Genomic DNA, 41966 nt, shown 5'->3' on the forward strand with positions numbered 1-41966 from the left:
AGCCGCACGATTTCCTCCTCGATCAACTGCAGGCGCTTCTGCGATGCCTCGTCCTTTTCCTTCTTGACCGCTTCGCGCTCGATCTTCAACTGGATCAACCGACGATCGAGCCGGTCCATCTCTTCGGGCTTCGAATCGATTTCCATCTTGACCCTGGACGCTGCTTCGTCGATCAGGTCGATGGCTTTATCGGGGAGAAAACGGTCCGTGATATAGCGATGCGACAATTCCGCCGCCGCGACGATCGCCGGATCGGTGATTTCCACGCCGTGATGCAGTTCGTACCTTTCCTTCAGGCCGCGCAGGATCGCGATGGTCGCTTCCACCGACGGTTCATCGACCAGCACCTTCTGGAACCGGCGCTCGAGCGCTGCATCCTTTTCGATGTACTTGCGATATTCGTCAAGCGTCGTCGCGCCGATGCAATGCAGCTCGCCGCGTGAGAGCGCCGGCTTCAGCATGTTGCCCGCGTCCATGGCGCCTTCGGCTTTACCTGCACCGACCATGGTATGAATTTCATCGATGAAAACGATGGTCTGGCCTTCGTCCTTGGCAATGTCGCTGAGCACGGATTTGAGCCGCTCTTCGAATTCACCGCGATACTTGGCGCCGGCCAGCAACGCGGCCATGTCGAGCGACAGCACGCGCTTGCTCTTGAGCGATTCCGGCACTTCGCCGTTCACGATCCGCTGCGCGAGACCTTCCACAATCGCCGTCTTGCCCACGCCCGGCTCACCAATCAGCACCGGATTGTTCTTCGTCCGGCGTTGCAGGATCTGGATTGATCGGCGAATTTCATCGTCACGGCCGATCACCGGGTCGAGCTTGCCGGCGCGCGCGCGCTCGGTCAGGTCAACCGTGTATTTCTTCAGCGCGCCGCGCTGGCTTTCGGCGTCCTGGCTATTCACCTGGCCGCCGCCGCGGACCGAATTGATCGCCGCTTCGAGCGCCTTGCGCGTCAAACCATGCTGCTTCGCGATACGACCGGCTTCGCCCTTGTCATCGGCGATGGCGAGCAGGTACATCTCGCTCGCGATAAACGTGTCGTTGAGCTTTTGCGCCTCTTTGTCGGCGCTGTTCAGCAAGCCGGCGAGATCGCGGCTGACCTGGACGTTGCCGTCCGTGCCCTGGACTTGCGGCAGACGCGTCATGGCGTCCTTGAGCGCGGTTTGCAGCGCCTGGACCTGCACCCCCGCCTGCGACAGCAGCGAGCGCGCCGAACCGTCCTGCTGCGCAATCAACGCGGAAAGCAGGTGAACCGGTTCGATATATTGATTGTCATTGCCGACGGCGAGACTCTGCGCGTCGGCCAGTGCTTCCTGGAACTTCGTGGTTAGCTTGTCGATTCTCATATTGAGACCTCCAAATCGGGATGTGTTCAAAATGAGGCGTGATCCGGCACTTTCAAGCGCTCCGCTGCCCAAAAGCCGCACTTTTTCTGCGAAATGCCGATTGACGCGCTTGATGGTGCCGAGCGGTTGATAGTGGTTGGGGAGCGCTCCCGGTGCTCAAAAACGTCGAGTCGGTAGCCACAACGTACGTTGGCGTCCGTCGAACGTGGGCGTCATGGGAGCATTGTGATCGGATCGGGACGGCGGCGCACTGATCCAGGTCTAAAAACCGGCAAGGGCGGCGCCGGAAATAAGCGTGCGTCAGGAGGGGTAGTCAGTTACTTCTGTTGCTTCAGCTACTTAAGGCAGCTCAGTCAGCCATGTCCAGCGATTCGACCGATGCCCGCCGCTGCCGGCATGAATCGAACGATGCCGAGCAAGCCCGCGAGCTCGTCAGCCGGCGACGCCAGATCGCCGATCGTATGCTGGTCGAGTTCCGCGAGGAACGCATCGCGCGCGGCGGCGAACACCCCCCGCAGACGGCAATGCGACTGGATCACGCAATGCCGGTGGGCCTCGCTGTCATCGGCGAAACAGCCGACTATCGAAAAATCGTTCTCGGTCTTGCGCACGACCTCGCCGATGCTCAGCAACGGTGTACGAGGATCGAGCCTCAGTCCACCGTTACGGCCGCGTACGGTTTCGACCCAGCCCAGCTCCCCGAGCCGCTGCACCACCTTCATGAGATGGTTCTTGGAGATTCCGTAGGCGTCGGAGATCTCCTGGATGGTCGACAGCCCCTCGGGCCGGACGGCCAGATAGAGCATGACGCGCAACGAGTAGTCGGTGTAATCGGTCAGTCGCATGGGTATTCGCGTAGTTCGCGTAATCAGTCGCATCAGCCGATCGCGTGGTCACGTCGGTCCGCAGCGTAGTAATAACGTCAATCAGCTTCAATCGCACGGATACAGGGTACGGCGTCAGGCGGCACAGATAGTCAGGTTTGCTCGACCTGAACGAGACCGTGCGTGCCTGACCCAATCCGTTCGTCCGTCCGCCCGATCGCCGGGCAACGCGGGCACCATGGCCGCAACCGCTGCGGCCAGCCGCCGCGTGCGCCATCCACTGTGTCACGATAAAACGTCAATTATCATGGAAGCAGTCAGCCGGACGTCAATCAAACATCATTTTGCTCATTTGCCGCGCGTACCGGTCGAACTTATCGGCGTACCTTGTTGGCGAAGCTTGTTTTCGTAACTTATTTTTGTAACTTCTTTATCCGCCAGAAATTTTCTGGCCCCATTTACGGATGGCTCGTTTTACGGTGCCGGCTTCATGAGCCTGCTTTTATGCATCAATTAGCCGATAGCTCCGTAGTTTATTCTGTTTCCGTCAAATACCCACCGTACGAGGCATCTTACTCATACCCGGCGGGTCGGAATGGCGTTCACCTATTCAAAGCCACTATCAGCGTTTTACCAGCCAGACTAAATCCCTCACTGAATCCTGTCATCGAATCTTATGAGCAAGCCCCTGATTGAGCCCTCCAGCAAGCCGAACTCGCTACCGACGCCACTCGTACGCATCGCGGAACCCGACGAAACGAATATCCGGGAACTGGTCGACGCGTTCTACCGGCGTGTGGACGATGACCTGCTGCTTGGTCCGATCTTCGCCCGCGAACTTGCCGGGCGCTGGGACGTGCATTTGGCGAAAATGACAACGTTCTGGTCGAGCCTCGTGCTTAAAACGAAGGGATATAGGGGCAACGTTCAAGAGGCGCACCGGCCTCTCGGCGATATTGAACCCCAGCGTTTCGCCCGCTGGCTCACGCTTTTCCTCGATACCGTCGACACCCGCTACGAGCCCGCCGCGGCCGTGCAGTTCATGGAGCCGGCGCTGCGCATTGCGCAAAGCCTGCAACTGAGCAAATTCGGCTGGGACTATGCCATTCCGGATGCACAGCTCGCTTTGATGGCGTCGCTCAAGCGACTGCGCACAGGCCGCAGCGAGACTGAATCCTCAACGGAGTTACCTGACCGGAGCCACGTCGAACCCTTTCCGGTCAAGCTATCGGGCGTTGAAAACACCGAACTACGCGACCAATCAGGTGACGCATAAGCGCGGCTTGCCGGTCCGCCTGCCAGACACCCAAACAGAGCGCCGGCCGCGACTGGTTGCGGTGCCAGTTGCGGTGCCAGTTGCGGTGCCAGTTGCGGTGCCAGTTGCGGTGCCAGTTGCGGTGCCAGTTGCGGTGCCAGTTGCTGCCAGTTGCTGCCAGTTGCTGCCAGTTGCTTAAGCCCCCGCGCTTTTGGGAGGCTCCAGATCCCATCGTGTCAGCGCGGCGGCGTCGGATTCACGAGCATCGACCCATTTCTCGCCGTGTTCTGTCTTTTCCTTCTTCCAGAACGGCGCCTGCGTTTTCAGATAATCCATCACGAACGCACACGATTCGAACGCTTGCGCCCGGTGCATGGCAGTTGTCACAACCAGCACGATCTGGTCGAGCGGCAAGAGTTTTCCCACGCGATGCACGATCAACACATCCGAACCCGGCCAGCGTTCTCGAGCCTGCGCAGCGATTGCCTCCAGTGCCTTTTCGGTCATGCCGGGATAATGTTCCAACTCCATTGCCTGAACCGTTTGGCCCTCGTTCAGATCCCGCACCGTGCCGACGAAACACGCCACCGCGCCCACCTTGGGATTGTCGGCGCGCAACGCGGCCACTTCCGTACTGAGGTCGAAGTCGGCTTCCTGCACGCGTACTCGGGTCATCTCAGCCTCCCGTGACTGGCGGGAAGAAAGCGACTTCGCAACCTTCCGTAATGCGTCGAGCCGGATCCGTCATTTCGTGGTTGCACGCCATGCGCAATGAGCGGCCCTCGGCAAGCGTTTGCGCCCATGCACCGCCGCGCATGCGCAGCCAAGCCCGCACGTCGCCGACGGTGGACACGCCGTCCGGCACATCCACGCTCTCGTTCGCCACGCCGAGCGCTTCGCGCACGCCTGCAAAAAACCTCAATTCGACTTTCATGATTGCCTTCAACGCATCAGTTCTGAAAACGGGATGAAACGCACGGTTTCGCCGGCCTGGATAGCGTGATTTGGCGGGTTATCGATCAGACCGTCGCCCCAGACTGTGGACGTCAACACAGCCGAGCTTTGATTCCCGAACACCTCCAGACCACCGGCTTCGTTCACCTGGGCACGCAGGAATTCGTTGCGCCGGTCACCCTTTTTCTGCGTGAAATCAGCGCGCATGGCGTACGCGCGTGGCTCAACCGCTTCGACGCCCGCCAGCCGCAGGATGAACGGCCGCACGAACAGCAGGAACGTGCAGAAGCTGGAGACCGGATTCCCAGGCAACCCGATGAAATACGACTCGCCGCTGTTCTGATCGGCCGGCTCGCGCCGCACCGCGCCGAACGCGAGCGGCTTGCCGGGTTTCATCGCGATCTGCCACATGGAAATGCGCCCCTCGGCTTCCACCGCCGGTTTCACATGATCTTCCTCGCCAACCGATACGCCCCCGCACGTGAGGATCAGGTCGTGATCACGCGCCGCCCGCCGCAGGGTTTCGCGGGTTGCGTCCAGACGATCCGGCACGATACCGAGGTCGGTCACGTCGCAACCCAGCTTCGAGAGCAACGCACGCAGCGTGAAACGATTCGAGTTGTAGATCGCACCGGGGCGCAACGGCTCGCCGGGCATGGTGAGTTCGTCACCCGTAAAAAACACCGCCACGCGCACTTTGCGCACCACTTCGAGAGCAGCGCTTCCCACCGATGCCGCGAGCCCCAGCGCCTGCGGCGTAAGCCGCGAACCGGCGGGCAGAATCACGGAGTCGCGACGGATATCAGCGCCTTGCCGGGTGATCCATTCGCCCTCCGGCGGCACGTGCGAGAAGGTCGCGCCGGCGTTGTCGGCGCGAACCATTTCCTGCATCACGACGGTGTCCGCGCCCGGCGGCACGGTGGCCCCGGTAAAGATGCGCGCGACCGTGCCGGCAACCAGCGGCTCGGCCGTTTGGCCAGCCGGCACACGCTGCGACACGGGCAGCGTCACGGCGCTCGCATCAGACGCACCGGCGAGATCCGCGGCCCGCACCGCGTAGCCGTCCATGGCACTGGTGCGCATGGGCGGGACGTCGAGCGGCGACACGACCGCTGTGGCAAGCACGCGCCCGAGCGCTTCGAAGGTATCGACGGTTTGTGCGCCGTCCACCCGGCGCGCGGCCGCAAGCAAGGTAGCGAGTGCGTCAGCGGTGGACAGCAATGGCGGGCGTGGAGCGGCGGGCGTGGTGGACATCGTCGGGATTCGTATTGGCCGTGGAACGGTGAACGGGTGAAATGGGCAGCGCTAAAAGCGTTGCATCCGAAGCACTTATTGTAGCGAGAAGCCGGCCGCTAGCGTCCCCCGCTTGCGCCCGATCCGGGCTCATCGGCCATCCGGACAAGTGCGGGACATGACGCACGCGTGGCGCCCCCCGTGGCGCACCCGGCCACGCACCCCGGCTGCGCGACGCCTTTTTTTGACTGGTGCCCCCGCTGCCGCGGGCACCAAGCTCGGTGATACACTCGCACGACACTTTCAGACTTCTCCCCTATGAAATTCTGTTCCGTCTGCGGCCACGAGGTCGGCCTGAGCATTCCGCCTGGCGACAACCGCGAGCGCTATGTCTGCGGTAATTGCGGCACGGTGCATTATCAGAATCCGCGCAACGTGGTCGGGACCGTGCCGGTCTGGGACGACAAGGTGCTGCTGTGCCGGCGCGCGATCGAACCGCGCTACGGCTACTGGACTTTGCCCGCGGGTTTCATGGAGATGGATGAAACCACCAGCGAAGGCGCCGCGCGCGAAACGCTCGAGGAAGCCGGCGCACGCGTCGAAATCCAGAGCCTCTTCACGCTGCTGAACGTGCCGCACGTGCATCAGGTGCATCTCTTCTACCTGGCACGGCTGCTGGATCTCGACATTGACGCAGGCGAGGAAAGTCTAGAAGTTAAGCTCTTCGACGAGAGCGAAATCCCCTGGGACGAAATTGCCTTCCCGACGGTCGGGCAGACGCTGCGCTTCTTTTTTGCCGACCGCGCCGCCGGCAACTACGCGCTGCATACCGGCGACATCTTCCGCTCACTGCGCGAAGGCTGAGCGCCCCCCGGATCATGGTTCCATGGCTCGCCTCCGACGATCCGTTCCCCCCCGTCGAGCGCGCGCTAGGCGAGGCGAGCGGTGCGCCCGGATTACTCGCGGCCAGCGCTGAATTGCAGAGCAGCCGCCTCGTGGATGCGTATCAGCGCGGCATTTTCCCGTGGTATTCCGATGGCCAGCCGGTGCTCTGGTGGAGTCCCGATCCGCGCATGGTGCTGATTCCCGACGAATTCAAAGTCTCCGATTCGCTGCGTAAAACGCTGCGGCGTGTGTTACGCGAAGCGTCGTGGGAAATTCGCGTGGACGAAGATTTCGCCAGCGTGATGCGTGCCTGTGCCCAGACGCCGCGCGAAGGCCAGCGCGGCACCTGGATCACGGCGGATATCGTGCAAGCGTATTCCTCGCTGCATCGCGAAGGACGGGCGCACAGCATTGAAACGTGGTTCGAGGGCAAGCGCGTGGGCGGTCTTTATGGCGTGTCGTTCGGGCGCATGTTTTTCGGCGAATCGATGTTCGCGCATCGCACCGATGCCTCGAAAATCGCGCTCGCGGCGCTCATAGGACACTTGCGTCACCATAAAATAGAGATGATAGACTGCCAGCAGAATACGTCGCATCTGGCGTCGCTGGGCGGCCGGGAGATCTCCCGCAAGGCATTTGTGAGACATCTGCGCGGGGCGGTCGGCGAGCCGCCGGTCCCTTGGCAGTTTGACAAATACGCGCTGCTCGAGACGCTTCGCCCCCCCGTGTTGCCGCCTGAATGAGCGAGGCCGGTTTTGAACGAGGCGCGAGGTGCGGCACCCCAGCCGATGCATCCTTTAATATTCGCGAACGAATCCAGAATCATCGAATGTGATGTACAGCAGGCAAGATAGCGACACAACCGAGGTTTTCCGCCCTGCATCGAACCACTGCGGCACGGTTGGGTCGGTAAGCAAGATAGACGCTTAGAACGAGAGCTGCCAACGTGACTCACCCCAATGAGCTGCCGCTTTCACCGCTTTCGGCGTTGCAATTCTATGCAACGGCGCCGTACCCCTGCAGCTATCTGGATGGACGCATTGCGCGCTCCCAGGTGGCAACGCCCAGTCACCTGATCAACTCCGACGTCTACACCGAACTCGTCAGAGCGGGTTTCCGGCGCTCCGGGGTCTTCACCTATCGCCCGTATTGCGACGGCTGCCGCGCCTGTGTGCCGGTGCGCGTGGCCATCGACCACTTCAAGCCGAACCGCACCCAGCGGCGCGTCTGGAAGCAGCATGGCGGGCTGGTGGCGAGCGTCGCGCCGCTTCACTACGACGAAGAGCATTACGCGCTCTATATGCGCTATCAGTCGGCGCGGCACGCGGGCGGCGGCATGGATCGCGACAGCCGCGACCAGTACGAGCAATTTTTGCTGCAAAGCCGGATCAACTCGCGCCTGGTGGAATTCCGCGAGCCGGTGCGCGCCCGCCATCCCGCCGACCCCGGTAACCTCGAGGCAAGCCTGCCTGGCAATCTCACCGACGATCCGGCTGAGCCCGGCACGCTGCGCATGATCAGCATGATCGACATCCTCGGAGACGGACTTTCGTCGGTTTATACGTTTTTCGAGCCCGGCCTGCCGCACACCAGCTTCGGCACTTACAACATCCTGTGGCAGATCGAGCAGGCGCGCAGCCTGGATTTGCCTCACGTCTATCTTGGTTACTGGATTCGTGAGAGCGACAAAATGGCCTACAAGGCCAATTTTCGGCCGCTGGAGGGCTTGATCGACGGCCACTGGGGCTTACTCGATCCCCTTACCATGCACTCCGCCGGAACGCCGCCCATGCCCGGCAAAATGCCAACGGACAAGCCGCGGCGCTAAGGGCCAACAGTGGGCCGCCGGCCCTGTTCGCGGCCCTGTTCGCGGCCCTTTTCATCTGCTTGTCATCACTTTTCGGCGTGCCTCCTCAAAGCCGTTAAAATGGCGCGTCTCAATTTACGCCGCTCCGGCCTCTCCTCGTGCTCAGCTCCCTCTACCCGCTCGCCCGCGCGCAACTTTTTCGCATGGATGCGGAAGACGCCCATCACCTGACGCTGCGCATGCTGGGCGCCGCCGGCCGCACCGGCCTGGCCGGCATGCTCGCCGAGCGCGCCGCCGATTCGCCGCGTACCGTCATGGGCCTGAGCTTTCGCAATCCGGTCGGACTCGCGGCGGGGCTGGACAAAGACGGTGCCTGTATCGACGGACTGGCGTCGCTCGGGTTTGGATTTATCGAAGTGGGAACGGTCACGCCGCGCGCGCAGCCCGGTAACCCGCGCCCGCGCATGTTTCGCCTGCCCGGCGCACAGGCCCTGATCAACCGGCTTGGTTTCAATAACCGCGGAGTCGACCAGTTCGTCGAGAACGTCCAGGCCGCGCGCTATCGCGGCGTGCTGGGGCTGAACATTGGCAAGAATGCCGATACCCCCATAGAACGCGCCGCCGAAGATTATTTGTATTGCCTCGAGCGTGTCTACCCGTTCGCGAGCTACGTGACGATCAACATCTCGTCGCCGAATACGAAAAACCTGCGCCAGTTGCAAGGTGCGGGCGAACTCGACGCGCTACTCGGCGCGCTGAAGGACAAACAACAACGGCTCTCCGACATGCACGGCAAGCTGGTGCCCCTCGCACTGAAGATCGCCCCCGATCTCGACGACGAGCAGGTCAAGGAGATTGCCGCCACCTTACTGCGCCACAAGATTGATGGCGTGATCGCGACCAACACCACGCTGTCGCGCACCGCTGTGGCGGACATGAAACACGGCGACGAAGCCGGTGGTTTGTCGGGCAAGCCGGTTTTCGAAGCATCGAATGCGGTGATCCGCAAGTTGCGCGCGGAACTGGGCAGCGAGGTGCCGATCATCGGCGTGGGCGGCATCATGTCGGGCGACGACGCGCGCGAGAAACTCGCAGCGGGTGCATCGCTCGTGCAGATCTACACCGGCCTGATCTATCGCGGCCCGGCGCTCGTGACAGAATGCGTCGAAGCGCTGGCCGGTACCAGTGCCGCTGCATGATTGGGTCTCCCCTTTTCGCAACGCCAGGGCTCATACCCACATGAGCAAACGATCTGAAGACGGCATTGCATTTTAGCTATCATCGCCGCACTTCAGATCTCTGACAAAAACCAGGACAAAGGCAAACACTCATGAAACTCTCTCTCTTCAAGAAAGTGCTCGTGGCAGGCTTGATCGGCGCATCGCTCTCGGCCGTCGCCCACGCGGCAGACCTGCTGGATTCGGTCAAGCAACGCGGTACGTTGCGCATTGGCCTCGAAGGTACGTTCCCCCCGTTCAACTCGAAGACGCCACAAGGTGAACTCGTAGGCTTCGACGTGGATATCGCGAAAGCGGTTGCCGCGAAGCTCGGCGTGAAGCCGGAGTTCGTGACGACAGAATGGAGCGGGATCATCGCCGGCTTGCAAGCTGACAAGTTCGATGTGATCGTGAATCAGGTCGGCATTACCGATGCCCGCAAGCAGACGCTCGATTTCTCGCCTGCCTACACGTATTCGAATGCGCAACTGATCCAGCGCAAGGACGACACGCGGGACTTCAAGACGCTTGAAGACCTCAAGGGCAAGAAGCTTGGCGTGGGTCTGGGCACGAACTACATGGACATGGCGAAGGCCGTGCCGGGTATCGATGTGAAGACGTACCCGGGCGCGCCCGAGTATTTGCGCGATCTCGCTTCGAACCGTCTGGACGCTGCGTTGAACGACCGCCTGATGCTTGCATACCTGATGAAGAATTCGCAGTTGCCGCTGCGCACGGGCGCGAATGTGGGCCCGGGCAATCCGTCGGGGATTCCGTTCAAGAAGGGCAATCCGAAGTTCGAGAAAGCCATTGATGACGCGATGACCCAGCTTGAAGCCGATGGCACGTTCACGAAGATCTCGGACAAGTGGTTCGGTATCGACGTAACGAAGCCGGCGAAGTAAACCCCGGACCCTCATCAAGCGTTCGGCATCGGGGCGGCTTCTCAAGAGATGCCGCCCTTTGCATTTGATGCCCGCCTCCGACGTCACGCCTACCCTATTCCCTCATGTCCACGACATCCCTGCTCGTTCAATCCATCCCGGCCCTCGCACAAGGCGCCGTCCTGACGATCAAGTTCGCGGTCTATTCGATGTTCTTCGGCCTGATCGCGGGCACGATACTCGCGATGATGGGCATCAGCCGAAGCCGCACGATGGTCGGCATAGGGCGCGCTTATGTGAGCGTGATGCGCGGTACGCCGCTGCTGGTGCAGATCTTCGTGATCTATTACGGACTGCCGAGTCTGGGCATTTCGCTTGATCCTACGCCGGCAGGGGTGATCGCGTTGTCGGCGAATGTAGCGGCTTATCTTTCCGAAAGCATGCGCGGCGCCATTCTCGGGATCCAGAGTGGGCAGTGGCTGGCAGCTTTTAGCTTGGGTTTGTCGAGGATGCAGACGCTGCGGTATGTGATTGGTCCGCAGGCACTGCGGATTGCGGTGCCCAGCCTTTCGAATAGCCTGATTAGCTTGATCAAGGATACGTCGCTGGTGTCCGTGATTACGGTTACCGAATTGCTACGGAGTGCGCAGGAAGTGATCGCCGCGACGTACCAGCCTTTGCCGCTGTATCTTGCTGCTGCGGTAGTGTATTGGGTGCTGTGCAGCGTGCTGGAATTCGTGCAGCGGCTGTTTGAACGCAGGTTGGCATTGCCGGGACGGCATTAGGAAAGGGGTCCTGAGGGCAGCGACCCGGCCGCGCCCTCAGGACTTGTCCACCGGCGTAAGCGTCGCATCCTCGTCCAGCCTGGCCCCGAACCTGTCCATCCGCGGCATATGATGCCGGTCCGGATCAAGTGAATACGCCACCCGCCGAGCCCGTCCCATCAACTCGCTGCGTGGGAAAAATCCAAAATACCGCGAGTCCGCGCTGTCGTCGCGGTTGTCCCCCAGCATCAGATACTCGCCCTTGGGGACCGTCACCGGCCCGAACGAACGCCGCGGACTGGGCGCCAGCACCGACAACCTCACCACATGCGTAACATGCCCGAGCTTCTCGTCGAGATACTCGCCGGGCGAAGACGTATCGCCCTCCACGCCCGTGATATCGACCGGCTGATAACCCGCCCGCTTGCCATCGATATACAGCACGTTGTCGCGCATGGCGACCACATCGCCAGGCACCCCGATCAGCCGCTTGACGATCAACTCATGTGCCGCCGATGAATCCACCGTCACAATGTCCCCACGCTGTGGATCATGCAGGTGTGCAATCGCGATGTGCGTGAACGGAATACGCAAGTCGTACGCCATCTTGTCGACAACAATCCGGTCACCCTCGCGAATGGTCGGCAGCATGGAACCGCTAGGCACCACATTCCAATCGGCGATGGCGCTGCGAAACAGCGCCATCAGCACCAGAAACGCGATCAGGTTTCGATTTTCGCGCCAGAGTCGGGGTAACAGTCGCATGGTGGAGAATGCCGGCGGATGAGGACGACGCAGCTTAACGTCCAAACCTGAAATGACGCTTAAATAAAATCGATTGATCAACCCGCGCTTATTCGGTTTCGAAAGGGAACCGCACGCCAAGGTCGCGGCGAGCGGCATCGGTGATGGAAATCATCTGCATGGATACGGCATGCCGCATGATCGGGCTTTCTATTGCACCACCGCGCAGCAATTCGCAAAAATGCGCGGTCTCGTAGTTCAAGCCCCCCCCCTCAAACGGTGCATCCAGCTCAACGGTGCGGCCATCCACATAGCGGATCGTTGCGCGCGCCGGGTTCCACCAGTTCTCGTGGATGGTCACCGTGCCGCCGGTCCCGGCAAGCAACGCATCGCCCTTGCCTTGCAGATCCAACCCGCAGAACAACTGCGCAACACCCCGTTCATGCCGCACATTCAAGCTCGCGAAAGTATCTACGCCGGTCTGCCCGATGCGCCCAAAAGTCTGCACCTCGAGCGGCTCACCCAGCCAGTCCACCGCGAGAAACGCTTCGTAGATACCAATATCGAGCAACGCGCCGCCACCCATTTCCATCGAATACGAAGGGTGCGAAAGCGGCACGTTTGCGATCGAGCAACCAGCCCGAACCAGACCGATGTCACCAATAGGGTCGGCCGCAAGATGGTCGCGCAACTGCATGTAGAGCGGATAGAACGGCGGTTTCATCGCTTCCATGAACAGCAGCTTCGATGAGCGCGCCACATCGATCATCTCCTGCAACGCCCGGGCGTTGACCGCCGCCGGTTTCTCGCAAAGCACGGCACGCCCCGCCTGGAAAGCACGCAGCGCGTATTGAGGATGGCTGTCTTGCATTGTCGCAACGTACAACGCATCGATGTTCTCGAGCAGCGCATCGAAACTCTCATGCGCCTTGGTATGAAATTGCGCGGCAAACGCAACTGCCGGCTCGGGCCGTCGCGACCAGACGCCGCCAAGCGCTGTGCCCGGCACGAAGGCCAGCCCCTCGGCGAACCTGCGTGCAATGTGTCCCGCGCCAACGATGCCCCAACGGATCGTGCTCTGTGCGTTCATCTGTCCCGCTCCTGCCAAGCATGGTGGATAGTCGGCCAAGGCCGGCGATGCGCACATTGTCCACTACGCAAGCGGTCTGCGGGAAGCCTGGACGAGGCATGCACAATCACGCACAACGCATCGCGTTTGATCACAAACGCATCGCGTTTCGGTCTCGGAGCTCAGGGGGAATCGGTCGGGAGGTTGTCGTATTCGACGCACCGGCCATCAGGCGTCGATATCAGGCGGAAAATCAGGCAGGAAGACAGGCAGGCTATGAAGTGAAACGTTTGCGTAAGTGAAAACCCGAATAGGGCGCTCCTCGCGCCCGGCCACGATGAACGTGACCAGAAACCTCGGGCCAGCTGCGCCACGCCGGAACATCCCGGACGCGAAGCTTCGAGCGCGTGTCAGGCGCCGGCTGATTCGGATTCGCCGACCGGTGGCGACGGGCTGTCTTCGCGGCGTTCAAGCGAAAAAGCCCGCCCGACTTCCTCCGCGGTGACGTCGATAAGCGTGCTCATCGCGCGCTCGGCCACACCGGCATCGTGTGCCTCGATCGCTTCCACCACGTGGCGCTGCGCTTCGAGCGTCGCGTCGCGCATGGTCGCAATGCCTGCCACGATCGGATAGACCGTCACCAGCGCACCCCGCACGATAGCCGTCATCTGCTGGAAGAACTGGTTACCGCTCGCGGCCACAATACGCGTATGCAGCGCGACATCGGCAGCCTGGTACTCGGGCTCGCTGCCGTTGAGCGACGCAAGTGCGTCGAACGCATCGCGAATCCCGCTCACTTCGTCCGGCGTTGCACGGGTCGCCGCCAGCGCGGCCGCTCGAGGCTCGATCAACATTCGAAACTCGATCACGTCGCGCAGGAACGCCTGATCCGGAGTAGCCCGGAAGCGCCAGCTCACCACGTCCTCATCGATCAGCCGCCAGTCGCTCATCGGCCGGATCCGCGTGCCCGTCTTGGGGCGCACATCCAGCATGTGACGCGCGAGCAGCATGCTCAAGGCCTCGCGCATCACGGTTCGACTCACGTCGAACTCCTTCGACAAGACGTCCTGCGGAGGCAGGATCGCGCCGTACTTCTGTTCGACGATGCCCGATACGAGCCCGTCCATCACCTTAGCCACCAGTGATCGCTCTTTGTTTTCGTCCATCACCCCTCTCCCCTTGCGCCCTACATTGTGTCCCTGCGCATCCGGCGTGCTTCCCCAAGCCCGCCGAAAGGCCCGGTGAGTGCCGTTAAATCATCAGACCAATAGAATCACTCAGATGAATCGACAGCCCTGCGCCGTGCACGATAAATTGCGTGTTCAATACCGCTGGCGCCAGTCGGAATGTCCCTCTCAAGGGTTATCCCTTTGCCTTGCTTCTGCGTCTTTGCGCTTCGCGATACTGCTTCGACAATCGCTGTATTAAGTACTTCTTGATACCTTTGATTTAAGTGCTTCGTAATACCCGGTCTTCATGCTCGTTGCCCGGCAAATCGCCCTACCCTCACCGGTGTTCAGCCTGCTGTTTTCTTCTCGGTTACGCGTCCGTACTGATCGTCGAAACGCACGATGTCGTCCTCGCCCAAATACGTCCCCGATTGCACCTCGATCATTTCGAGCGGCGTTTTACCGGGGTTTTCAAGCCTGTGTTTGGTACCGAGGGGAATGAATGTGGACTGGTTTTCGCTCAGCAGAAAGGTCTCTTCCCCTCGAGTGACGAGCGCCGTGCCGCGCACGACGATCCAGTGTTCCGCACGATGATGGTGCATCTGCAACGACAGGCGTGCACCCGGTGTCACCACGATACGCTTCACCTGAAAGCGCTCGCCGTGATCGATGGAGTCATAGAAACCCCAAGGCCGCTGTACCTTGCGATGATCCTGCGCCTCGGCGCCTTTGGCGGCTTTCAGGCGCCCGACCATCGCCTTTACTTCCTGCACGCGATCCTTCGATGCCACCAGGATCGCATCCGCGGTCTCCACGACCACTACACCCGTCACGCCGACGCACGCCACCAGCCGGCCATCGGAATGCGCGAAACTGTCTGCCGACCCTTCGAAGATCACACGGCCGCGAGCCACGTTGCCGTCGTCGTCCTTGTTCGACATGTCCCATACCGCGTCCCACGCGCCGACATCGGACCAGCCGGCGGCGAGCGGCACCACGACGCCCGGAAAACGCGGCTCGTGCGCAATGCGCTCCATGACGGCGAAATCGATTGAATCGGATGGGCACGCTTCGAACGCCTCGACATCGAGTTGCGTGAAGCCGTCCTGATGCAGGCCACGTTCGAACGCGATCACGCAAGCGGCGTGAATGGCGGGCTCGAAGTGCTCGATGGCGGCGAGCCAGACCGAGGCGCGGCAGACGAAAATGCCGCTGTTCCACCAGTACTCACCGGACGCCAGATACTGTTCGGCAATTTCCCGCCGCGGCTTTTCGACGAACCGTTCGAGTACCCGCGCTTGAGGGGCGCCGTCATCTGCAGTTCCCAAGGCCGCGCCGGCCTTGATATAGCCGTAGCCTGTTTCGATCTTGTCCGGCACGATGCCAAGGGTAACGAGCGCGCCACTTGCGGCGTGTTCGATCGCCTTGGCGATCGTGCAACGGAACGCATCAAGGTCGGACACGGCGTGATCAGCAGGCATGGCCACCATGACGGGGTCGTCGCCAGATCCGGCAGCCACGGCTGCCAACGCAGCGAGCGTAAGCGCCGGCGCGGTATTGCGGGCGCACGGTTCGAGCACAATGCGCGCTCGACGGCCATTACGCTCGATCTGCTGCGCAGTCAGCAACTTGTGTTCCGAACCGCAGACCACGATCAGTTCATCGGCGGTCGCGAAGTGCGCCGTGTCGCGGCCCGGCGTTGCCCCATCAAGTCCGTCAAGACGGCGCAGCGTGGCTTCGAGCAGCGATTCCGAGCCCATGAGCTCGATGAGTTGCTTGGGGAACTGCTGCCTCGACAACGGCCACAGACGCGTGCCGGACCCGCCGGCGAGAATGACAGGCTGCACGCGAACACTCACGGCGCCCGTCTTGGCAGCACCGGCAAGCGGATAAGAGGACACGTCCACGATGACTCCTGAAGCGTTGAAGCTGATTGGGGGCCGAACGCGTCTTACGGGTGCGGACGCGTGAAAAACACGCATCGATTGATGCGCTATTTAAGCAGGCAAATCTATTTTTTTGTGTGCGCGTGCGAACGCCCGCACGCTATTCAGTCAATCTACCGTTCAAGGCACTTTATTCGCCCTCACCCCGCGTTACCCGCGTCAGGCAGCAATCTTTGCCGGAGCCGCAAGACGACCTCGCGCAGTTCGCTCGATTCGCACAATGACCATGCGAGGTTGCCGGCGATCAGCGCGATAGCAATCGCGGCCATGCCGCTGAGTGAGTCCATGGAGTCGGCGCACACGGTGGCAACCACCAGGAAAGCCAGATGTCCGGCCATGTTCCGCACGATCGGCCGTGCGTTGAGTTTCGAAAAATAAAGAAACGCCGCATAGTCGAAGAACGCCTTTGCAACCACCGCCACACCTGCGCCCAGCAGGCCGTACCAGCGAATGCTCAGCCACAGCACGAGCGCGAAAACCGGCAAACCAATCCAGCCGACCCGCGCGACCTGCGCCGGATTGGCCTTGGCCTGGATGAGCACACCGATGATGCTCGACTGTCCCGCGAGCCACACGCCAATCACAAGGATGCGTCCGACAGGCGCCGACTGAACTCCCATCTCATGGCCGAGCCAGATGTTCAGGAACGGCGCCAGGGCAAACAACGCGACTACCACGCACGGCGTGAACGCGCAGTTCAGGAACGCGAGCGCCTGATGCGAGAGTTCATCGGCGTGATCGCTTGCGGAGGCTGAAAAGCGCGGGAACAGCGTGCGCAACATGGCGCTCGGCAACAGGTTCATGCGCGTGACGAGGTTTTGCGGCGTGGCGTAATACGCCACGTACTTGGCACCGAGCATGGAACCGATCACCACCCGGTCGAGTGTTGTTGCGATCATGTTTGCGCCTGAGAACAGCAGCAGCCAGCGGCCATAATTAAAGAGTTCTCGAATCAGCGGCCATTCCGGCTTCAAGATGCGCTTGATGCCTATTGCACGGAACGTGCCGTAGCCAAGCAGCAAGGCCGCCAGAAACCGCGCAATGACGGCTGCCGGCACAACCACCGCGAGCGACGGCGAGATCAAGTACAACGCGGCCAGTGGCAGCAACTGGAACAGGAACGTGCCGATGGTCTGGTTCGTATTGAACAGCGCGAACTTTTCCATGCCGCCGATCGCGCCGCTGAACACCCACGAGATGTTGGCAATGGGCACAGCCACCGCAATCCACGGCAATGCATGCAGCACTTCGGCCTGGAACACCGGCTCTATGGTCGCGATATGCACGACGTACACGTACGCGCCGAACCAGATCAGCACCGCGCCGGCAAAACCTGTCGCAAGGTTGAGAAAGAATGCACTCCAGAAGATTCGCTCGATCGTGCCGTCGTTGGACTGGCGCGCCTTGGCGATGTGGTTTTCGGTCGCCATCGAAATGCCGAGATCGAGCACGCTGAAATAACCGATCAACGCCCACACCAGGTTGATGACGCCATAGCGTTCGATCCCCATGCCATGTATATAGGCGGGTACCGTCGCGAGCGAGACGAACACGGGCAGGATGAGCCCGGTGAAATTGATCGCTATGTTCTTGAGAAGACTTTTTTCCATTGAGCCACGGGCCGATTACAACAAACTCACACAGGACGAATCAAGGCACCGCGGCACATCTTGCGGTGGATGCCGGCGCGTTGCAGCGCACGGGAAATGCAAATTCAAGTGCACGCAGTGGGGGCCTGCCCGAAGGTCAGACGAATCAGGTGCCAGCGTAAAGGGCCGCAACATCAGGGTCTGTACGCCGACGAACGCATGGCGCTGCGGCTTTCAATCTCTTGCAATTCCTTGCGTTCTTTCGTTTCATCGCGATTCGAGCGCGCCGGCACGCATGTCTGTAAGCATCTCGTCGGGGCGGCCGGCACGCGCTGTGAAACGCGGCCGTAGTGCACGCAGTCGTGCCCAGCCAAGACCGCCACGCGCGGCTTGTGGCGGCTCTCCCTGCACAAATCGAAGGAACGACGCCATCATTTCCTCGCGTGCCGAATACGAAAAGCATGCGTGATCAAGGGAGTCGCGATGAATGGTTTCCACATTGCGCCACTTGCGCATCCGCCGTCCGTGCGCACCGAAAAACACAGCGAACTCGTCCATGCCCGGATCTCCCGCGCCGTAGACGAAGCGGACCTTCACGTCGCGCTCACCCAGGCCCCGAACCATCGCGCGCACCCGGGAACCCGCCGAATCCACTCCGATTGTCCGTTCAGCGAAATACGCCACACTGGCCTTCAGGCGCGCGCTCAGGTGCCGCGCCAGCTCCTTCACGACCGGCGCCAGGCGCCGTTGGCCACGCAACACGCGCTTCCATTTACTCATCGTCTTGAAGGAGCGAATGAAGGTGCTGCTCGCCGTCTTCGGCCGGTTGTCGTTCACGGCGAACGACATGGGGTCTTCCGGGAAACCGAACTTGGGCGCGTTCACGAGCACCAGCGAACGAATATGGGGACTGACAGGCGCCGCGTGCAGACAAATGTATGCGCCCGAGCAGACCGCGAAACACGAGACGTCATCGAAACCTCGCGCGGCCAGGAACGCGGCGGCGCTCACCACGTCGTCACAGCTGGCGCGAGAAAACAGCAAGGAGAGCGGACGTTTGTCGACAACGGCGGCGCTGTCGCCCAGCGTGCCGACATCGAATCGCAACGACGCATAGCCTTGGCGCGCAAGCCGGCGGGCGAGCGTGACCGAGATGCGCGCGTCGCCTATCCGATGGGTCGCGCCCGGGTTGACGAACACGACCGAGCGGCGCGACTGCGTGCCCTCTTCCGGTTCACACAGAATGCCGAACAGACGGCCGTTGTCGAAGATCACGGGCGTTTCGCGCACTCCGTCGGCAGTCAAGACAGGGGGGCCGCGTCGCTCGGCGATCGATGCGGTCGCCGTCGATTCAGCCGCCGTCGATTCAGCCGGCTCGGCTACGCCCAACCACTCGACAATGCGCGCTATCGCCTGCCGGGGTGTCTCGGTCACGCCGGATTCCTGCATGAATGCGGCGCATTCGTCGAAGGCCTCGAACTGCGCGTCCGCTCCGGCGGCGCTGCAAGCCTCGACGAGCTTCTTCGAGCGTGAGGGATCGTAAGAATCGAGTACGAGCAAGCGCCGCGGCGCCCGTTCGGCCAGTCGCGCGTCCCGCAGCAAATCGAACTTGCTCAGCGTTGCAACGCTCGATGCGATCAGGCGATGTCCTACCACCTCCGCGTAGGCGGCATCGGCGGGCGGGGGTTCAACATGAATGCCGCCTGTTTCAAGCCAGTTCTGCTGCAGCAGACGCAACTCACGCAAGTATTGCCTGCCCGACAACACCGGGGCGAGCAGCACCAGTTGATCGACTTCTTCCTCGGCCGCCACCAGCGCGGCGAGCGTGGCGCCCAGACGCAGGCCACACAGGACCACTTGTGTGACCCCGGTCGATTCTTTCAAATAAGCGATTGCCGAACGAATGCTTCTCAACCACCGCTCGATCTGCTCGCCATCTTCCGACTCGCCCGCCGAGTCGCCCGTGCCGGCGTAGTCGAAGCGAAGCGTCGGCGCGCCTGAGTCCGCGAGGGCTTCGGCGAACACGCGCCAGCCCTTGTGGACCCACATCGCCTCGCGGCCGAAAGGCTGACAGAGCACCACGCCGCGCGTGGCGCTCAGGTTGCCCGCTGGTTCACCCTCGTGTAACCAGCCAAAGCAGTGGTCGAAAATTACAGGCGTCATCTCGATGTTGCGTCCCGAAGAGCATCGTTATTAAGTTGTCTGCGCATTACACTTTCACTACGCTGATGAATCAGTGCGCCCGCACACACTGCACAAGCACACCCTGATATTTCCGCCATCGCAAGCATTTCCCCGCCACCGTTATCCCTCGATGTTCGATGACCAACAGACGGCTTTTTCATTGCCGAGTCAAATAGGGCATTCAAGCCGTGTCCTGGACGCGCGGCACAGAACAAGAAAATGCCGGGGAAAACACATGGTCACCGCTGTTCACCAACTCAGTTCGTCTGATGCGCCCCGCTTCTCGGTATGTATCTGCACGCGCAATCGTCCCGGGGACCTCGCTCGTGCATTGCGTTCGGTCGAAGCCTCAACGTATCCGGCGCACCAGATCGTGGTGTCGGACGACAGCACCGACACGCTCACGCGTGAAATGATTGCCGCTGACTTTCCGCGCGCTGTCTTCCTGGAAGGACCCCGCCGCGGCCTTGGCGCGAACCGCAACTGCGCGCTCGGCGCGGTGACCGGCACACACGTGGCATTCATCGACGACGACGCCACGCTCAGCACAGACTTCCTCAGTCAAATGGCCGAGTCGCTGCAGCATGGCGGCCAACATCCGGAAAAGCTGATTGTTACGGGATACGAACTAAATCGCGGAGAGCGCGTTTATGCAAACGCAACTACGTTCCTCGGTTTCCAGGCGCGGCCCTACCGCACTCGCGATCACCACGACACCGTCGTCATCAACAGCGCCGTCTTCCCCGCCTGGCTCTTCAAGCTGATTCGCTTCGACGAACATCTGGTCTACGGTTATGACGAAGTCGATATCGTCATGCGCGCCACGCTGCAGGGAAAATGCGCGGTCCGGCTTCTGCCGGAAGTGTTCAACTCGCATTTTCCGTCGACGGTGAATCGCGACTACTACGCGGCGTTCGTTGAAGCGTCGCGCATCTACGTGACGCATAAACGCTACCGGTGGTTCGAACGCAACCGCCCGAAAGCCGCGCTGTTCCTGACGCTTGCCGTGGCTCACAACCTGCTGCACAACTTGCGCGCGCACGGACCCAAAGGCGTTGCCCACAGCGCGCGCACGGTTTCACATGCAATCGCCTACATTCGCCGATACAGCCCGGAAGGACGCGCCATACAACATGAAGATCACCGTACTCGTACCCACTTATCGTCGAACCTCGGATCTCGCTCGCTGCCTTGATGCGCTCGCGCGGCAACGGCGCGCACCGGACGAAGTACTGGTGGTGTGCCGCGGTGCCGACGAAGAAACGCAAGCATGGCTCGTGATCGAAAAGTCGCGCGCGCGCCTGCCGCTCGTCAAGGTGGAAGTCGCACAGGGTGGCCAGGTTGCTGCGTTGAACGCGGGTCTCGACGCAGTCACTGGCGACATCGTGGCCATCACGGACGACGACGCCGCGCCACGCCCGACGTGGCTCGAATGCATCGAACACCATTTCGCCAATTCGCCGGATGTAGGTGGCGTCGGCGGCCGCGACTGGGTGCATGAAGCTGGCGCCACGCTCGATGCCGCCGAGCCGGACGTGGGCCGCTGGCAATTCCCGGGCCGCGCGATCGGCAATCATCATCTGGGCGTGGGGGCCGCGCGTGACGTGGACTTCCTCAAGGGCGCAAACATGAGCTATCGCATGAGCGCGATCAGCGGTAATGCCATTCGCTTCGATACACGTCTGCGCGGCACCGGTGCGCAGGTCAACAACGACATGGCGTTCGCGTCAGCGGTGCGGCGTGCGGGCTGGCGCCTTGTTTACGATCCAGCGGTGGAAGTGGATCACTATCCGGCACAACGCTTCGACGAAGATGCACGCGCCGTGCGTGGCAGCCGGAGTTGGGCCGCGATCGAAAACGAGTCGTATAACCTGCATCTGATCGTGCGTGACGAGTATCAAGGTGCGCGCAGGGGCGTGGCCTTGCTGTGGCTCACCGTCGTGGGACACGGCGCATGCCTGGGCTGGGTCAATCTCGCGCGTGCCCGCTTCGTCCATCGCGAGGCAACCGCGCTGCAGCGCTGGGGCGCAGCGCGCAGCGGCGCGACGCTGGCCAAGCGCGATCATGCACAGCGGCTGGAAAGCGTGGAACGTGAATTCGCGGGGTGATTGAAACGCGCGTTCGTCGGCAGCGTTCGTTAAAAAGGGCGATCAGGTTATCTTGATCGCCCTTTTTCAATCTACCGTGTCACAAACGACTAATGCACAACCAAGCGGTCGAGAATCGGCGAGCGCCGGGATATCCCCCCATCAAGCCGCCGGTGCACGCCGTGTCGACGGGCGGTTCTGCCGCTGTTCACACTGGGAAATCGCTTGCTCATAGACCGCTAGATGTTCCGCGCACACGCGCTGCACCGAAAACCGCTCCAGATCTCGCTTCGCACGCGCGGCATATTGTGCACGTATTGGCGAATCCATCAGCAACCATCCCATTTTGGCTGCCAGTTGCATCGGATCCTGCGGCTCAACGAGCACGCCTGCACTGCCGTTTTCCAGCATCTCGGGAACGCCACCCACCTTCGTCGCGACGATCGCACAACCCGCCTCCCGCGCTTCGCTGATCACCAGCGGTGCGGGTGCCTGATGCGCGGCGAACACGAAGACATCGGCTTCCGCGAAATACGCGCGGGGATCTGCGACGAACCCTGTGAATTGAACATGGTTCGCAATACCAAGTTGTTCCGCAAGACTTTCCATCATCCCGCGCTCAGGTCCATCTCCCACAAGATACAGTTGCGCGTCTTGTGTCTGCCGCACATGTGCAAATGCGTGCAGCACGTCAGCAATGCCGTTGCGCTCGAACATCGCTGCCACGCACACCACGTTCGGATGCTGCAACTGCAATGGCCGCGGCAGCGGTCGTCCGGAAAAACGCGGGGAACCGATCGTCCCGCTCTTCACCACGCTCAAAGTGTCCGCCAGCAGGCCACGTTCCAGCATGGCGTCGCCCACCGCATGGCTTCCCACGATCACACGATCGCCAAAACGCATCAACGAGCCGCTCTTCTGGATATCGTGATGCGCGGTGCTCACCAGCGCGAAGCGGCGGCGCATGCTGCCGAAGCGCGAGATCAACGCGCCGGTCATCATGTGCGCGTGCACGACATCGGGATTGAAGCGCTCGATCAACCGGCCGAACCCCGCGACCATGGCCGGCACACGCCACGGCTGGCGCGACTGTTGCAGCAGCGAATGCGTGACGCCATGGCGCCGCAGCAACGACTCGAAGGCGCCGCCCGATGAAGCGACCGCGACTTCGTGTCCGGCGCGTGCCTGCATGCACGCGAGATCGACCATCGCGTTGACGGTGCCGTTGCCGACGCATTGGGCATGCGTGGCCAGGTGAACGATTTTCATGACTGGGTCTGGTCCGAGGTTGAGCGGCGCCTGGGGCGCCGGGGCCCTTCTTCCTTCTTGCTGTTGACTGCTGGTAACTCGGTTACAGCTCTCTCATTCAGTACGAGTCGATAGCTTCGCGATACACCGCGGCGGTCTGCGCTGCGATCACCGGCAGATCAAAGTGGGAGCGCGCATACGCACGGCACTCAGCTTCACTGGGCAGCACCCGCTTGCCAAGCAATGCACCGGCGAGCCCTGCTCCCAGCGCCTGAAAGCCGCCCGATTCGAGCACCAACTCCTGACTCAGCGGAGCGACCGCTTCGGGCAAACCGCCCACGGGCGTCACGATCACCGGCGTGCCGCTTGCGAGCGACTCGATGGTGGTCAGGCCGAAGCCTTCCAGCGCCGTTGTCGGCACGACCGACACATCGGCCGAGCGATACCAGAGCGGCAGCGCTTCGTCGGGTACGAACCCCGCGAGACGCACGTGCTGCGACAAGCCCCGATAGTCAATACGCGCCTGCAACGCCGCCGTCAGCGGCCCCTTGCCCGCGATGGTCAACAACACGTCGGGCACTTGCTGGCGCACGATGAACATGGCGTCGATCAGGTCCTCCAGGCCCATGCGCGAGACGAGGCGGCGCACGCAGAAAAGCATGGGCCGGTCTTGCGGAAGTCCGAGCGCAGTCCGCGCGGCACGCCGGTCGATGCCGGAGCTGAAATGGTCGACATCAACACAACCCGGCACGATGCGGATGGTGCGTGCATTTACGCCGTACTGTTTTTGCAATACATCGCCAAAAGCCTGAGACAACACGATGTGCAGATTGCCGCGCTGATAAACGTGCCGTTCAACTGCACGCCGTAGCATCACATTCGCTTGGTTGCGCGCGCCGTGCGCCGACTCATCGCCCCAAGGTCCGTGGAAATGGATCACCTTCGGTACGCGTGGAAACTTGCCGAGTACGGGCGCTGCGTACAACGCGAAATGCGCGGCGACTACGTCGGGCATACGGGCGTCACGCAGCTCGACGGCGGCACGCCGCAAGCTGATTACACGCTTGGCCATGGATGCGTCGGGTGCGGCGAACGGCGTCACCACGCCATGTGTCGATGTCCGCACGTTTTCGCTTCCTGCTACGAGCCCTCGCACCGTCACGCCCTGAGCGGGCAGCGACTGGATCAGCGCGCTGACCACGCGGTCGAGGCCACCGGGACGTTCGTCGAACCAGTTCATGCCGATCTGCAGCGAGTCGATGATCCGCGGCTTTGACGGCGGGTTCGACGCATCCTTCGAAGCGTTGCCTGAAGCGGGATTCAAAGGTTTATTCGCACCGTTAGCCTTCGGTGCCCGGTCTGCGGTGGGAGTGGTCGTGCTTGCACGCATGGTTGTCGATTTGATGGCGGCATTCATGTCTTAACCGATACAGTTTCTTGGCGAACACGCGCGTTGCGGCGAGCGGCCTTGCGCGTTTTTGCAATGTCTTCGAACAGCGCGAGATAGCGGGCTGCCATGGTCTGCCAGGACAACGTCGCGGCCAGCGCCTGAGCCGCCTGTCCCATTTCGCGGGCACGCAGCGGGTCTGATGCAATCAGCGAGATGGCTTTGGCGAGTGAGGTTTCATTGTCGGGATCGTCCAGCACAATGCCGCACTCTTCGGTGACCACTTCCGCGCCGCCGGTCGTGTGCACGGTAATCACCGGCAACGCGGAAGCAAGCGCCTCGAGCAGCACGAGGCTCATGGCTTCATAACGCGACGGGAAAACGAACGCGTCAGCGCAACGCATCAGCGTGGGCATATCGCGGATCATGCCGACAAAATGCACGCGATCCGCCACACCGAGCGCGGCCGCCATTGCCGGATACGGACTGTTCGCCACCCCCCCGGCCACCGCAAGATGTACGTTGGACGGACACTTCACGAGCGCACGCAGCACGGTGTCGAGGTTCTTGCGCGCGTTGCGCAAGTCGCCGGCGAACAGCAGCATGAACGGGTCCTCTGGCAACTTGAAACGCTCGCGCTGCGATGTCAGCGACAAGCCTGGCGAGAACTCGACGTTATCCACGCCGTTATGGATCACGCGGATTTTGTCGCGCGACATGCCAAGCGATACAAGCTCCGAACTCACTTTCTCCGATACCGGCACCAGCACGCGTGCATGCCTGAACGCCCAGCGCTCGCACCACGCATTGAGCCGCGTGAACAACAGCTGATACGCGGCGTACATTCCGCCGGTCAAGTGAAACGGGTAATAGCCGCTTTTATACCAGCCGGTGTGGACGAAGTGGATGGCGTTGACATCCGACTCTGTCCACGCGATAAAGCCATTGACCTGCACCACGTCGAACTCGTGACGATGCGCACGAATCCACGCAGCGGCACGCAACGCGAACATCTGGTATTGCAGCAAGCGCGTCGGCACCCGGCTTGCGGGCACGCGAACAACGGTGACGCGCGGATGCTGGCTCAATGTTTCGTCGACCTTGGTGCTGAGCAGCGTGACCGAATGGCCCGCGGCCAGCGCCGCCTGGACGACCTCGTAGTTGACACGCCCTTGCCCGTCGTTGCGGCCGACGGTATGGGTGACGATAAGCAGATTCATTCGGTCCTCGTTGGATACTGAGTGTTCAGTCGTGCTGTCCGTTACCTGGCTGGGTCCAGCAGGCCGATTGGACTGATCTGGCCGATCGGCGACGGCGCTCATGTGCGCAAAGTCAGCGCGGACGGCAGCGTAGACGGCAGCGCGATGTTCTGCTGCGCGACGGTCCCCGTGGTCGCACGACCCGGCGTGGCCCCAGCGGCCGGACGAAGGGCTGCGGTGCGCGCCGGCTGTTGCATCTCGCGGGCATAACGCCAGCCGGCAACCGGCAACATCACGCCGATGAAAAAGAACAGGCCGCCCGAGCCGATCAGCGTATTGACGAACACCATCATGGCCAGCACGCCGAACGCGGCGGCTGCACCGGCCACGGCGAAGCGATCGTTCTTCCTGGCGAAGCTGGCAACAAACGCTCGCAGTATCAGCATCAGCAGCCCAGCCGCATAGAGCAGCGTGCCGGGCCATCCAAGCACGTACGGCACCTCCATCAGGCCGCTGTCGAAGTCGACGTTATTCGACGATCCATCGCCCGAGAGCTTCGAGCCGAGACCGGTCATGCCAAGACCCTGACCCGCAATATTGGTCGTCATCTCGGAGAGGAAGTGGTCGTAGATCTCGGTGCGAACCTGATAGCTGTAGTCGTTATCGAGCTGGGTCACGGTGGAGAAACGTGCTATCGCCTTGTCCGAGATTTCGTCGATCATGGCAACCGGTGAACACAGCAGCACGATCACCGCGATACCGCCCGCCAGCCGCAAGCGGCTGCGGCCGTCGAGCATGACGAACAGGTATACAAGCCCGATGGCGAGGCCGCCGACCACGCTGCGCGACATGGTGCCGATCAGCGCAGGCACGGCCAGGCCGCCCGCAAGAAAGGCCATCTTGTTGCGGGCGGCCAGGTTCATCAGCAGGCAAGCCATCATCGCGATGGCGAAGGGGCCTGACGAATTCATGGTGCTGGCGACGCGCATGCCGAACGGCAGCGGCACGCCCTCCGAGACCATGCCCGACTGCAGCAACCAGAACGCGTCCCAGGGCGGCGGACTGACGTACTGGTACACACCGTACAGCGCAATCACGAAGCCGCCGAACACGAAGGTCTTGAGCATTGTGCGGTGATACTCGGGGTACTGCCGCCATGTAACGAGGATGTGGAAAGCGATCAGGACGGGGAACAACCACGAGATCAGCGTATAGGACGCCGCCGCAATACCGGCGCCGACCATGCCGATCACATAGCCATAGAAGATGCCGAGCACGATCAGCGTCAGCGGGATCGCACGCCGCTGCATCAGTACGCGAAAATGAGTCAGCAGTTTCACGCCGCACAGCGCGGCAGCCATGACCGGCGCGAGCATGATGAGGCTGCGGTCGCTGAAGACGCCGTTGAAGTAGTCAGACAGGCGCCGCACTTCAGGTGTGAGGAAGAATAGCCACACGACAAACGAAAGATAGTGCGCGGGTGAGCGTTTATAGAGAATCGCAGCGACCGCGACGGCACCCGCCGGATAGAACAGTTCCAGCACACGACTCTGATGCAGCACGAGCAATAACGCCGTGAGAGCCGCAAACCCCAACGGCGCGATCATCATCCGGCGCCGCCGGCTGAGTTCCGCGCGCGACTTTAGCTGCGCGGCATCGGCTGCGTGCTTCGCCGCGCGAGCGGCCTTTGCGGCCGGCGACGGCACAGGCGTGCACGCCATCTTCTCGCGCTGTGCCATCCATGGCGTCTTCCAAGTCCCGACGGCCCCGTCCGGCGACTTGTCTCGCCCATTCGTGATCGAAACACTCGACATCGTTACATCCTGTGAAGGAGAGGTCGGCGTCGTGCTCGTGCAATGCACGTCACTCGCGTCCTCTGTGTCATTTGGAAACGTCTAATGCCGACATTCGGCACTTGCAGATACGTATTGCTGAGACTTCACTCGTACTTCGCGAGCTGCTGCGTTCTTAAAATCTTCAAACTTCCTGGACCGTATCGACGAAATCCGCGTCGCTGGCGTACTGGCTTGTCCGGCCGTTATGACGGCTTTTGCGGATCAGCCCGATCAAGCGAACCCCGCGCTCCACAAATGGGCCCTGGTCCTTGCGAAATCCGAATGCTTCGTAAAAACCGCGCAAGCCGACCGGCGCCAGCAAGCGCACACCACGCCCGGGCCACCGTTCGTCCGCTGCCGCAATAACACGCGCAATCAGCGCCGCGGCCGTGCCGTCACCGCGCCGTAGCGGGCTCGTGAGGATTTTGTCCACCATGACCACATTCGCCTGTGCCGGCCCCGTGCTGCCCTCGTTCAAGCGCGCATAGGCCATGACGGGCATCGGCCGCGAGATGTCGTCGACTGCAAACACATGGAGAGATGTTTCATCGCGCCCGTCCGGGTCCAGATGCACATGGGACTGTTCGACAACGAACACAGCGCTTCGCGCCCGCAGGATCAAATACAGCTCCCTGGCGGTGATTTGCTCGAAGTCGAGTGCTTTCCAGTTCATGTGCCGGTCCTGCTCCAAATTAAGCCAGGGAATAAGCCGAAAACACCGGCTTGTTCGATGTTCATACCTTAAGTCGCAGACCGCTTAACTTCCGTGCGCCATCGCACCGACGCGACCCCTTGCTAATCCGTTAAATACGGTCAACCGAACCGCAATCGGTAAATGACGAACTGCCGCGAGAAAGAGCCTGAAAAAAAGCCTGATGCCCGCTTCCACGGGACAAGCCTCCAGGCTTCAAAACAAACGCGCGCCAGGTTGCCGATTGCACGACCAGTCCGGTTCCGGTCACGCGACTAAGCCGATATCAAGCGGCAGCGGCCGGTCCTAGGTGAAACACCTTTAGTGACGCTTCTTTGGGGGGCTATTACATGAAATCCGCATTGCGCCGCATCCTTACCGAATCCGCCCGGCTCGACGTTCCCGCTGACTCGCTCGCGGATGACGCCGACCTCTACGCCGCCGGCCTGTCATCGCTCGCGACGGTGCATCTGATGCTCGCCGTCGAAGACGAGTTCGGTATCGAGATCCCCGACCGCATGCTGACGCGCCGCCTGTTTTCGTCGATCAACTCCCTCGCCGGCGCGGTAACCGAGTTGCAACTGGCGCAGGCCGCAGCATGACTGCGTCGACGGATATCGCCGTCCTTGCAGCAGTCAAGGCTGAAGAAGCCGCGGCCGTGGCAGCACAGATCGTGGAAGGCGTCAGGCAAGCGTCGGCCGAGCCCGCATGGTTCACCGCCGCCCGCCGCGTGGCGCAAGTCGCGGCACTTCATGCCGCCGCGGTCGATCGCGACGCGCGTTTCCCGGTAGAAGCCTTCGAGGCAATGCGCCGCGAACGCCTGTTGTCCGCGATGATCCCTGCCGCGCTTGGCGGGGCCGGCCTGACGCTTGCCGAAGTAGCGCGAATTTGCGAAACGCTGGCGCGTGCGTGTTCATCGACTGCAATGGTCTATGCGATGCATCAGAGCCAGGTGGCGTGCATCGTCGATCAGGGCCACGCAATCCCATGGCAACGTGAAATGATCGCGCGCCTGGTAGACGAGCAATGGCTGCTCGCCTCGGCGACGTCCGAAGAAACTATTGGCGGCAACATGCGCACCAGCGCTTGTGCGGTCGAACTGATCGACGGCGCGTTCAGAATCGAGAAGCTCGCACCGACCATCTCGTACGGCGAGCACGCTGACTGCATCCTGGTCACCGCGCGCCGCAGTCCGGAGGCCAGTGCGTCGGACCAGGTGCTGATCGTGGCTCCGCGCGACTCGCTCGTGCTGGAAAAGCGCGGCGGCTGGGACTCGCTTGGCATGCGTGGCACCTGTAGCGAGAGCTTCCGGCTCGTCGCCGAGGGCCGTGCCGAGCAGATCCTGCCCGTGCCGTTCGCTCAGATCGCGGACCAGAGCATGTTGCCGGTTTCGCACACGCTGTGGGCGTCGGTTTGGATCGGCATTACCGCTGACGCCGTGAATCGCGCGCACCAGTTCTTCCGTGCCCAGGCGCGCGGCAAGCCGGGTGCATTGCCCCCTTCGGCGGGACGGCTCGCAGACGCGGTCGCGCAGTTACGCATGATGCAGGCGCGCCTGAAGGTTGCACTCGATGCCGCAACCGAAGCCTCGTCGGAGCGCATTGCGCGCGACGCACAGGAGGCCTGCGATTTCGATACGCCGCTGGGCGCCTCACTGAGTCTCGCCTCCGACATGAACACGCTGAAGCTCAGCATCTCCTCGACTGCGCTGCAAGTCGTGCAGGAGACGCTGATGATCTGCGGCATGGCGGGCTACAAGAACAACACGGATTACAGCGTCGGGCGTCATCTGCGCGATCTATTTTCTGCGCCGCTGATGATCAGCAACGACCGCATCCAATTGAACACGGCGAACCTGCTGCTTGCGCAGCGCACGCCGGCTACGGGGAGAATCTAGGACATGAACACGGCAACGGAACACGCGGCCATCGCAGCCGCCGATGCTCAACAAGCATCCACCTATAACGCTTCGGACATCACATTGCGGGATCGTTTGATTGAAGCGGGAATCCTGATCGACACCGGCGAAGACGGCTTGTATGGCCGCAGCCAGGTATTCGAGGACGTCATCGACCGCCTGAACAACGCGATCACATTGTTGGGCGCCGACCAGGAAGCTGAAGTATTACGCTTCCCGCCCGCCATGCGCCGCCACGACTTCGAGGACAGCGAATACCTGAAGAGCTTCCCCGATCTCGCCGGCACGATCCACTCGTTCCAGGGCAATGATCGTGGTCACCATCGGCTCTTGGAAGCGCTCGAAAAGACCGTATCCGTAGGCGAAGAAGAACGCACCGACGAATGGATGGACCAGCAAAAACCAACCCGCCTGGTCCTGACGCCAGCGGCCTGCTACCCGATCTACCCGACCATCGCGAAGCGCGGCGCACTGGCCGAAGACGGTGCGACTGTCGACGTGTTTGCGTATTGCTTCCGCCATGAACCCTCCATTGATCCGGGCCGCATGCAGATGTTCCGGATGCGCGAATACGTGCGCCTCGGCAGCCCCCAGCAGGTCATGGAGTTCCGGCAAAAGTGGATCGAGCGGGGTTCGCTGCTCGTGAAAATGCTTGGCCTGCCGTTCGAGATCGATCTCGCCAACGACCCGTTCTTCGGCCGCGGCGGCAAGATCGTGGCCGACAGCCAGCGTGCCCAACAACTGAAATTCGAACTGCTGATTCCGGTTGCAACGCCCGACCGTCCGACCGCCTGCCTGTCGTTCAACTATCACATGGAACACTTCGGCGAGATCTGGAAGATCGCCCAGGCGGACGGTGAACTGGCGCATACCGCGTGCGTCGGCTTCGGCATGGAACGCACGACCCTTGCCCTCTTCCGGCATCACGGCCTCGACGTCAAAGCGTGGCCGGCTGAGGTACGTGAGTTCCTTTGGGGCGATACGCAATCGCGTATCAGCGCCGGACTTGAGGCACTGTCATGACTGCCGTCCATGGCAGCGGAGCAACGGGTTCCAGCCGCGAGCGTGCCCGGGTCGTGCAACTGCACCCGCCTCACATGCGCGTGCGCAAGCACCAGTCGCACTCGCTGCATCAGGGCGAAAGGGTCTGGGCGGAAACAAATTGCTACGTCGATTTGTGGATCGAGCTGCTGCACGGCTATGGACTCGATCCGCGCGCAGCGCTTGCGTTTACGGTCACCCAGGACTTCGAGGGCGACCAGTTCACGTTCTTCAAGTTTCCGCTGGAGGACCTCGACAAGCTCTATGGTTTGCAGGTCCAGGAACTGGCGATTTACGATTCACTGGAAGATCGCGTGCGCACGCAGACCCAGCGCGGCCACACGGTGCTGGCCGAAGTCGATGCGTTTTACCTGCCCGATACGCGCGCCACGTCATACCGGAACGATCACACGAAGACGACCATCGGCGTGGACTACATCGATCCGCGCTCGCGCCGGCTTGGTTATTTCCACAACACGGGTTACTTCGTGCTGGACGGTGAGGACTACGAGGGCGTGTTTCGGCGGCTGCCGGAACTCGATTGCCGTCCCGAGCTACTATTTCCGTATGTGGAGTTCTGCAAGCGCGCCCGGGCGCCGTTGAGCGGCACGGCGCTGGCGGAAGCATCGGCGGATCTGCTGGTTGCGCATTTGCAGCGGCGTCCGGCGCGCAATCCGATCACGCAATGGCGGGCGGCTTTTCCCGAACATCTCGAGATGCTGTTCGAGCGCGGCCCGGACCACTTCCACCTGTACACCTTCAACATGATGCGGCAGCTCGGCTCGAACTTCGAGTTCCTGTCGCGGTATCTCGTCTGGATGCGCGAGCGGGGTTTCGCCATCCCCGACGAGATGCCAAACGCCGCGCAACGCATCGCGACGGAGTCGATGGTGATGCAGTTCCGGCTGGTGCGCGCCATTGCGCGTGGCCGGCGGGACCCCTGTCACGAGTGTTTCGACGTGCTGGAAGAGTCCTACGCCAAAATCGTGGAACCGCTTGCGGCATTGATCCGCTGAGGGCTCGTCAACAATCGCTGGCCCGCCGCCCCATTTGGGCAGACTTAAAGTTTCGGGCCGGCCAGCCGAAAACAAGGTAGCAGCGACGCGTCCACGGCCGCGCGCCGGCTACACATTATAAGAGTGGGTCGCCTCGACGCCACGTTACAACGCCATTCGAGGAAACCGCCATGAGCGCCCCGTCGCCCAGCGCCAGTGCTTCGCCGTCCGCTTATTTTCCGCGCCTGTTGTCCGAGGGCTGGGAGTGCCTCACCACGCGTGCCGGCGCATATCCCACGCCCGCCGCGCTGAGTGCCGAAGGATGGCTCGCCGCACCCGTGCCGGGCACGGTTGCATCGGCATGGCGAGAGGCCGGCAAGCTCGATCTGGAAACCCCGCACGCATTCGCTTTTGATGACCACTGGTATCGACTGGTCCTATGCGAAAAAGGGCTGCGCCGGCTGCGCATGCACGGACTTGCAACACTTTCGGAAGTCTGGCTCGACGATACGAAACTGCTCGATTCCGATTCGATGTTCGTCGCGCACGATCTCGACCTGCATCTGGATGGCAACGCTACGCTTTACCTCTGCTTTCGTTCGCTGAGCGCCGCGCTCGCAGCCAAACGCACTCGCGCGCGCTGGCGGCCAAGGCTCGCTCAGCCAGCCACGCTGCGCAACGTACGCACAACCCTGCTTGGCCACATGCCCGGCTGGTGCCCGCCGATACAAGCGGTGGGGCCATGGCGGCCAGTGGAATTGCTCGGTGAATCGGCCACGTCGATCGATCGTGTGGACCTGCATTCGAGCCTCGATGGCAACGACGGCCTGATTCACCTGACGCTTACGTTTGTCCATCCGCAACATGAACAGCGCGCACGACTTGTTTGCAACGATGCATCAATAACGCTGCAATGGCGCGATACGCAAACGCTTGCGGGTACGTTGCGCGTTGCCGATGCGCCGCGCTGGTGGCCGCATACGCATGGCGAACCGGCCTTGCATCGCGTCGCGCTCGAGTTTGCTGACAATGAAGTGATCGAGCTTGGGCGCATCGGCTTCAGGGAACTGCGCGTAGACCGCGGCCCGTCGGGTGATGGCTTTCAACTCGTGGTAAATGGCGTGCCTGTTTTTGCGCGCGGCGCATGCTGGACGCACGCGGACCTCGTGTCGCTCAGCGGTTCGCGTGAACAGGCGCAAACGTTTTTCCAGCTCGCCCGCGACGCCGGCATGAACCTCTTGCGAGTGGGCGGCACGATGCTCTACGAGTCCGATGACTTCTATGGATTGGCCGATGAATACGGGCTTTTGATCTGGCAAGACTTTGCATTTGCGAATTTCGACTATCCGACGGATGCGGCCTTCACGGCCAGTGTCCAGCGCGAAGCCGAACAATTCCTGTCGCGTACACGGCGCTTCGCTTCGCTTGGCGTTCTCTGCGGCGGCAGTGAAGCCGACCAGCAAGCGGCCATGCTTGGCCTGCCACCCGAACTGCGCGCGCAAACGTTATTCACGCAGCAATTGCCATCGATCGTGGCTGCTTTGCGCACCGATGTGCCTTACGTGATGAACTCGCCGAGCGTGCCCGCTGGAGACGCTGGGGCCACCGCGTGGCCGTTCGCCACGCGCGAGGGCGTCACGCATTATTACGGCGTGGGCGCTTATCAGCGGCCGCTCGAAGACGCCCGTCGCGCGAACGTCCGGTTCGCCAGCGAATGCCTGGCGTTCGCCAACGTCCCCGACGATGTCGCGCTCAACACCGTGCCGCTGGCATCGAAGCCGCATGAACCACGCTGGAAAGCCGCCGTACCGCGAGACCCCGGCGCAGGCTGGGACTTCGACGACGTGCGCGAATACTACCTGCGTACGCTCTATCAAGTCGATCCCGCCCGCCTTCGATACGAAGACCCCGAGCGTTATCTCGACTTGTCGCGCGCAGTCGTGGCCGAGGTCATGACCGACGTCTTCTCCGAATGGCGCCGCCATGGCTCGTCGTGCGCCGGTGCGATCGTCTGGCAGTTGCAGGACCTTCGGCCGGGTGCGGGCTGGGGTGTAATCGATGCACTGGGAGCGCCCAAAAGCGCCTGGCACGGCCTCGCGCAGGTTTTGTGTCCCGTAGCGGCCCTCATCACCGACGAGGGCCTTGACGGCCTCGACGTGCATCTGATCAATGAAACAGCCGTCGCTATCGACGCCCGTCTCGAACTCGCGTGCCTTCGTGACGGCGTAACGAAAGTGGCCGGTGCGTCGAGAGACGTAACGCTCGCAGCACGCAGCACGACACGTATACAGGCCTCTGACCTGCTCGGCCAGTTCTTCGATTTCACCTACGCGTATAGATTCGGTCCTCGCGCCCACGATGCCACCGTGATCACCTTGCGAGACAAGGCTGGCGGCGCCGTGTTGTCCGAAGCATTCCACTTCCCCGAACGCGCTTGCACGCAGCGCCATGAGCTCGGACTCGAGGTTCGCGCGGAGCAAACCAGCAACGAGAACTGGGAGCTGGTAGTGAGCGCCAAACGTTTGGCACGCTGGGTTCATATTGTCGATCCTCACTATCGCGCGACGCTCGACTGGTTCCATCTTGCACCCGGCCGCGAACGCCGTATTCCGCTGGTTGGTCGCCAGCGCAGCACTTCTCATCCGCCAGAAGGTGAGGTTCGTGCACTCAACGCAACGTTTTCAATTCATTACCAGCGCAATTAGAAGGCCATGCTGAGCAAGGCAGCATGCGTTCCATCGGGCCGTACAAGCGTGTCAAGCGGCGCTGCGCAGCAAATGCGTTCGCTAGCGCACCAAGTTGATGGAACAGTTCTGAATCAATTTTAAAACAACCGACGAATGGTGCCTCAACCCCTCAACGCGCAAGTCGCCGATGCGACTTTGCACGTTCGAAAAAAAACTCGAACGGGCCACCAGCAAGGCATTGCGCAGACAAAAGCATGCGCTGCATCAATCGCATCAATAGAGCCTGTCTACTGCCGCCATGTTCAAGAGTGAAACAAAAATATCCATCTGCGGATTCGCGGCCGCCCTGCCTGATGTGCGATGCCATGATGGCATTGAGATAGCGCATTGCTGGCACGGTCCTCGCTAAATGAGTCTCGCGGCACCGGCACCGTCAAAAACGAATTTAACTAAACGACGATGCCGGGTTGCTTACGGGGCCGGTCGCGACACGCTTCGATGGATGCCGTCAGATGCATCCACGAAACGAGTCGCTGACCGGTAAATAACAAGTAAGGCGCAATGCGCAAAGTTACGAGAGAAGAACATCATGCTGACCCTTCAGTCCGACCTTCACGGCAATCATTTGTTGGGTGCGCTTCCCGCACACGAATGGCAAGCCCTCACGCCGCATCTTGAACTGGTTCAACTTCGCACCGACCAATTGCTGTGCGATTCGGGACAACGTATTCATCACGTGTATTTCCCCACCACCGCCATCATCTCCTTGCTGCATACGATGGAAGACGGCGGTTCGGTAGAGATCGCAGCAGTTGGCCGTGAAGGCATGACCGGCGTGCCGGTACTGACTGGCGGCGAAACCATGCCGACGCGCGTCCAGGTGCAATGCCCGGGCTTCGCTTATCGCATGAGCGCATCCGCACTGCGTGAACAGTTTGGCCGCTCTGACTTCCTGCGCCGCCTCATGCTGCTGTACATGCAAGCCCTCCTCACGCAAGTTGCGCAAACGGCGGCATGCAATCGCCACCACTCGCTCAACAAGCAACTGTGCCGCTGGCTTCTCATCGAAATCGATCGCACAACGTCGAACCAGTTGCAAGTCACGCAACAGTTGATTGCTGACATGCTGGGCGTGCGTCGTGAAGGCGTGACAGAAGCCGCAGGCAAGCTCCACGATGCCGGCCTGATCCACCACAGCCGTGGCTGCATCAAGGTCCTGGATCGCGAAGGCCTCGAGGCGCGCGCATGCGAATGCTACGGCATCGTCAAGCGCGAATTTGACCGGCTCCTGCCGCGTCTGCATCAGGCTGAAGCGGTTCACTGAACACGAGACATGGTGCAGGAGTGAAGGAGCCAGGCCATGGCCTCGAGTGTTCGGCGCTTTTGTCTTGATGCGACCCTTGGGCGCTATTGGCGAATCGGCCTCGGTGTTTGGATCGTTCGGATGAACCTCAGGTTCGGCGGAATTTCCGACATCGCAGCAGTTCGCGAAACGGACTCCCCGAAAGCGGTTCATCGCCATCCCGGCCGACCGCGTGCTCACCCCTTCCTGCAATCGTGATCGTGATCGCGCGCCTGATCCAGGCGTTGGCGCCGATGACGTTCTCCATACAACCCGGCTTGTTGCGTTCGACCTTGCGTCGACACGTACCGCCACGCACCGGCACGCTCGCAATGAGTTGAAGGCATTTTTATATTTATTCCTTCGAGTCGCGCATGCTGAATTGCCGATTATCTGAAAAGAATTTGAACCGAAGAGTGGCGCGCCTGGTTGTTCTTCTGAGCGTAGCAGCACGATGTTCAGGAGTCCCGCGTGGAGCACATCCAACAGCTGGTCCCACGCAAAAGTATTTGTGTGAACTAAGACGTCTACGTGCGCAAGCGCACTTACCGACCCCGCCGGAAACGCCAAGATGCCATATCGAACGGCCAGATGCGCGCTTTTACCTTGACTTCATTGCAGGCGAGTTCGGGCAGCCCGGACGGTCGAAGCCGTGAGGAAGATTCTCAGGCAAAGCGGTAAAGCAACGTAGTCGATACAAATTTTTTCAGAGGTACGTGGTTCTCCTGCCGCGCGCCTTTCACCCTGTGGTTCTTCCTGTGTGAACGCCCGCCCGATAGTCAGGCGGGGAGCGTTAGCTGTTGTCTCGAGTGGTTGCTGCGATGGGTGGACCGGGGAAGAAACCCAGACGCGAGTAATACCGGGATCGGAGCTGCGAAGGCGCTCATGTCATGCACGGGAAGCACCCCCTACGCGCACTGCGCGGTGATGGGCAGGAGATTTTGCGCTGAGGAGATTTCAGCGTATTCGTAACGCGAGAACCACTAATATGAATATCAAACTACTCGTATCACTGCTTGCTGGCGTGACCTTCACAGTATCGCTTACCGGTTGCGCGATCGCTCCCGGACCGTATCTCGACACCGATCGGCTGGACCAGACCGCGTCACCGGAAAGCGTCGCCCAGGCGAGCGTGAAGTATCACGTCCAGCCTATCGACGTCACGTACTTCGAGACCCATCCGCGCATGGGCGAAGCAACGCTTGCGAGCGTATGCCCGCTGACCTGCCTCACCAAGGACACACGCAAGCTGTACGCGTATCACATTGGCGTAAATGACCAGATCAGCGTCACGGTATGGGATCACCCCGAATTCAGCTCAGCCGGCATCTCCGCGAGCACGGGCGCAGCGGGCGTACCGCCGCTGCCCTCGGCAACACCCGGAGGCACAACAGCGAGCGGCGGTGCAGCGAGCGGCGCTACGGGCAGCTCCGGTGGCACGAGCGGCCCCGAAGCAGGCGGCGTAACCGTGCGCGTAGCCAACGACGGCACCATTTTCTTTCCGCGCGTAGGCCGTGTGCAAGCGGTTGGCAAGACCGCGCAGGAACTGCAGGAAAGCCTGACCAAAGGTCTTTCGAAGACCATTCGCAATCCGCAGCTCGACGTGCGCATATCCGGTTTCTACAGCAAGCAGGTCCAGGTCACCGGCGACTTGAAGCAGCCTTCGTCGCAGCCGATCACCGACGTGCCGCTGTCCGTCATTGACGCCATCAACCGCTCGGGCGGTGCGAATCCCGATGCCGACCTGCAGAATGTGGGCATCACACGCGACGGTCATCGTTACGCAGTCGATGTAGCCGCCCTGCTCGATCGGGGCGACATCCAGCAGAATGTGTTGCTGCAGGATGACGACATCATCGACGTACCGGATCGCACCAAGAGCCGTGTGTTCGTGCTGGGTGAACTGGCGAAGCCGCAGACCGTGCCGATGAACCGCGGTCATCTGACGCTCGCCGACGCGCTTGCCAACGCGAACAGCATCGATCCTCGATCTGCCGATCCGCGCATGATCTACGTGATCCGTGGCTCCGACCAGCAGTTCGCGAAGGGCGGCATGCTCAAGACATCGGCCACTACCTCCGCCGATGGGAGCATGGCGCCGGCTGCGCGGCCGCTCGATCTCAGTGTGTACAAACTGGACATGACGCAGGTGGACGCGCTGATGCTGATGACGCAGTTCGACTTGCATCCGCGTGACGTGGTCTATGTGCAGGTTGCCAGCGCCGCTCGTTTCAACCGCGTGCTCGAGCAGATCTCGCCGACCATCCAGACCCTGTTCTACACCATACAAACCACCCGCTAACACGCGTGTCACTTGTTACGCCTGGAGTGCGACATGAGTACTTATGAAATGCTGGAACATTCCCCGGCGCCGGCCAAGGACGAAGAGTTCGTCCTGCGCGATCTGGTGCGGATGATTGTCGACCAGATCTGGTGGGTGCTGGGCATTGCGTTCAGTATCCTGCTGGCCGCCGTCCTGTACGCGAAGATGTCGACGCCTGTGTACTCGGCAGATGCGCTGGTGCAGGTGGACACACCCAATCCTAACGCACCCAACAGCGCGCAGGCCTCGCTTGCCGCGGCGTTGATGCCGAGTGCCGGTTCGCTGCATGCCGACGCCGAGATCGAGATCATCAAGAGCCGGGCAGTGATCGACCCGGTGGTCGAGCAGTTCAAGCTGAACTTCGGCACGTCCTCGAATGTCGTGCCGGTAATTGGCCGGGTGACGTCGTTGTTCGCGCATAAGGGCCATCCCCTTCCCGCCCTCTTCGGCTTCGATTCATACGCCTGGGGCGGTGAAGAGTTCAAGGTGGACTCGGTGGACGTGCCGGCCATCCTGCAGGATCAGCGTCTCACGTTGCGTGCGCTTGGAGAAGGCCGCTTCGAGCTGCTCGATGCAGAGGATCACGAACTGCTCAAAGGAGAAACCGGTAGCGTCGCAACGGGCAATGGCGTCACGCTGATGGTGAGCCAACTGGTTGCGCGTCCCGGCACCGAGTTTTTCGTTACCCGTGCCTCGCAGCTCGAAGCCGTGCAGGCCTTTGGTGCCGGCATGCAGGTCGGAGAGAAAGGCAAGGACACGGGGATCGTGCAGATTTCGTATAGCGGCGCACAGCCGATCTTCATTACGGAAGTGGCGAATGCAGTGGCTGCTTCTTACCTGAAGCAGCGTACAGAGCGTGCGCAGGAAGAAGCGAGCCGCATGCTGACCTTCCTGAACAACGAACTGCCGCGAGTACGCGACGAATTGCGCGCCAGCGAAACCGCGTTGTCTCAATCTCAGACCGCCGCGGGATCATTCCAGCCCACGCAGGAAGCGCAGACGTATCTGTCCGGCGGACTTGACTATGAACGCCAGATCGCCGCGTTGCGTATGCAGCGTGTGCAACTACTGCAGCGCTTTACCGATGGCGCTGATGAAGTCCATGCAATTGATGCGCAACTTGCCGCGCTCAATGTAGAGAAGTCGCGCTTCGAAAACCAGTTCAAGACGTTGCCGGGATCGGAGCGTCAGGCTGTTTCGCTGCAACGTGAAGCGAAGGTCAACTCCGAAATCTATGTTGCTCTGTTGAACAAGACCCAGGAATTGTCGATCAGCCGTGCAGGGACGGTGGGCAATGTGCATATCATCGACATGGCGCTTGTACCATCGCAGCCCATCAAGCCCAAGGCCGCGCTGATCATTGCTGCAGGCGGTTTGCTTGGAGTGATCGCGGGGGTCGTGTTTGCCTTTGTTCGACGTGCATTTTTTGCGGGTGTGGACGATCCGGATCTGGTTGAGCGCCGCTTTAACCTGCCGATCTTCGGTGCCATTCCGTTCAGTGCCGAGCAAGCCAGGCTTGATCGCGTACGGCTTGATCATCCTGTCGCCCTGCCCTCAGCGAAGGGGGCGGCTACTGGCATCAAGCGGTTGGGTACGCAGTCGGTGAGCGATGGGCTCGGTTCGATACTTGGTCTTTCTGCGAAGACGCCGGTGGCGATGCCGCTTCAGAACGCGACGGTATTGCCGGCTTCGCGTAGTGCCACGCAGCCTTTGCTTTCAACGACCCACCCGTTCGATACATCGATTGAAGGGCTTCGTGGGCTTAGGGCGACGTTGCAATTTGCGCTTGTCGATGCGCCTAACCGGGTGATTGCCATTACGAGTCCGGCGCCGTCCGACGGCAAGAGTTTCTTGTCCGCCAATCTTGCCGCGCTGCTCGCTGAGTCTGGCAAGCGCGTGCTGCTTATCGATGCTGATCTGCGGCGTGGACGACTGGCTCAGTATCTTGGGCGGTCTTCGCATGGCGGCCTGACTGAGCTGCTCACCGGGCAGACCGACTTCGAGATGGCTGCTCGTGAGACGGGTGTGCATGGGTTGCACTTCATTGGTTCGGGTGCTCATCCGCCTAACCCGTCGGAGATTCTGACGTCAGCACGGTTTGCTTCGCTGTTGCAGGCTTTTGAGAAGCAGTTTGACCTGGTCATTGTTGATACGCCACCGTTGCTTGCGGTGCCGGATGCGGCTGTTATTGCCAGTTTGGCCGGGTCTACCGTGCTGGTCATGCGTTCGGGTGCTCACTCGGAAAAGAACATTGCTGATTCGCTAAAGAAGCTTAAGCGGGCGCATGCCAGGGTTGTGGGTGGGGTGTTGAATGCCATGCCGGCCAAGAGCGGTGGACGTAAGGGGACTTATGATTACGCTTACGCCTATACCTATTCCAGCGATCCGCTCGTTGCAGACATCAAGCATTGAAGGTTGTTCGGGGGGAGATGTTTGGGTTCTGTGAGATGAGATAGCCAGAAGGCTACTAGTGTTTTTGACGCCCGCGCAAGCGGGCGTTATTTTTTTGTTCGCACCGGTGGACGGGTATGGGGTGATGGTGGGTTCCGAGGTTAGTGGTCGGAGTCGGTGCCGGGTTGCCAGGTTCCAGAGTTAGCGGTCTGGGTCAGTGCCGGGTTGCTGCTTTCGGCCTTAGTGGTCTGCTTGAGCTGGCTAATTTCTTTAGCACTGTTAGCCACTGTGCGTGGCGGCACGTCATTTCTTGGTCCTTAGCGACAAAGAAACGAAGCAAAGAGAACGCTTTAACCGCTCTACCCTAAGAGACTGTTGCGAAATTACGAAAAGGGGCTGTTAACTTTTTGGCTCGGGTGTTAACTTCTGTCTTGTTTTCCCTGACAGGAAGCCATGCCTAAGGAACTTATAGACGACCAATTATGGGCACTGATCGAACCGCTGCTGCCCGAAGCTGCGCCGCGCAATCGCCGGTATGCAGGACGCAAGCCAATACCTGATCGCGCCGTGCTCACAGGCATTGTGTTCGTGCTGCGCGCAGGCCTCGCGTGGAATTTGCTGCCGCAGGAAATGGGCTGCGGGTCGGGCTCCACTTGCTGGAGGCGCCTGGACGAGTGGCATAAAGCGGGCGTATGGCAACGCATGCACGAAACGATGCTGGCGGAATTGCGCCGTCGAGGCCAACTCGATCTGGCCAGAGCACTGGTCGACAGCTCCTCCGTTCGCGCGTTGTACGCGGGGAAAAAACAGGCCCAAACCCCACGGACCGGCGCAAACTCGGCAGCAAACACCATATCGTCGTCGATGCGCAAGGCATCCCGCTCGGCGTCATCCTGACGGGCGCAAACCGCCATGACCTAACTCAGCTTGACTCACTGGTCGAAGC

34 protein-coding genes and 1 pseudogene are annotated in these 41966 nt (G+C 61.3%); 18 read left to right on the forward strand and 17 right to left on the reverse strand.

Going from position 1 to position 41966, the window contains the following annotated elements; genetic code table 11:
- Window positions 1–1352: Clp protease N-terminal domain-containing protein (locus BSU04_RS44015; RefSeq protein ID WP_144021551.1), on the reverse strand; the 1352-nt coding region annotated here is incomplete at its 3' end.
- Window positions 1353–1705: 353 nt separating this feature from the next.
- On the reverse strand, window positions 1706–2197 hold the full coding sequence (locus tag BSU04_RS44020; protein WP_089166442.1) for an Rrf2 family transcriptional regulator: 492 nt from the start codon (window positions 2195–2197) through the stop codon (window positions 1706–1708).
- Between the two features lie 655 nt (window positions 2198–2852).
- Here BSU04_RS44020 and BSU04_RS44025 point away from each other — a divergent pair.
- Entirely contained in the window at window positions 2853–3452 is a 600-nt protein-coding gene (locus tag BSU04_RS44025; RefSeq protein ID WP_089166443.1) for a group III truncated hemoglobin, read from the forward strand.
- Between the two features lie 174 nt (window positions 3453–3626).
- Here the strand turns inward: BSU04_RS44025 and moaE are convergent, their stop codons facing one another.
- Genes moaE through BSU04_RS44045 form a run of 3 tightly spaced genes read right to left on the reverse strand, consistent with a single transcriptional unit; the run spans window position 3627 to window position 5639 of the window.
- Window positions 3627–4106, reverse strand: coding sequence for a molybdopterin synthase catalytic subunit MoaE (gene moaE / locus BSU04_RS44035; RefSeq protein ID WP_089166445.1), 480 nt, complete (start codon window positions 4104–4106; stop codon window positions 3627–3629).
- A 1-nt stretch (window position 4107) separates the two neighbouring features.
- On the reverse strand, window positions 4108–4365 hold the full coding sequence (gene moaD, locus BSU04_RS44040) for a molybdopterin converting factor subunit 1 (protein WP_089166446.1): 258 nt from the start codon (window positions 4363–4365) through the stop codon (window positions 4108–4110).
- 8 nt (window positions 4366–4373) lie between these two features.
- A complete protein-coding gene (locus BSU04_RS44045) occupies window positions 4374–5639 on the reverse strand; it encodes a molybdopterin molybdotransferase MoeA (RefSeq protein ID WP_089166447.1) in 1266 nt (421 codons plus the stop codon).
- 297 nt (window positions 5640–5936) lie between these two features.
- On the opposite strand from BSU04_RS44045, the gene BSU04_RS44050 reads away from it, so the two are divergent.
- The 6 genes from BSU04_RS44050 to BSU04_RS44075 all read left to right on the forward strand — a co-directional run bounded on the left by BSU04_RS44050 (window position 5937) and on the right by BSU04_RS44075 (window position 11196).
- On the forward strand, window positions 5937–6482 hold the full coding sequence (locus BSU04_RS44050; protein WP_089166448.1) for an NUDIX hydrolase: 546 nt from the start codon (window positions 5937–5939) through the stop codon (window positions 6480–6482).
- A gap of 14 nt (window positions 6483–6496) precedes the next feature.
- Window positions 6497–7246 (forward strand): leucyl/phenylalanyl-tRNA--protein transferase, encoded by a 750-nt coding sequence (aat, locus tag BSU04_RS44055; RefSeq protein WP_089166449.1) that lies wholly within the window; start codon window positions 6497–6499, stop codon window positions 7244–7246.
- A 203-nt stretch (window positions 7247–7449) separates the two neighbouring features.
- Window positions 7450–8331: an arginyltransferase gene (locus BSU04_RS44060; RefSeq protein WP_089166450.1), complete on the forward strand. Its 882-nt coding sequence runs from the start codon at window positions 7450–7452 to the stop codon at window positions 8329–8331.
- Window positions 8332–8468: 137 nt separating this feature from the next.
- On the forward strand, window positions 8469–9509 hold the full coding sequence (locus tag BSU04_RS44065; RefSeq protein ID WP_089166451.1) for a quinone-dependent dihydroorotate dehydrogenase: 1041 nt from the start codon (window positions 8469–8471) through the stop codon (window positions 9507–9509).
- 131 nt (window positions 9510–9640) lie between these two features.
- Window positions 9641–10432 (forward strand): cystine ABC transporter substrate-binding protein, encoded by a 792-nt coding sequence (locus BSU04_RS44070; RefSeq protein WP_089166452.1) that lies wholly within the window; start codon window positions 9641–9643, stop codon window positions 10430–10432.
- Window positions 10433–10536: 104 nt separating this feature from the next.
- A complete protein-coding gene (locus BSU04_RS44075) occupies window positions 10537–11196 on the forward strand; it encodes an amino acid ABC transporter permease (RefSeq protein WP_089166453.1) in 660 nt (219 codons plus the stop codon).
- A gap of 36 nt (window positions 11197–11232) precedes the next feature.
- On the opposite strand, the gene lepB is transcribed toward BSU04_RS44075, so the two are convergent.
- The 6 genes from lepB to BSU04_RS44105 all read right to left on the reverse strand — a co-directional run bounded on the left by lepB (window position 11233) and on the right by BSU04_RS44105 (window position 19855).
- The gene (lepB, locus tag BSU04_RS44080; protein ID WP_089166454.1) at window positions 11233–11940 is read right to left on the reverse strand and encodes a signal peptidase I; all 708 of its coding nucleotides are present in this window, start codon (window positions 11938–11940) and stop codon (window positions 11233–11235) included.
- An 88-nt stretch (window positions 11941–12028) separates the two neighbouring features.
- A complete protein-coding gene (locus BSU04_RS44085; protein ID WP_089166455.1) occupies window positions 12029–13009 on the reverse strand; it encodes a Gfo/Idh/MocA family protein in 981 nt (326 codons plus the stop codon).
- A 389-nt stretch (window positions 13010–13398) separates the two neighbouring features.
- Window positions 13399–14154: a FadR/GntR family transcriptional regulator gene (locus tag BSU04_RS44090; protein WP_089166456.1), complete on the reverse strand. Its 756-nt coding sequence runs from the start codon at window positions 14152–14154 to the stop codon at window positions 13399–13401.
- A 350-nt stretch (window positions 14155–14504) separates the two neighbouring features.
- Window positions 14505–16139: a mannose-1-phosphate guanylyltransferase/mannose-6-phosphate isomerase gene (locus BSU04_RS44095; protein ID WP_089166457.1), complete on the reverse strand. Its 1635-nt coding sequence runs from the start codon at window positions 16137–16139 to the stop codon at window positions 14505–14507.
- Between the two features lie 104 nt (window positions 16140–16243).
- Window positions 16244–17713: a flippase gene (locus BSU04_RS44100; protein ID WP_089166458.1), complete on the reverse strand. Its 1470-nt coding sequence runs from the start codon at window positions 17711–17713 to the stop codon at window positions 16244–16246.
- Window positions 17714–17959: 246 nt separating this feature from the next.
- Complete coding sequence (locus BSU04_RS44105; RefSeq protein ID WP_089166459.1) at window positions 17960–19855, reverse strand: alpha/beta fold hydrolase; 1896 nt, start codon at window positions 19853–19855, stop codon at window positions 17960–17962.
- A gap of 256 nt (window positions 19856–20111) precedes the next feature.
- On the opposite strand from BSU04_RS44105, the gene BSU04_RS44110 reads away from it, so the two are divergent.
- Together BSU04_RS44110 and BSU04_RS44115 are read left to right on the forward strand one after the other, a co-directional pair.
- Window positions 20112–21071, forward strand: coding sequence for a glycosyltransferase family 2 protein (locus BSU04_RS44110; RefSeq protein ID WP_179258645.1), 960 nt, complete (start codon window positions 20112–20114; stop codon window positions 21069–21071).
- Entirely contained in the window at window positions 21010–21984 is a 975-nt protein-coding gene (locus tag BSU04_RS44115) for a glycosyltransferase (protein ID WP_089166461.1), read from the forward strand. Before BSU04_RS44110 ends, BSU04_RS44115 begins: the two co-directional genes overlap by 62 nt.
- Before the next feature lie 141 nt (window positions 21985–22125).
- Here the strand turns inward: BSU04_RS44115 and BSU04_RS44120 are convergent, their stop codons facing one another.
- The 5 genes from BSU04_RS44120 to BSU04_RS44140 form a co-directional block, all read right to left on the reverse strand.
- Window positions 22126–23232, reverse strand: coding sequence for a glycosyltransferase family 4 protein (locus BSU04_RS44120; RefSeq protein ID WP_089166462.1), 1107 nt, complete (start codon window positions 23230–23232; stop codon window positions 22126–22128).
- A gap of 97 nt (window positions 23233–23329) precedes the next feature.
- On the reverse strand, window positions 23330–24451 hold the full coding sequence (locus BSU04_RS44125; RefSeq protein WP_256983949.1) for a glycosyltransferase family 4 protein: 1122 nt from the start codon (window positions 24449–24451) through the stop codon (window positions 23330–23332).
- A 173-nt stretch (window positions 24452–24624) separates the two neighbouring features.
- Window positions 24625–25818: a glycosyltransferase family 4 protein gene (locus tag BSU04_RS44130; protein ID WP_089166463.1), complete on the reverse strand. Its 1194-nt coding sequence runs from the start codon at window positions 25816–25818 to the stop codon at window positions 24625–24627.
- A 98-nt stretch (window positions 25819–25916) separates the two neighbouring features.
- Complete coding sequence (locus BSU04_RS44135; RefSeq protein ID WP_144021552.1) at window positions 25917–27611, reverse strand: O-antigen ligase family protein; 1695 nt, start codon at window positions 27609–27611, stop codon at window positions 25917–25919.
- Between the two features lie 163 nt (window positions 27612–27774).
- A complete protein-coding gene (locus BSU04_RS44140; RefSeq protein ID WP_089166465.1) occupies window positions 27775–28305 on the reverse strand; it encodes a GNAT family N-acetyltransferase in 531 nt (176 codons plus the stop codon).
- Between the two features lie 368 nt (window positions 28306–28673).
- On the opposite strand from BSU04_RS44140, the gene BSU04_RS44145 reads away from it, so the two are divergent.
- From BSU04_RS44145 to BSU04_RS44165, 5 genes are all read left to right on the forward strand, one after another.
- Window positions 28674–28925, forward strand: coding sequence for an acyl carrier protein (locus BSU04_RS44145; protein ID WP_089166466.1), 252 nt, complete (start codon window positions 28674–28676; stop codon window positions 28923–28925).
- A complete protein-coding gene (locus tag BSU04_RS44150) occupies window positions 28922–30220 on the forward strand; it encodes an acyl-CoA dehydrogenase family protein (protein ID WP_089166467.1) in 1299 nt (432 codons plus the stop codon). The genes BSU04_RS44145 and BSU04_RS44150 overlap by 4 nt, the downstream gene beginning before the upstream one ends.
- Before the next feature lie 3 nt (window positions 30221–30223).
- Complete coding sequence (locus BSU04_RS44155) at window positions 30224–31264, forward strand: amino acid--[acyl-carrier-protein] ligase (protein WP_089166468.1); 1041 nt, start codon at window positions 30224–30226, stop codon at window positions 31262–31264.
- A 74-nt stretch (window positions 31265–31338) separates the two neighbouring features.
- Window positions 31339–32298, forward strand: coding sequence for a DUF1839 family protein (locus BSU04_RS44160; protein ID WP_256983950.1), 960 nt, complete (start codon window positions 31339–31341; stop codon window positions 32296–32298).
- Between the two features lie 170 nt (window positions 32299–32468).
- Window positions 32469–34982, forward strand: coding sequence for a glycosyl hydrolase 2 galactose-binding domain-containing protein (locus BSU04_RS44165; protein WP_089166470.1), 2514 nt, complete (start codon window positions 32469–32471; stop codon window positions 34980–34982).
- Between the two features lie 151 nt (window positions 34983–35133).
- On the opposite strand, the gene BSU04_RS44170 is transcribed toward BSU04_RS44165, so the two are convergent.
- Window positions 35134–35352: a hypothetical protein gene (locus BSU04_RS44170; RefSeq protein ID WP_089166471.1), complete on the reverse strand. Its 219-nt coding sequence runs from the start codon at window positions 35350–35352 to the stop codon at window positions 35134–35136.
- 201 nt (window positions 35353–35553) lie between these two features.
- On the opposite strand from BSU04_RS44170, the gene BSU04_RS44175 reads away from it, so the two are divergent.
- The 4 genes and pseudogenes from BSU04_RS44175 to BSU04_RS44195 form a co-directional block, all read left to right on the forward strand.
- Complete coding sequence (locus BSU04_RS44175; RefSeq protein ID WP_089166472.1) at window positions 35554–36288, forward strand: Crp/Fnr family transcriptional regulator; 735 nt, start codon at window positions 35554–35556, stop codon at window positions 36286–36288.
- Between the two features lie 1006 nt (window positions 36289–37294).
- Complete coding sequence (locus BSU04_RS44185; protein WP_089166474.1) at window positions 37295–38608, forward strand: polysaccharide biosynthesis/export family protein; 1314 nt, start codon at window positions 37295–37297, stop codon at window positions 38606–38608.
- Window positions 38609–38641: 33 nt separating this feature from the next.
- Window positions 38642–41041 (forward strand): polysaccharide biosynthesis tyrosine autokinase, encoded by a 2400-nt coding sequence (locus tag BSU04_RS44190; RefSeq protein WP_089166475.1) that lies wholly within the window; start codon window positions 38642–38644, stop codon window positions 41039–41041.
- Window positions 41042–41473: 432 nt separating this feature from the next.
- A pseudogene (locus BSU04_RS44195) lies at window positions 41474–41966 on the forward strand (IS5 family transposase); the annotation flags it as partial.

This window comes from Caballeronia sordidicola (genome assembly GCF_002220365.1).
Classification (GTDB): Bacteria; Pseudomonadota; Gammaproteobacteria; order Burkholderiales; family Burkholderiaceae; genus Caballeronia; species Caballeronia sordidicola_C.

Coding starts and splice junctions, on each gene's coding strand:
- BSU04_RS44020 (WP_089166442.1), bottom strand. CDS start 2,197: ATGCGACTGACCGATTACACCGACTACTCGTTGCGCGTCATGCTCTAT.
- BSU04_RS44025 (WP_089166443.1), top strand. CDS start 2,853: ATGAGCAAGCCCCTGATTGAGCCCTCCAGCAAGCCGAACTCGCTACCG.
- moaE (WP_089166445.1), bottom strand. CDS start 4,106: ATGACCCGAGTACGCGTGCAGGAAGCCGACTTCGACCTCAGTACGGAA.
- moaD (WP_089166446.1), bottom strand. CDS start 4,365: ATGAAAGTCGAATTGAGGTTTTTTGCAGGCGTGCGCGAAGCGCTCGGC.
- BSU04_RS44045 (WP_089166447.1), bottom strand. CDS start 5,639: ATGTCCACCACGCCCGCCGCTCCACGCCCGCCATTGCTGTCCACCGCT.
- BSU04_RS44050 (WP_089166448.1), top strand. CDS start 5,937: ATGAAATTCTGTTCCGTCTGCGGCCACGAGGTCGGCCTGAGCATTCCG.
- aat (WP_089166449.1), top strand. CDS start 6,497: ATGGTTCCATGGCTCGCCTCCGACGATCCGTTCCCCCCCGTCGAGCGC.
- BSU04_RS44070 (WP_089166452.1), top strand. CDS start 9,641: ATGAAACTCTCTCTCTTCAAGAAAGTGCTCGTGGCAGGCTTGATCGGC.
- BSU04_RS44075 (WP_089166453.1), top strand. CDS start 10,537: ATGTCCACGACATCCCTGCTCGTTCAATCCATCCCGGCCCTCGCACAA.
- lepB (WP_089166454.1), bottom strand. CDS start 11,940: ATGCGACTGTTACCCCGACTCTGGCGCGAAAATCGAAACCTGATCGCG.
- BSU04_RS44085 (WP_089166455.1), bottom strand. CDS start 13,009: ATGAACGCACAGAGCACGATCCGTTGGGGCATCGTTGGCGCGGGACAC.
- BSU04_RS44090 (WP_089166456.1), bottom strand. CDS start 14,154: ATGGACGAAAACAAAGAGCGATCACTGGTGGCTAAGGTGATGGACGGG.
- BSU04_RS44095 (WP_089166457.1), bottom strand. CDS start 16,139: ATGCGTGTTTTTCACGCGTCCGCACCCGTAAGACGCGTTCGGCCCCCA.
- BSU04_RS44100 (WP_089166458.1), bottom strand. CDS start 17,713: ATGGAAAAAAGTCTTCTCAAGAACATAGCGATCAATTTCACCGGGCTC.
- BSU04_RS44105 (WP_089166459.1), bottom strand. CDS start 19,855: ATGACGCCTGTAATTTTCGACCACTGCTTTGGCTGGTTACACGAGGGT.
- BSU04_RS44110 (WP_179258645.1), top strand. CDS start 20,112: ATGGTCACCGCTGTTCACCAACTCAGTTCGTCTGATGCGCCCCGCTTC.
- BSU04_RS44115 (WP_089166461.1), top strand. CDS start 21,010: ATGAAGATCACCGTACTCGTACCCACTTATCGTCGAACCTCGGATCTC.
- BSU04_RS44120 (WP_089166462.1), bottom strand. CDS start 23,232: ATGAAAATCGTTCACCTGGCCACGCATGCCCAATGCGTCGGCAACGGC.
- BSU04_RS44125 (WP_256983949.1), bottom strand. CDS start 24,451: ATGAACTGGTTCGACGAACGTCCCGGTGGCCTCGACCGCGTGGTCAGC.
- BSU04_RS44130 (WP_089166463.1), bottom strand. CDS start 25,818: ATGAATCTGCTTATCGTCACCCATACCGTCGGCCGCAACGACGGGCAA.
- BSU04_RS44135 (WP_144021552.1), bottom strand. CDS start 27,611: ATGTCGAGTGTTTCGATCACGAATGGGCGAGACAAGTCGCCGGACGGG.
- BSU04_RS44140 (WP_089166465.1), bottom strand. CDS start 28,305: ATGAACTGGAAAGCACTCGACTTCGAGCAAATCACCGCCAGGGAGCTG.
- BSU04_RS44145 (WP_089166466.1), top strand. CDS start 28,674: ATGAAATCCGCATTGCGCCGCATCCTTACCGAATCCGCCCGGCTCGAC.
- BSU04_RS44150 (WP_089166467.1), top strand. CDS start 28,922: ATGACTGCGTCGACGGATATCGCCGTCCTTGCAGCAGTCAAGGCTGAA.
- BSU04_RS44155 (WP_089166468.1), top strand. CDS start 30,224: ATGAACACGGCAACGGAACACGCGGCCATCGCAGCCGCCGATGCTCAA.
- BSU04_RS44160 (WP_256983950.1), top strand. CDS start 31,339: ATGCGCGTGCGCAAGCACCAGTCGCACTCGCTGCATCAGGGCGAAAGG.
- BSU04_RS44165 (WP_089166470.1), top strand. CDS start 32,469: ATGAGCGCCCCGTCGCCCAGCGCCAGTGCTTCGCCGTCCGCTTATTTT.
- BSU04_RS44170 (WP_089166471.1), bottom strand. CDS start 35,352: ATGCGCTATCTCAATGCCATCATGGCATCGCACATCAGGCAGGGCGGC.
- BSU04_RS44175 (WP_089166472.1), top strand. CDS start 35,554: ATGCTGACCCTTCAGTCCGACCTTCACGGCAATCATTTGTTGGGTGCG.
- BSU04_RS44185 (WP_089166474.1), top strand. CDS start 37,295: ATGAATATCAAACTACTCGTATCACTGCTTGCTGGCGTGACCTTCACA.
- BSU04_RS44190 (WP_089166475.1), top strand. CDS start 38,642: ATGAGTACTTATGAAATGCTGGAACATTCCCCGGCGCCGGCCAAGGAC.